Annotated in this window: 59 protein-coding genes, 3 pseudogenes and 1 riboswitch (1 of these 63 cut by a window edge); of the genes and pseudogenes, 34 read left to right on the forward strand and 28 right to left on the reverse strand. The window is 60.8% G+C overall.

Annotated elements, in window-relative coordinates:
• Together GR198_RS14035 and GR198_RS14040 are read right to left on the reverse strand one after the other, a co-directional pair.
• Positions 1-530 carry the 5' portion of a cytochrome c oxidase subunit II gene (locus GR198_RS14035; protein ID WP_029870507.1) on the reverse strand. It extends 289 nt beyond the left edge of the window, so only the first 530 of its 819 coding nucleotides appear in the window; its start codon is at positions 528-530; its stop codon lies beyond the left edge, outside the window.
• 144 nt (positions 531-674) lie between these two features.
• The gene (locus GR198_RS14040) at positions 675-1064 is read right to left on the reverse strand and encodes a c-type cytochrome (RefSeq protein WP_062944090.1); all 390 of its coding nucleotides are present in this window, start codon (positions 1062-1064) and stop codon (positions 675-677) included.
• Between the two features lie 262 nt (positions 1065-1326).
• On the opposite strand from GR198_RS14040, the gene GR198_RS14045 reads away from it, so the two are divergent.
• Complete coding sequence (locus GR198_RS14045) at positions 1327-1971, forward strand: LysE family translocator (RefSeq protein ID WP_029870505.1); 645 nt, start codon at positions 1327-1329, stop codon at positions 1969-1971.
• A 113-nt stretch (positions 1972-2084) separates the two neighbouring features.
• Here the strand turns inward: GR198_RS14045 and GR198_RS14050 are convergent, their stop codons facing one another.
• Entirely contained in the window at positions 2085-3026 is a 942-nt protein-coding gene (locus tag GR198_RS14050; protein WP_029870503.1) for an MYG1 family protein, read from the reverse strand.
• Positions 3027-3253: 227 nt separating this feature from the next.
• Between GR198_RS14050 and GR198_RS14055 the strand changes: the two genes are divergently transcribed.
• Positions 3254-3745 carry an HIT family protein gene (locus GR198_RS14055; protein WP_029870502.1) on the forward strand — a complete coding sequence of 164 codons (492 nt, stop codon included), beginning with the start codon at positions 3254-3256 and terminating at the stop codon, positions 3743-3745.
• A 179-nt stretch (positions 3746-3924) separates the two neighbouring features.
• Here the strand turns inward: GR198_RS14055 and GR198_RS14060 are convergent, their stop codons facing one another.
• The 3 genes from GR198_RS14060 to GR198_RS14070 are packed head-to-tail and all read right to left on the reverse strand — an operon-like array spanning position 3925 to position 6739.
• Complete coding sequence (locus tag GR198_RS14060) at positions 3925-4689, reverse strand: ABC transporter ATP-binding protein (protein ID WP_029870501.1); 765 nt, start codon at positions 4687-4689, stop codon at positions 3925-3927.
• Positions 4686-5726, reverse strand: coding sequence for a FecCD family ABC transporter permease (locus tag GR198_RS14065; protein WP_029870500.1), 1041 nt, complete (start codon positions 5724-5726; stop codon positions 4686-4688). Before GR198_RS14065 ends, GR198_RS14060 begins: the two co-directional genes overlap by 4 nt.
• Positions 5723-6739, reverse strand: a complete 1017-nt coding sequence (locus GR198_RS14070) for an ABC transporter substrate-binding protein (protein ID WP_029870499.1) — start codon at positions 6737-6739, stop codon at positions 5723-5725. The genes GR198_RS14065 and GR198_RS14070 overlap by 4 nt, the downstream gene beginning before the upstream one ends.
• A 178-nt stretch (positions 6740-6917) precedes the next feature.
• Positions 6918-7173, reverse strand: a riboswitch (cobalamin riboswitch).
• A gap of 227 nt (positions 7174-7400) precedes the next feature.
• Between GR198_RS14070 and GR198_RS14075 the strand changes: the two genes are divergently transcribed.
• The gene (locus GR198_RS14075) at positions 7401-8003 is read left to right on the forward strand and encodes a tetratricopeptide repeat protein (RefSeq protein WP_029870498.1); all 603 of its coding nucleotides are present in this window, start codon (positions 7401-7403) and stop codon (positions 8001-8003) included.
• 41 nt (positions 8004-8044) lie between these two features.
• On the opposite strand, the gene blh is transcribed toward GR198_RS14075, so the two are convergent.
• Positions 8045-9325, reverse strand: coding sequence for a bifunctional sulfur transferase/dioxygenase Blh (blh, locus tag GR198_RS14080; RefSeq protein WP_029870497.1), 1281 nt, complete (start codon positions 9323-9325; stop codon positions 8045-8047).
• A 182-nt stretch (positions 9326-9507) separates the two neighbouring features.
• Positions 9508-9876: a DsrE family protein gene (locus tag GR198_RS14085; RefSeq protein WP_029870496.1), complete on the reverse strand. Its 369-nt coding sequence runs from the start codon at positions 9874-9876 to the stop codon at positions 9508-9510.
• A gap of 69 nt (positions 9877-9945) precedes the next feature.
• Here GR198_RS14085 and GR198_RS14090 point away from each other — a divergent pair, with 69 nt between their 5' ends.
• From GR198_RS14090 to GR198_RS14100, 3 genes are all read left to right on the forward strand, one after another.
• A complete protein-coding gene (locus GR198_RS14090) occupies positions 9946-10941 on the forward strand; it encodes an AraC family transcriptional regulator (RefSeq protein ID WP_029870495.1) in 996 nt (331 codons plus the stop codon).
• A gap of 125 nt (positions 10942-11066) precedes the next feature.
• The gene (locus GR198_RS14095) at positions 11067-12536 is read left to right on the forward strand and encodes a sensor histidine kinase (protein WP_029870494.1); all 1470 of its coding nucleotides are present in this window, start codon (positions 11067-11069) and stop codon (positions 12534-12536) included.
• Between the two features lies 1 nt (position 12537).
• The gene (locus tag GR198_RS14100) at positions 12538-12882 is read left to right on the forward strand and encodes a response regulator (protein ID WP_029870493.1); all 345 of its coding nucleotides are present in this window, start codon (positions 12538-12540) and stop codon (positions 12880-12882) included.
• A gap of 105 nt (positions 12883-12987) precedes the next feature.
• Here the strand turns inward: GR198_RS14100 and GR198_RS14105 are convergent, their stop codons facing one another.
• The 3 genes from GR198_RS14105 to GR198_RS36245 all read right to left on the reverse strand — a co-directional run bounded on the left by GR198_RS14105 (position 12988) and on the right by GR198_RS36245 (position 14316).
• Positions 12988-13470: a cupin domain-containing protein gene (locus GR198_RS14105; RefSeq protein ID WP_050573637.1), complete on the reverse strand. Its 483-nt coding sequence runs from the start codon at positions 13468-13470 to the stop codon at positions 12988-12990.
• A 44-nt stretch (positions 13471-13514) separates the two neighbouring features.
• Complete coding sequence (locus GR198_RS14110; protein ID WP_029870491.1) at positions 13515-13895, reverse strand: VOC family protein; 381 nt, start codon at positions 13893-13895, stop codon at positions 13515-13517.
• A gap of 157 nt (positions 13896-14052) precedes the next feature.
• Positions 14053-14316, reverse strand: coding sequence for a DUF1127 domain-containing protein (locus GR198_RS36245; RefSeq protein WP_029870490.1), 264 nt, complete (start codon positions 14314-14316; stop codon positions 14053-14055).
• Positions 14317-14492: 176 nt separating this feature from the next.
• On the opposite strand from GR198_RS36245, the gene GR198_RS14120 reads away from it, so the two are divergent.
• The 3 genes from GR198_RS14120 (at position 14493) to GR198_RS14130 (ending at position 18325) form a co-directional block, all read left to right on the forward strand.
• Entirely contained in the window at positions 14493-16505 is a 2013-nt protein-coding gene (locus GR198_RS14120) for a BTAD domain-containing putative transcriptional regulator (protein WP_164022454.1), read from the forward strand.
• Between the two features lie 107 nt (positions 16506-16612).
• Positions 16613-17149, forward strand: coding sequence for an ATP-binding protein (locus GR198_RS14125; RefSeq protein WP_164022453.1), 537 nt, complete (start codon positions 16613-16615; stop codon positions 17147-17149).
• 189 nt (positions 17150-17338) lie between these two features.
• Complete coding sequence (locus GR198_RS14130; protein WP_164022452.1) at positions 17339-18325, forward strand: aldo/keto reductase; 987 nt, start codon at positions 17339-17341, stop codon at positions 18323-18325.
• A 314-nt stretch (positions 18326-18639) separates the two neighbouring features.
• Here GR198_RS14130 and GR198_RS14135 read toward each other — a convergent pair whose 3' ends face one another.
• Entirely contained in the window at positions 18640-19053 is a 414-nt protein-coding gene (locus tag GR198_RS14135; RefSeq protein WP_029870486.1) for a hypothetical protein, read from the reverse strand.
• Positions 19054-19121: 68 nt separating this feature from the next.
• Positions 19122-19610, reverse strand: coding sequence for a hypothetical protein (locus tag GR198_RS14140; RefSeq protein ID WP_164022451.1), 489 nt, complete (start codon positions 19608-19610; stop codon positions 19122-19124).
• Between the two features lie 145 nt (positions 19611-19755).
• Between GR198_RS14140 and GR198_RS14145 the strand changes: the two genes are divergently transcribed.
• The 3 genes from GR198_RS14145 to ftsZ all read left to right on the forward strand — a co-directional run bounded on the left by GR198_RS14145 (position 19756) and on the right by ftsZ (position 23073).
• Positions 19756-20445 (forward strand): response regulator transcription factor, encoded by a 690-nt coding sequence (locus GR198_RS14145; protein WP_017988800.1) that lies wholly within the window; start codon positions 19756-19758, stop codon positions 20443-20445.
• The gene (locus GR198_RS14150; RefSeq protein WP_164069136.1) at positions 20442-21812 is read left to right on the forward strand and encodes a sensor histidine kinase; all 1371 of its coding nucleotides are present in this window, start codon (positions 20442-20444) and stop codon (positions 21810-21812) included. Before GR198_RS14145 ends, GR198_RS14150 begins: the two co-directional genes overlap by 4 nt.
• Before the next feature lie 241 nt (positions 21813-22053).
• A complete protein-coding gene (ftsZ, locus tag GR198_RS14155) occupies positions 22054-23073 on the forward strand; it encodes a cell division protein FtsZ (RefSeq protein ID WP_012758070.1) in 1020 nt (339 codons plus the stop codon).
• 124 nt (positions 23074-23197) lie between these two features.
• On the opposite strand, the gene GR198_RS14160 is transcribed toward ftsZ, so the two are convergent.
• The gene (locus tag GR198_RS14160; protein ID WP_017961052.1) at positions 23198-23410 is read right to left on the reverse strand and encodes a hypothetical protein; all 213 of its coding nucleotides are present in this window, start codon (positions 23408-23410) and stop codon (positions 23198-23200) included.
• 200 nt (positions 23411-23610) lie between these two features.
• Here GR198_RS14160 and GR198_RS14165 point away from each other — a divergent pair.
• Positions 23611-23748 (forward strand): annotated as a pseudogene (locus tag GR198_RS14165) (cell division protein FtsZ); the annotation flags it as partial.
• A 108-nt stretch (positions 23749-23856) separates the two neighbouring features.
• Here GR198_RS14165 and GR198_RS14170 read toward each other — a convergent pair.
• Both GR198_RS14170 and GR198_RS14175 read right to left on the reverse strand, forming a co-directional pair.
• Positions 23857-25398: an Ig-like domain-containing protein gene (locus tag GR198_RS14170; RefSeq protein ID WP_164069137.1), complete on the reverse strand. Its 1542-nt coding sequence runs from the start codon at positions 25396-25398 to the stop codon at positions 23857-23859.
• A 330-nt stretch (positions 25399-25728) separates the two neighbouring features.
• Complete coding sequence (locus tag GR198_RS14175) at positions 25729-26553, reverse strand: helix-turn-helix transcriptional regulator (protein WP_164069138.1); 825 nt, start codon at positions 26551-26553, stop codon at positions 25729-25731.
• Positions 26554-26643: 90 nt separating this feature from the next.
• Between GR198_RS14175 and GR198_RS14180 the strand changes: the two genes are divergently transcribed.
• Positions 26644-27528 (forward strand): SDR family oxidoreductase, encoded by an 885-nt coding sequence (locus GR198_RS14180; RefSeq protein ID WP_164069139.1) that lies wholly within the window; start codon positions 26644-26646, stop codon positions 27526-27528.
• A 257-nt stretch (positions 27529-27785) separates the two neighbouring features.
• The gene (locus tag GR198_RS35400; RefSeq protein ID WP_204337112.1) at positions 27786-27959 is read left to right on the forward strand and encodes a hypothetical protein; all 174 of its coding nucleotides are present in this window, start codon (positions 27786-27788) and stop codon (positions 27957-27959) included.
• A 109-nt stretch (positions 27960-28068) separates the two neighbouring features.
• Here GR198_RS35400 and GR198_RS14185 read toward each other — a convergent pair whose 3' ends face one another.
• Positions 28069-28557, reverse strand: a complete 489-nt coding sequence (locus GR198_RS14185; protein WP_164069140.1) for an anthrone oxygenase family protein — start codon at positions 28555-28557, stop codon at positions 28069-28071.
• A 90-nt stretch (positions 28558-28647) separates the two neighbouring features.
• On the opposite strand from GR198_RS14185, the gene GR198_RS14190 reads away from it, so the two are divergent.
• Together GR198_RS14190 and GR198_RS14195 are read left to right on the forward strand one after the other, a co-directional pair.
• Complete coding sequence (locus GR198_RS14190) at positions 28648-29247, forward strand: TetR/AcrR family transcriptional regulator (protein ID WP_164069141.1); 600 nt, start codon at positions 28648-28650, stop codon at positions 29245-29247.
• 143 nt (positions 29248-29390) lie between these two features.
• Positions 29391-30323 carry a hypothetical protein gene (locus GR198_RS14195; protein WP_029870473.1) on the forward strand — a complete coding sequence of 311 codons (933 nt, stop codon included), beginning with the start codon at positions 29391-29393 and terminating at the stop codon, positions 30321-30323.
• Positions 30324-30382: 59 nt separating this feature from the next.
• Here the strand turns inward: GR198_RS14195 and GR198_RS14200 are convergent, their stop codons facing one another.
• The 5 genes from GR198_RS14200 to GR198_RS14220 form a co-directional block, all read right to left on the reverse strand.
• Positions 30383-30826: an SRPBCC family protein gene (locus tag GR198_RS14200; RefSeq protein ID WP_026157412.1), complete on the reverse strand. Its 444-nt coding sequence runs from the start codon at positions 30824-30826 to the stop codon at positions 30383-30385.
• A 217-nt stretch (positions 30827-31043) separates the two neighbouring features.
• The gene (locus GR198_RS14205; RefSeq protein WP_164069142.1) at positions 31044-31457 is read right to left on the reverse strand and encodes a GFA family protein; all 414 of its coding nucleotides are present in this window, start codon (positions 31455-31457) and stop codon (positions 31044-31046) included.
• Positions 31458-31618: 161 nt separating this feature from the next.
• A complete protein-coding gene (locus GR198_RS14210) occupies positions 31619-32311 on the reverse strand; it encodes a type 1 glutamine amidotransferase domain-containing protein (RefSeq protein WP_164069143.1) in 693 nt (230 codons plus the stop codon).
• Between the two features lie 225 nt (positions 32312-32536).
• Positions 32537-32836, reverse strand: coding sequence for a DUF6958 family protein (locus GR198_RS14215; RefSeq protein ID WP_017994569.1), 300 nt, complete (start codon positions 32834-32836; stop codon positions 32537-32539).
• Positions 32829-33368, reverse strand: a complete 540-nt coding sequence (locus GR198_RS14220; RefSeq protein ID WP_029870469.1) for a GFA family protein — start codon at positions 33366-33368, stop codon at positions 32829-32831. Before GR198_RS14220 ends, GR198_RS14215 begins: the two co-directional genes overlap by 8 nt.
• 123 nt (positions 33369-33491) lie before the next feature.
• Here GR198_RS14220 and GR198_RS14225 point away from each other — a divergent pair, with 123 nt between their 5' ends.
• The gene (locus GR198_RS14225) at positions 33492-34160 is read left to right on the forward strand and encodes a TetR/AcrR family transcriptional regulator (RefSeq protein WP_029870468.1); all 669 of its coding nucleotides are present in this window, start codon (positions 33492-33494) and stop codon (positions 34158-34160) included.
• Positions 34161-34385: 225 nt separating this feature from the next.
• Complete coding sequence (locus tag GR198_RS14230; protein ID WP_032983785.1) at positions 34386-34883, forward strand: DUF4168 domain-containing protein; 498 nt, start codon at positions 34386-34388, stop codon at positions 34881-34883.
• Positions 34884-35119: 236 nt separating this feature from the next.
• On the opposite strand, the gene GR198_RS14235 is transcribed toward GR198_RS14230, so the two are convergent.
• Positions 35120-35506 (reverse strand): ectoine synthase, encoded by a 387-nt coding sequence (locus GR198_RS14235; protein ID WP_003541014.1) that lies wholly within the window; start codon positions 35504-35506, stop codon positions 35120-35122.
• A 129-nt stretch (positions 35507-35635) separates the two neighbouring features.
• Between GR198_RS14235 and GR198_RS14240 the strand changes: the two genes are divergently transcribed.
• The 7 genes from GR198_RS14240 to GR198_RS14270 all read left to right on the forward strand — a co-directional run bounded on the left by GR198_RS14240 (position 35636) and on the right by GR198_RS14270 (position 43416).
• Positions 35636-36514, forward strand: a complete 879-nt coding sequence (locus GR198_RS14240; protein ID WP_164022439.1) for a LysR substrate-binding domain-containing protein — start codon at positions 35636-35638, stop codon at positions 36512-36514.
• A 223-nt stretch (positions 36515-36737) separates the two neighbouring features.
• Positions 36738-38393, forward strand: coding sequence for a putative bifunctional diguanylate cyclase/phosphodiesterase (locus GR198_RS14245; RefSeq protein ID WP_029870465.1), 1656 nt, complete (start codon positions 36738-36740; stop codon positions 38391-38393).
• Between the two features lie 74 nt (positions 38394-38467).
• Positions 38468-38977, forward strand: coding sequence for a hypothetical protein (locus GR198_RS14250; RefSeq protein WP_029870463.1), 510 nt, complete (start codon positions 38468-38470; stop codon positions 38975-38977).
• Positions 38974-40146: a class I SAM-dependent methyltransferase gene (locus GR198_RS14255; RefSeq protein ID WP_029870462.1), complete on the forward strand. Its 1173-nt coding sequence runs from the start codon at positions 38974-38976 to the stop codon at positions 40144-40146. The genes GR198_RS14250 and GR198_RS14255 overlap by 4 nt, the downstream gene beginning before the upstream one ends.
• Entirely contained in the window at positions 40143-42506 is a 2364-nt protein-coding gene (locus GR198_RS14260) for a SpoIIE family protein phosphatase (protein WP_029870461.1), read from the forward strand. Before GR198_RS14255 ends, GR198_RS14260 begins: the two co-directional genes overlap by 4 nt.
• A gap of 3 nt (positions 42507-42509) precedes the next feature.
• Entirely contained in the window at positions 42510-43070 is a 561-nt protein-coding gene (locus GR198_RS14265; protein WP_164022437.1) for a slr1658 superfamily regulator, read from the forward strand.
• 7 nt (positions 43071-43077) lie between these two features.
• A complete protein-coding gene (locus tag GR198_RS14270; protein WP_017961073.1) occupies positions 43078-43416 on the forward strand; it encodes a slr1659 superfamily regulator in 339 nt (112 codons plus the stop codon).
• A gap of 161 nt (positions 43417-43577) precedes the next feature.
• Here GR198_RS14270 and GR198_RS14275 read toward each other — a convergent pair whose 3' ends face one another.
• Positions 43578-44015 carry an Lrp/AsnC family transcriptional regulator gene (locus GR198_RS14275; protein ID WP_018242678.1) on the reverse strand — a complete coding sequence of 146 codons (438 nt, stop codon included), beginning with the start codon at positions 44013-44015 and terminating at the stop codon, positions 43578-43580.
• Between the two features lie 139 nt (positions 44016-44154).
• Here GR198_RS14275 and GR198_RS14280 point away from each other — a divergent pair, with 139 nt between their 5' ends.
• From GR198_RS14280 to GR198_RS14290, 3 genes are all read left to right on the forward strand, one after another.
• Positions 44155-45210: an ornithine cyclodeaminase gene (locus GR198_RS14280; RefSeq protein ID WP_164069144.1), complete on the forward strand. Its 1056-nt coding sequence runs from the start codon at positions 44155-44157 to the stop codon at positions 45208-45210.
• Between the two features lie 7 nt (positions 45211-45217).
• Entirely contained in the window at positions 45218-46150 is a 933-nt protein-coding gene (ctlX, locus tag GR198_RS14285) for a citrulline utilization hydrolase CtlX (RefSeq protein WP_164069145.1), read from the forward strand.
• 247 nt (positions 46151-46397) lie between these two features.
• Positions 46398-47045, forward strand: a complete 648-nt coding sequence (locus GR198_RS14290) for a hypothetical protein (RefSeq protein WP_164022434.1) — start codon at positions 46398-46400, stop codon at positions 47043-47045.
• A 290-nt stretch (positions 47046-47335) separates the two neighbouring features.
• Here GR198_RS14290 and GR198_RS14295 read toward each other — a convergent pair whose 3' ends face one another.
• On the reverse strand, positions 47336-48265 hold the full coding sequence (locus tag GR198_RS14295) for an AraC family transcriptional regulator (RefSeq protein ID WP_164069146.1): 930 nt from the start codon (positions 48263-48265) through the stop codon (positions 47336-47338).
• Positions 48266-48457: 192 nt separating this feature from the next.
• Between GR198_RS14295 and GR198_RS14300 the strand changes: the two genes are divergently transcribed.
• A complete protein-coding gene (locus GR198_RS14300) occupies positions 48458-49321 on the forward strand; it encodes a zinc-binding dehydrogenase (protein WP_312876449.1) in 864 nt (287 codons plus the stop codon).
• Between the two features lie 179 nt (positions 49322-49500).
• Here GR198_RS14300 and GR198_RS35810 read toward each other — a convergent pair.
• Together GR198_RS35810 and GR198_RS35815 are read right to left on the reverse strand one after the other, a co-directional pair.
• Positions 49501-49649 (reverse strand): annotated as a pseudogene (locus GR198_RS35810) (alpha/beta fold hydrolase); the annotation flags it as partial.
• Positions 49628-49759 (reverse strand): annotated as a pseudogene (locus tag GR198_RS35815) (pyridoxamine 5'-phosphate oxidase family protein); the annotation flags it as partial. The pseudogenes GR198_RS35810 and GR198_RS35815, both read right to left, overlap by 22 nt.
• A 141-nt stretch (positions 49760-49900) precedes the next feature.
• On the opposite strand from GR198_RS35815, the gene GR198_RS14315 reads away from it, so the two are divergent.
• The 4 genes from GR198_RS14315 to nhaA all read left to right on the forward strand — a co-directional run bounded on the left by GR198_RS14315 (position 49901) and on the right by nhaA (position 54513).
• A complete protein-coding gene (locus GR198_RS14315; RefSeq protein ID WP_164069207.1) occupies positions 49901-50752 on the forward strand; it encodes a VOC family protein in 852 nt (283 codons plus the stop codon).
• Positions 50753-50844: 92 nt separating this feature from the next.
• Positions 50845-51273: a putative quinol monooxygenase gene (locus tag GR198_RS14320; RefSeq protein ID WP_164022432.1), complete on the forward strand. Its 429-nt coding sequence runs from the start codon at positions 50845-50847 to the stop codon at positions 51271-51273.
• A gap of 272 nt (positions 51274-51545) precedes the next feature.
• Positions 51546-52115 carry an SDR family NAD(P)-dependent oxidoreductase gene (locus GR198_RS14325; protein ID WP_246706239.1) on the forward strand — a complete coding sequence of 190 codons (570 nt, stop codon included), beginning with the start codon at positions 51546-51548 and terminating at the stop codon, positions 52113-52115.
• Between the two features lie 430 nt (positions 52116-52545).
• Positions 52546-54513 (forward strand): Na+/H+ antiporter NhaA, encoded by a 1968-nt coding sequence (nhaA, locus tag GR198_RS14330; protein ID WP_312876450.1) that lies wholly within the window; start codon positions 52546-52548, stop codon positions 54511-54513.
• Here the strand turns inward: nhaA and GR198_RS14335 are convergent.
• On the reverse strand, positions 54510-55367 hold the full coding sequence (locus tag GR198_RS14335; protein ID WP_204329395.1) for an alpha/beta fold hydrolase: 858 nt from the start codon (positions 55365-55367) through the stop codon (positions 54510-54512). The genes nhaA and GR198_RS14335 overlap by 4 nt on opposite strands.
• Position 55368 lies beyond the last annotated feature (1 nt).

A 55368-nucleotide genomic window follows, 5' to 3' on the forward strand; every position in this document is an offset into this window, starting at 1 on the left:
TTGCCGATCGGCAGATGCAATTCGCCGCCCTCGATGATCACGTCGTCAAGGCCGCTTGCGTCGTTTTTATCAAGGCCGAGCGGGTTTTCGGGGGTCACGTCGCCGGTTTCGGCGCGGCCGAGCTTTCCGTCGGCTCCGGGCAGCCGGAAACTCCACAGCCACTGCTGGCTGACGACCTCGACCGATGCGGCATCGGCAGGCACTGTGATGAACTGGTTCCACACAATCAGGCCGGGCGCCAGCATCGCCGCAACGCCGAGCGCCGTTCCCCCTCCCAGCAGCAATTCCAGCCTGCGGTTCTCGGGCTCGTAATGTGCACGGTTGCCCGGCTTGTGCCGGAAGCGGAAGACGCAATAGGCCATGAACAAAACCACCGCCACGAAGACGATGCCGGTGATCCAGAAGGTGATGACGAGGGTGGTGTCGATATAGGTCCAGTTGGACGCGATCGGCGTCCACCACCACGGGCTCAGCACATGGAACAGCACGGAGCCGACGACAATCAGGACGAGGATCAGCACGACAGCCATGTCCGCTCCTCCTCGAGCAGGTCGACCCGTGAAACCGCATTCCGCAAAAAGTCCGTGTTTATTATCGCACAGATAGAAAATATCGGCAATTACGGCAATTTAGGCATGCGCCCGGCCGCGAGCCGCCATTTGGCGTATTGCCCATCACTTAGAATATTGCTTGAGATAGGCGATGAGATTGGTGATTTCCTGGTCGTCCTTCACCCCGACGAAGGCCATCTTCGTACCCTTCACCTTCCCCTTCGGATTGTGCAGATAGTCGCGCAGCACCGTCTCGTCCCAGACGAGACCGCCCTCGCCGGCCGCCTTCATCCCGGCCGAATAGGCGTAATTGGGATGCGTTCCGGCCTTCCGGCCGAACAGCCCGTTCAAAGACGGGCCGACCTTGTTCGTATCGGAATCGGCGACATGACAGGTCGCGCATTTCTTGAAAACGGCAGCACCCGCCGTCGCATCGCCCTCCTGCGCCCCGGCGTTACCAGGACAAAGAGCAATGACGGATGTGGCGATCAGCAGAACAACACGGTAATCCACGGCAAACCTCATCCTCCTCAAGGTCGCCAGCCACTTGCACCCTCCGCTATCTCTCGCGTGTGGGTGGTGGTTGCTATGGCATAAAGCTTAGTCTTTCGCGGGTGCAAGTCAATCGGTTCCACAATTTGGACGCTGGCCGGGCCTGTTCCAGTCCTCCCAGGAGGGTCCGTCACCCTCGAAGATTGGATATTGACGCCGCTATCGGCGACGACATACTTGCTCGAAGCCCCACAGTCGAAACCAGGCCCAGGAAAGGCGCGCAATGTCGATTGCTGAAATTCTATCTTTTGCTTTCGTCACCGCGTTGCTCATCATTTCCCCCGGCCCCAACGGCGTCCTTATCGCCAAGACGGTGCCGACCTCGGGGCGTGGCGCCGGTTTCGCCAATATTGCCGGCTTCGTCGCCGCCTTCTATGTGCACGGCACCCTGTCGATCTGCGGCATCTCCCTGCTGCTGGCGCAGTCGGCGCAGGCCTTCCTCGTCGTCAAGATGATTGGCGCCGCCTATCTCTGCTGGATCGGTATAAAGGCGCTGGTCGGCGCCTGGCGCGGTTATGCTGCCGTAACGTCAGCGACCCCTTCCCGTAAGGTAAGGCACCTCCCTCGCGCCTTCCTCGAGGGTTTCCTCACCAACGCCCTTAATCCGAAGGTGTCAATGTTCTACCTCGCGGTCTTCCCGCAGTTCATCCACCACGACGCCAATGGCCGGGCCGCGATCGGCGAGGCTTTCCTTCTGGTCACCGTCCATGCCAGCCTCAACGTCATCTGGTTCGGCTCGATGGTCATGATCTTTGCGAGGCTCACCAGAGCTGCGCGCAACCAGCGCTTCCAGCGCTGGCTGAAAGCCGCGACAGGCGTGGTCTTCATCGGCTTCGGCGCCAAGATGGCGACATTGCAGGCCGGATAGCGAAGACGGGCAAACCGCCTTCGTCACGGGAAGGCAGGCCGAACGTCCGCAGGGCGGCAACAGGATCAGCGACCTGCCGCCAGGACCGGATATGATGCTGGCCTCGCGCCACCTCAGCTGCCGCCATTTGACTGCGCCCCGATCGAAAGCGCCTCCTTTACCGCCAGTTCGGCCATGGCGAGCGCAGCGTCGCGGGTCCTGGCGGCGGCAATGAAGCGGCCGTTGTGGCAGAAGCTTGCGCCCTCAATGCCGCAAACCGCCTCCAGTGCACCATTGGTGAGCCCGGCCCAGGCCGCCGGCAAGTCGGCCCGGAGCTCGAACCCGTCCTCGGCGCGGCGGATGCCGGTCACGCACCAATCCTTTTCGCGCGGGTGGACGACGAACAGCAGGTGATCGGCGCCCGCCTTGACGATAGCGGGACGGAAGGGCATGCCCCTCGGCAATTCCAGAACGCGCCACTGCCCCGCAGCTTCGATTGCCCGATGCACGATCGCCTCGGCCCGCAATTTTGCGGCACTCTGGGCGATCCTGGCCTCGATGAAACTGCGGGCAATAGCGAGGGCCGCATGGAAGGCGCGATCGTCGGCCTCGGGGTCCGCTTCGTCGAAAACCGGTTTCAGGGTTTCCAGCAGCACCGGCAGCGTCAGCCCGGTCAGCGGCCCCGAGGGGCTGAGCGCGCCATTATCAGTCAGATCGATCGGCAGCACGAAGCCGGCGTCGAAAGAGCCATGCATCGCCTCGACATGTGCTTCGGGAACCTCGGAGGCTGCGAGATAATCACGGCCGTAATGCTTCCAGATCAGCCCGAACGAGCTGTAGGGCTGGCCATCGTCGCGCAGCGGCGCGCCGCGCTGGTGGTGATCGAATATCCCGGCAGCTGGGTCATAGGCTCCGCCGACATCGTAGATGATCCGGTCTTCGCCCGGCGTGATCCACTCCGGCGCCCGGCTGCGAACGATACGCGCCTGCGGGAAAAGCCGGGTCAGGATGACGCTCGACAGCAATTCATCGGCATGAAAGCCACCGGAATGGGTGACGAGGAAATCGGGGATCATCGGAGCTATGCGCCTTGTCGTTCGCGGACGAACCGCTTGCAGGTCGGCTGGAGATAGCCGTTGCCAGCTGCTATCTCAACCCATACCTTAGATCGGAGTCGATTTAAGGATAAAATTATGCAGCAATCCAATGTGTTACAGCGTCATTTCGCACGTCGCCAAAATACCGGTCTCTAGCTGGTTTCATCGAAGCCCCTGAAGGGTGCATCGGGAGTAAGAGGCAGTCCGTGGAGATCCCTCAGCACTTTCACGTTGTCGAGACGGCCGGATGGCTTGTGAACCACCGCATGAACTCCGCCCTTCCCGGTTACCTCATGATCAGTTCCAAGACCGACACCAACGATCTGTCGGATCTGCCCGAAGACGCTTTGGCCGAATTCGGCCCATTGCTCGCAAGGGCTCAGAGTACGCTGAAACGGCAATTGAATGCTCAACGCGTCTATATCGGCCGGTATGGACACACGCCCGGTTATCCGATCCATTTCCATGTGATCCCGATATATGACTGGGTGGAGGAGTTGTTCTGGAAGGACGCTCGATATCGCCTGCTCAAGAATTTTGTAGAGGGACCGGGGGAAACTGCAACGGATGGCGCAGAACTGACGCTGTTTGTCTGGCGAGAGTTCTGTGAACGCGCGGAGCCGCCGCCAGTCAGAGGGCCTTCGGTCTCAGAGGCTATTAAGTTGCTGCGGGAGGCGATGCGGTTTCCGCCGCTTTAGATCTGTGTACTCATGCATGTCGCCGAAAAAGCGGTTTTGGCAGGACGGCATGCATGAAGAGACAGCGCCGGCCTTGTGACCGCTGGCGATCCTATGGCCGAAAGCGAGGTCGAAGGTCTCGGCCGTCTCGACCAATAATCGCGGATCTCCTCCTTGAGATCGAAATTCCCGACCATCCGTCAATCCATGACGTACTGGATATGATGCCGGCCGTGCACGGCCGATTTCTGGACATGAGCGCGAACGCCGAAGACCCGGCCGATCATATCCTCGGTCAGCACATCCTCCGGCGCGCCGACGGCAACGACCTCGCCTTTCTGAAGTACCGCCAGCCTGTCGCAGAACATCGCCGCCAGATTAAGATCGTGCAGCGCGACGATGCAGGTGATGCCGAGCTTCGAGATCAGCGAGAGAATGTCGAGCTGATGCTGGATATCGAGATGGTTGGTCGGCTCGTCGAGCAGCAGTTCGCTTGGCGCCTGCGCCAGCGATCTGGCAATATGGACGCGCTGGCGCTCGCCGCCCGACAGCGTCTGCCAGAGCTGGCCCGCCCTCTCCTGCATGCCCACCCGCGACAGGGCCTCGTCGACGGCGGCGTCGTCTCCGGCGCCCCAGGACGACAACAGCCCGCGATGCGGCGTGCGGCCGAGCCGCACCACGTCGCGCACGGTCAATTGCGTATCGGTCGTCGACTGCTGCTCGACAAAGGCGACGCGACGCGCAAGGGCTGCGCGCGGCAGCGAGGAAATGTCGTCCTCACCCAGCCGGATGATGCCGCTGCGAACCCTGCGCAGCCGGCAGATCAATCTGAGAAGGCTCGATTTGCCGGAACCGTTCGGCCCGAGCAGGCCGAGCACCTTGCCCTTTTCCACCGTCAGGCTGACGCCGTTGACGATGACGATATTACCGGCGGCAAAGCTCACCTCGTCGATGCTGATGCTCATGCCCTCCCCCGCACGCGATAAAGGATGACGGCGAAGGCCGGTGCGCCGAAGAGCGCGGTGACGACCCCGATCGGCAGGATCTGCTGCGGTATGATGATGCGCGAAATGATATCGGCGCCGACCATGTAGATCGCACCGCCGAGCGCCGTTGCCGGCAGCAGCCGCCTATGCGCCGGCCCCACGAGGAAGCGGGCGGCATGGGGGATGACGAGGCCGACGAATCCGATCGAACCCACCATGCTGACGACGCTTGCCGTCATCGCCGCCGTCATGGCGAACAGCACGATCTGGACGCGGCGTACGGCAATGCCGAGCGAGGCGGCGGCATCCGTACCGAAGGCGAAGGCGTCGAGCGCCCGCACATGGGCCATGCAGATGACGAAGCCGGCAAGCGCGATCGGCACCGACAGATAGACATCGGGCCAGCGCACTCCGCTGAGCGAACCCAGCAGCCAGAACAGGATGCCGCGCGCCTGCTCGGCATTGGCCGACGTCGTCACGATGTAGGAGGTGAGCGCATTGAAGAGCTGCGAACCGGCGACGCCGCACAAGATGATGCGCTCGCCGGTTCCCCCCGCACCCGTCGCCAGGATGCCGACCAGCAGAAAGGCAATGACCGCACCGATGAAGGCGCCGCTCGACAGGCCGAGAACACCGTAGCCGAAACCGAGGATCATCACGCAGACGGCACCCGTCGAGGCGCCGGCGGAGATGCCGAGCACGTAGGGTTCGGCCAGCGGATTGCGCAGCAGCGCCTGGAGGATCGCGCCTGAGAGCGAGAGCGACGCCCCGGCGCTGGCAGCGACGAGCGCGCGGCTCAGACGATAATCCCAGACGATGCCCTGGTGGATGCGGCTGAGCTCGAAATCCGTTCCGAACAGGCGGTTCGAAACCGCCTCCGCCGTCGTCGCAAGCGGGATGGCGATCTCGCCGATCGAAACGGCAAGACTGATCATCAGCCCGAGCAGGAGAAGTGCCGCCAAGGTGAGCGCGACAAGCGCCCACCATCCCTGTTGCCGGACCGACACTGCCTTCACTGCGCCAGGCCGAAGGACTTGATGCCGTTCGCCAATGTCTCGATACCGTCGATCGTGCGGATCGTCGGGTTCATCGACTGCGCGTCCATCATCACGAAGTGCTTGTTTTTGACCGCGTCCAGTTCCTTGGTCACAGGATCGTTCTCGAGGAAATCGACCTTGACCTTGGGATCGTCAGCGGCGTAACGGCGACGGTCCATGGTCGCCAGCACGATCACGGCAGGGTTCGCCTGGGCGATGGTTTCCCAACCGACCAGCGGCCATTCCTCTTCCGTCGTGACGACGTTCTTCGCGCCGATCGTCTTCAGAATATAGGCCGGCGCGCTGTTTTTACCGGCGATGAAGGCGTCGCCATTGACCTCCTTGCTGGAGAACCAGAAGACGACGGGCAGGTTCTTGCCCGAGGCGCCTGATATCGAGGCGACAGCATCCGCCTCGCGCTTCTTCAGCTCCGAAATCAGCGCATCGCCGCGCTCCTTAACGTCGAAAATCTCCGAGAGCTCGGTAATTTCCCCGTAGATCAGGTCCATCGTAAACAGCTCCTTGCGCACGCCGTCGCCGCCATCGGTGTTGACCTTGGCGACGCAATCGGCCGGCGCGAGATAGGTATTGATCCCGAGATCCTTGAACTGCTCCCGCTTGCCGACCGAACCCTGAGCGCCGACATGCCATTCGAACTCAGCCGTCACCAGGTCGGGCTCCTGCCCGACGACAGATTCGAAGCTCGGATCATTGTCGGCGAGCCGTTTTATCTTGCTGTTGGCCTCGGCATATTGCGGCAGGACTGGACCGACCCAGACGGCCGTTCCGGCGATCTTGTCGGCAAGGCCGAGCGAGAAGAGCACTTCGGTCATGCCCTGACCGATCGAAACGATTTTGTATGGCGCCTTTTCGAAGGTCACCTGCTGGCCGCAATTGGTGATGGTCAAGGGATATCGGGTCGCGGCAAGGCTTGGTGCCGCAAGGCCGGCGAGCCCGAAGGCAAATGTCACGGTGGCGAGAATCTGGCGCATGGAAAACCTCGATGAAGGGAAAAATCACGGCCGTTCCGCGCATATGCGCGGACCGAAAGCACGCTTAGGAGCGCACTAGCCGCAGGAGGCCCAATCGAGACGGATGCATGCCGGGATTCGGCGAAGGTTCAGCAGGTCAATCATATCTGTTCCTTGTCCGGGCATCCCCGCCCGGTTGATTGGATCGTGATTGACGGCAGGTCTCCTGGCTTGCGGATATCCGTCGTTTCATCCTCCTTCCCGCGATATCTCGCAGTGGCAGGGCTATGAGCCCTTCAGAGATGGCCAATCGCTGGCCACTTCTGAGATGATCGACAATCCGCTTACAGTTGCGGGGGCAGCCACGGTCTCGGTCCCTACTGGGTCGTCCTCACCGTGTTCCCTATTAATCCCCTTGGAGTCATCTTCAGGGAACCGTCGCGCCCAGTTACGTCGCCCGCCCGCCCGGCGTCAATGATTATTGCGGAGGATCGTGCTGGCCCACCACGGCAAATTGCGAGAGCCCGAAACAAAACTCGCCAGCGCCCTCGCGCAAAAGCTATCGCCTGCGGTGCTGACGCAAGTGCCAGGGCATCCGTCGGCGTGCGTCACGACGGATTGCGGAAGGCAGCCCCCCGACATAACTTTGGCGCCACCGATTTCAACGAGGTTTGATTTAGCAATGAGCAATTCGGATAGCGCCGATCTCGCCACCGCCAGGATAGGCGCAATTCGCCCCGCAGCCGAACAAGGCGATGCGCATGCACAATTTGAATTGGGTCACATGACCGCGCGCGGAGAAGGTGTGACCCGCGATAAAGCAGAAGGCGCAAGCTGGATTCGGAAAGCCGCCGAACAGGGTCATGTCGATGCGCAATTCCTCCTGGCTGGCCTGTATCTCATGGGGGACGGCGTTGCACAGAGCGCACCCGAAGGTGTCGAGTGGCTTGAGAAAGCCGCCAGTCAACGCAATGCCGACGCACAGTATTTATTGGGCTTGATGAGAGAAGACGGGGATGGTTGCGATATCGATCCAGCAGATGCCGTCAGATGGTACAGCCAAGCTGCAGATCAGGATCATGCCGGTGCACAATACAGGCTGGCTCAATTGAAGGAACACGGCGTGGGCTGCGGGATCGATCTGACAGAAGCATTCAAATGGTACCGTCGTGCTGCACTTCAGGATTACCCGGATGCAAGGGAAGATCTACTCGGATTATGCCGTGCACATCCAGACCTGCCGCTCCCGGTGTCAGAATTGCTCGATGGCAAAGGTCGCTCCTGATACCCAGCTCTTTTTCCAGGCGTGAGCGTCCAGCCATCCCCCTACAACGCATCCAGCGGTATCTTCAGATACCGCCGGCCGTTCTCCTCCGGATCGGGCAGCCGCCCGCCGCGGATATTCACTTGTAGCGCGTGCAGCATCAGCTTCGGCTTCGGCAGCGTGCGGTCGCGCGCCTGGCGCAGCGCCACGAAAGCGGCCTCGTCGATGCCTGCAATATGCGGATTGGCGCGCTTCTGCGCCGCCACCGTGCTTTCCCAGCGCGGATGCCGGCCGCCCGGCTGATAATCGTGGCCGGAAAAGAGCCGGGTCTCCTCGGGCAGCGACAGGATGGCCTGGATCGACTGCCAGAGGGCGGCAGCACTGCCGCCCGGGAAATCCGTGCGCGCCGTGCCGGAATCCGGCGTGAACACCGTATCGTGCACGAAGGCGGCATCACCGATCACATAAGTGATCGAGGCGAGCGTGTGCCCGGGCGAAAACATCACGCGGGCTTTAAGCGCACCGATCTCGAACGTGTCGCCATCGGCAAACAGCCGGTCCCATTGCGAGCCGTCGGTTTTAAGCGCCGGCCAGTTATAGATCTCCTTCCAGAGCTTCTGCACATCGGTGACATGGATGCCGATCGCCGTCGGCGCGCCGGTCTTCTCATGCAGATAATGCGCTGCGGAGAAATGATCGGCATGCGGATGGGTGTCGAGGATCCATTCGACCGTCAGCCCTTCGCTTTCGATGTGAGCGAGGATGGCATCGGCATTGGCCGTTGCCGTCGCCCCCGACATCTCGTCGAAATCGAGCACCGGGTCGATGATGGCACAGCGTTTGGTCGCCGGGTCGGAAACCACATATTGCACACTGCAGGTACGGGGCTCGAAGAAGGCCTTCACATGAGGCGCCTGCCCTGCCCGCTTCTCCAGAAAGCGCCTCGCGCCGGCAAGATCGAAGCCGAGGTTTTGACCGAAGGCCTCGACATCCCCGGGCTTCATTCGCCCGTCGAGCACCTCGCCCAGCACATGGAGCGTCAGCGCCCGCGTGCCGCTCTTGCAATGGGCGACGACCGGCCCCTTGGCCTCGGCCATCGCCGCCTGGAAGGCACGGATATCGGCTTCGGTGATCTCGGTCCCCTTCACCGGCACGAAGCTGTAGGCGAGCCCGGCGGCGGCGGCGGAAGCTTTTTCCGCCGTATTACCCGGCTGGCCCGGCTCCTCGCCATCAGGCCGGGCGTTGATGACGGCAGCAAAGCCGTCTGCGGCGAAAGCGGCGAAGGCTGCGGCGTCGGGCTGCCCCGCCACCGATAGCAGTTCATTGACCTTCACGGATGTCATCGAAGCCCCCGCGCTGCCCGCACCAGGCATTATCGCACGTATATCGATACAATCTCACAAGTATATTGCCGAACGCAAGAATAGGCGCTTGGTATCCCTCCGCGCCTGTCGCCGGCCTGAAAAGCCTGACGACGCCGGCGGGAGACGCCGCCCAAACTCCCACTCGGCCCAGCCGTGCATCGTCAAAACGACAGCGTCGCAGCACCCTCCTTGATCTCGGCATGCATGGCGCTGGCACCAACGATGACGACGCCGTCGAGCATGTCTTCCTGCGTGTAACCGCGGGAAGTCACGCAGGGTGGGCAGGCCCAGATCGTGCCGCCGCGCTGTTGGAAACTCTCGATCAGGCTCGCGAGCGGATCGAGCGGCGGCACATGCGTCATCCGCTGGCCGCCCTTGCGCACCAGGTCGATCCCGGTGCTGGTGAGGAATACCGAGACCTTCAGCCCGGCGGTGATGCCGCCATTGGCAATGGTGAAGGCGACGGAGGACAGTTCGGATTCGATGCCCTTGGTGACGAGCACGACCAGTTTGTCGCTTTGAGTTTGCATAGTATTCTCCTTCAGTGGGTTTGAACGCACTGATGATAGGAGGGCGCGCGGCGCGCGTATTTGGCCGGAATGCGTGAAGCCTTGTCCGAAAATCCAGACGCTGCGGGTGTTGCGCGCGACGACGTGCTGTCGGCGCTACTGTCGACGATCCGCCTTTCGGGATCGCTGCAGTTCTGCTTCATGCCGACGGGCGACTGGCAGACCGATGCCACGCCGGCCTTAGCAGGCCTTTCGGCCAAGGCCTCGGGCACGATGCCGTTTCACATCGTTGTGGAAGGCCGCTGCTGGCTGAAGACGGAAGGCGAAGAGAGCGAACTGGAGGCCGGCGACGTGCTGGTCTTCCCCTTCGGCACCGGCCATCAGCTCGGCGCGGGAAGAGACGGCAGGCTGGTGCTGCCGACCCGCGACCTGCCGCGGAAGCCATGGCGTGAGATTCCCGTGCTGCGTTACGGCGATCAGACACAGGGCGTGCGTCTGCTCTGCGGCTATCTGCAGTGGGACGGGCTGAGCTTCGCGCCGCTTCGGCAGTCCCTGCCGAGCCTTATCCATGTCAGGACGCGGGCCGCCAATGACGGCGACTGGCTGCGCGCCACCATCCGCCAGATGGTCGAGGAGGTCGACAGGCCCCGCGCCGGCGGCGTCTCGATGCTGCCGCGACTGACCGAAATCATCTTCATCGAGATCCTGCGCCACCAGATCATGATGGCCGAGCCGCATGCGATCGGCTGGCTCGCAGCGCTCGCCGATCCCTCGCTCTCGCGCTGCCTTTCCCTCATTCACGACGATCCCCGGCGTGATTGGTCGCTGGAGCAACTGGCGGCGGCCTCGGGACTGTCGCGCAGCGCCCTCGCCGAACGCTTCCAGGCGATGCTCACGACATCACCGATCCGCTATATCAGGGACTGGCGGCTCTACCTCGCAAGCGTCGCACTCGCCACATCAGGCCAACCGATCGCGGCGATAGCTTACGAGGCCGGCTATGCCACAGAAGCCGCCTTCAACCGCGCCTTCTCCCGCGCCTTCGCCAGCCCACCAGCGGCCTGGCGCGCGACGGCGCGGGCGTAGAGGGTTATCGGCTCAACAAGCGCCAATGCTCAAGAGAGGTTGGCAGAAAGAAGCCGTGACACCCATGGGTGGAAAGAATCAAAGGATGCGCTAATTAGATCCACCATCAAAATCTGGAGCGCGCCTTGGATTCCGAATCCCCTCAGCCACTCACAGCTCGCTTTCCTGTCGGTGGCGGGGAAACTGGCCGACTGATCCAGACCCGCGACTGGAGCAAGACGCCGCTCGGTCCTCTCGACCTCTGGCCGCAAAGCCTGAAGACGGCCACCAACATGCTCCTGCTTTCACCCGTGCCGATCGTTCTTCTCTGGGGCGAAGATGGCGTGATGATCTACAACGACGCCTATTCCGTCTTCGCAGGCAGCCGCCATCCGGATCTTCTCGGTTCCAAGGTCCGTGAGGGCTGGAGCGAAATTGCCGATTTCAATGACAATGTGATGAAAGTCGGACTGTCGGGGAAAACGCTCGCCTACGAGAACCAGGAGCTGACGCTGTTGCGCCACGGCAGCCCGGCTCCCGTCTGGATGAACCTCGACTATTCGCCCGTCCTCGACGAAAGCGGCAAACCCGCCGGCGTCATCGCGATCGTCGTCGAAACGACGAAAAGCGTCCTTGCACAGCGCCGACTGCGCGAGAGCGAAGAGAGGTTCAGGGCGTTCACGACCGCGACGACCGATATCGTCTATCGTATGAGCGCCGACTGGAAGGAGATGCAGCAGCTCGACGGTCGCAACGTTCTCGCCGACACCGCCAATCCAACTGTCGCGTGGCAGGAGGCCTATCTGTTTCCTGAGGACATTCCCGCCATCCAGGCGGTGATCGACGAGGCCATCACAAGCAAGGGTGTTTTCGAATGCGAGCATCGCGTCCGGCGGGCCGACGGCAGCACCGGGTGGGTGCTGTCACGGGCTGTTCCACTCTTGAATGACGCAGGCGCCATCGTCGAATGGTTTGGGGCCGCGACCGATATCACCGAGCGGCGACGCAAGCAGCAACAGCTGGAACTTGTCGTTCATGAACTCAACCATCGCGTTAAGAACAATCTGGCGATGGTGCAGGCTTTTGCATTCCGCACCTTCCGGGATGCCGAAGACATCCCGCGTGCCCTGGACAGTTTCACGGCGCGGCTGGTGTCGCTCGGCCGTGCCAATGATCTGTTGACAGGCGAATTGTGGAGCAGCGCCTCCTTGAAACAGACGCTCGACCAGGCGACCGTCCCGCATCGGCCGGACGGCGGGCGGTGGGAGTTGACCGGAGACGAAATCCGGGTTTCCGCAAAGACGGCGCTGGCGCTGACCATGGCCTTTCACGAACTCGGCACGAATGCGGTCCGCCATGGCGCATGGTCGAATGATGGCGGCGCCGTCAGCGTCAAATGTTCCCTCCAAAGCATCGACGGAACGCAACGCTACCGCATAGACTGGAACGAACATGGCGGACCGCCTGTCGAACAGCCGAAGCGGAAGGGCTTCGGCACGGTCCTCATCCAGCGCGGCCTTGCCGCGGAGACGGGAGGCAATGTGGAGATTTCGTTTGCCGAAACGGGTTTTTCCTTCAGCCTCGACGCTCCGGCAGACCGTCTTCGGAACGAATGACATGGCCAAGCGTGTTCTTGTCGTCGAAGATGAAATGACCATCGCCATGATGATCGAGGATATGCTCGTCGACCTCGGTCACGAGGTCGTCGCGACAGCCGCGCGTTTGCCTTCGGCGCTGGAGGTTGCCGCCGATGGCAATCTTGATTTCGTCGTTCTCGATGTGAACTTGGCCGGACATCAGTCATTCCCGGTGGCCGCAATCCTTCAGCAGCGCGGTATCCCGTTTGCCTTCGCAACCGGATATGGGCCAGCGGGTATCGATCCCGCCTTTGCCGGCCGACCGGTGCTGACCAAGCCGTTCACAACTGCAGATCTTGCAGCTGTCATCGAAACTGTCGGCTGAGACCCAAGAGGGCCGACGCCCAAGTCCAAGAGCCGCTCCAATGAGACGTGTGGTGGTGGGCGATGGCGCGGTTGAGCTGGATCCGATCGACACCCTGATGGACGATCAGCGCGGTTGCAGGCCTGTCAATCCGAGGGCAAGCGTGATGTCGTTGATGATCCCCAGTCGCGCTTCGATCACCGCGATTTTCTCAGGCGTATCGGCACCAAAAGCCTCGATATCGATGAACATTTGCTCGCAGCCACCTGGCGTGACCGTGCCGAACATCTGGCCGGGTTCCTCGCCTATGTTTCGCCAGCTGTGGGGTACATGTGGCGGCAGAACGACGACGGTTCCCACAGGCGCGTCGAACGCCTCGTCGCCGCATTGGAATCGATAGAGCCCGCGGATGACCCGAAAGACTTCGATCTCCCGCGTATGCGTGTGCGGGGCCGGACCATGACCGGGCGGCGTGAAGGTTTCCCACATCCCGAACGCGCCGCCGGTCTCGGCGGCCGTGGCATGGATGACGATCCTCGCGCCAAACGGCGTCTTCGCCACGCGCTCCTTGCCGGGTAAAGAGACGACAGCATTCCTGAAACTCGACATATCCACCTCCCCCTCGATTGCATTCTTTGGGCAGAGCCCTGCGCTCACCCTTGCGGCGCCGGCTCATTGAGCATCGCTTCGATATTGTATCCGTCGGGGTCGAGAACGAAGCAGGCATAATAGTTCTCTTCATATTCCGGCCGCGGGCCGGGCGCGCCATTGTCCCGGGCGCCGGCTTCGAGCGCGGCCCGATAAAACGCCTCGACCTCCGCCCTGCTCCGAACCCGGAAGGCAACGTGCAAACGCGTCAGAGGCGGCTTGTCGTCGGTGTGCTGTATCTCGAACAGGCTGCCGCCGACATCGAAGGCCCAGAACACGCCCTCCTTTCCGAAGGAGAGGCGATAACCCAGAGGTTCGAAAGCGCGCTCATAGAACAATTTGCTCTTCTGCAGGTCACCCACTGCGATGGTGATATGATCGATCATACCGTGCCCTCCCTATCGTTCCAGCGTCCCATCATAGTCGAAATCGCCGCGGCGGAAAAACAGACAAAGCCCCCGGATAGACTGCCAATGCCGACCGCCATGAGCTCTTCCCGCCGCTCGACATCAGCCGACGCGTCCGCGCGGTCGAACATTCGGACTATCGCATCGACATCAACTTCGTCATCAGCCCTGCTTTGATTTCGAGCACGGGTCGATTGACTTGGGGATGGCCGATTTCATCCCGGGGATAACCGATGTCCCTCAGCTGGTCGGGCGTCAGATCTGCCAATGCCTTCCGTCTTGCGACGCTCCGCTGCCACTTCCTCAGTGCAGCGACGATGATTGCTACGCTGTTCGGCCTGAACCCGAACAACTGTCCTTTCGGCGCGCTGATGCCGGCGTGAGTTTCCGTGTGAGCCATTTTCAGTCTCCCATTTGTGAGCTTTGCAAGTGGGAGCCTGACACGCGGGCGTGTTCCGGCTGTTCGGTTCAGCGTGAACGGCCAGGAAAACTTCGACAAGCCGCCGCTAAATCGGTGTTAAATCGATCTGCCGAAATGCTATCCTGCAGCCGCTGTCGAAATCTGGGAGACGATCTGTGCGGATCAGGTTGCTGGGTGGCCTTGAAGTGACGTCCCGGGAGCACCGGCAAGTCCGTTTCACCACGCGCAAAACCTCGCTTCTCTTCGCAGCCCTCGTCCTCGGTGGCCGCCGCGGCTATCGCAGGGAACTGCTTTCCGAAGCCTTCTGGCCAGGACGAAGCAATGAGCAAGCCCGCAACAGCCTGCGCCAGGCGCTGGTCGATATCAGGCGATCGTTTCCGGCTGGCGGGGATGCCCCCGTCTACCTCAACGGGGACCAGGAAACCGTCGCGCTGATAACAGATCCTGATGAAACCGACATTTCGATCTTCGACCGTAAACTGGAGGCCGGCCGGACGGCCAATCTCGCGCTTGCCGCCGATCTCTACCGTGGCGAGGTACTGGCAGGCGAGGCCATTCCGGACGAATTGGACGAGTGGTTCGGCCCGTATCGGAGCACATATCAACGCAAGGCGCTGCAACTGGTGGAGCGGCTGAGCCAAGCGCTTTCCGAGCCAGGCACCGCGGAAGAATCGGCCTGCGAAGGACTGGCCGAAAGGCTGCTCGCTGCGGACCCGACCGTGGAGGCCGCCCATCGGGCGCTGATGCAGATCCACGCTCTGAGGGGCCACGAAAACGCGGCTCTGCGCCAGTACGAATCCTGCCGGGCGCTCTTGAAGAAGCATCTTCAGGCTGAACCAGAAGCACAGACGTCCTCCCTGGCAGCTTCGCTGCAATCGCGGCAGGTACCCGGACATCCGCGGAGCGCACCGGCCGCCGACGTCGGAGCGCAGCCGCAGGTCTTCCCCGCCTCGGCGAAGCATCACGACCGGCCATCGGTTGCGGTCCTGCCATTTCAGAATCTGAGCGGCGACGCGGAGCAGGAATATTTCGCCGACGGCATTGTCGAGGACATCACCATCGCGCTTGCTCAATTCCGCCACCTCTACGTGATCGCCCGGAATTCGAGCTTCACCTACAAAGGTCAGGCGGTCGACATAAAGCAGGTCGGGCGCGAGCTGGACGTACGCTATGTGGTCGAAGGAAGCGTGCGCCGCACGGGTGACCGCCTGCGCATTGCCGGCCAGCTCATCGACACGTCGACCGGTACACATCTTTGGGCCGATCGTTTTGACGGAACCCTGGCGAATGTCTTCGATCTTCAGGATCAGGTCGCCTCGAGCATCGTCGGCGCCATAACGCCGAAAGTGGAGGAGGCTGAGATCGAGCGTGCCAAACGCAAGCCGACCGAGAGCCTTGACGCTTACGACTATTATCTCCGCGGCCTGGCGGCCTTCGACCGGACGGTCACCAACCGATCGGTCATCGATGAGGCCTTGCGGCTGTTCATGAAGGCGATCGAGCGTGACCCGGAATTCGCCGTAGCGCATGCACGGGCGGCACGCTGCTATGCTACGCGAAAGAGCAACGGCTGGATGCTCAATCCCGCAGACGAGACGGCCGAAGCGACCCGGCTGGCCCGGAGAGCGGTCGAACTCGGCTGGGACGATGCGGTTGCACTTACCTACGGCGGATATGTCATCGGTTATGTCGGCGGCGACCTCGATGACAGTGCGGCCTGCATCGATCGAGCCCTCTTCCTCAACCCGAACCTGGCGGCTGCGCTCGGCGTCAGCAGCTGGGTGAAGGCGTGCCTCGGCGAGCCTGATAAGGCCGTCGAACACGCTACACTTGCCATGCGTCTCAGCCCTTTGGATCCGCGCCTGTTTGCCTGGCAGTTCAACATCGGTCTCGCGCATTTTTGCGCCGGGCACTATGACGATGCTGCCGCCTGGGCAGGAAAATCGCTTCGCCACCAGCCGAACTACCCGAGCGCCATGCGCGTGATGGCGGCGAGCCAGGCCATGGCCGGGCGGCTTGCGCAAGCCCGGGAAACGATCGCCCGCCTCTGCCTGATGGACCCCGCCCTCCGGCTTTCCAATCTCGCCGACGTGCTCCCACCCTTCCGGCGACCGGACGATCGCAATCGATATATCGAGGCTCTCAGGATGGCGGGACTGCCGGAGTAGCTGCCGCTTCAGCGGCTTCTTCCGAACGAAGGGGTCATGCCGGGTTATTGCCGACCCCCTATCGGCTAATTGCGAGACGATGCTGCTTCGTGCGAAATTGCCACGCTATGAATCACACGGGCGAAGTTCTCATTCTCACCGGGCCGCCGGGCTCGGGAAAAACCACGACGGCCGAGGCGCTCGCCCGCGAGCCCGGCTCACCGAAGGTCCACCTTCATTCCGACGACTTCTGGCATTTCATCAAGAACGGCGTGATCCCGCCCTATCTGCCCGAAGCGCATGAACAGAATATCGTTGTCGTCGACGTGTTGACTAAGGCGGCGGCTGGCTATGCCGGCGGCGGCTACTTCGTCGTCGTCGACGGCATCGTCGGGCCGTGGTTCCTGGAACCGTTCCGGAAAATCACGGCACCCCTCCACTACGTGATTCTGCGTCCGCCGCTCGATGTCGCCATCCGGCGCTGCCGGGAGCGCGGCGGCGACACGCTGACCGATCCCGGCCCTATTGCGGCGCTCCATCAGCAATTCTCGTCACTGGGCCCGTTCGAGCAACATGTCGTCTCGACGGAGGGGCACGACAGGGAAGACACGTTGCGCACGGTGATCGAGGCTATGCGCAGCGGCGCGTTTCGCCTGGCGTCATAGCGCAAGCCCCTCAGCTTTTGGCGCAAGCGGCAGACACTACCGGGATCCTTTTACCCGATCCCGGTTCGTCCTCTCCGAGCGAGCCGGGAAATTCATGAGCGGACCTCATAAGTTCATGCCGATATCTCCGGCTAATCGCCGCCGGGCTTTGCCCTATCTTGGGATCAAACCTGGGAAGGAGGACTTAAAATGATCAAGCGCAAGCTCGGCCAAAGAGGCCCTGACGTATCGGCGATCGGCTTCGGCTGCATGGGGCTGAACTACCATCGCGGGCCGGCGATGGAGCTTGGTGATGCCGTCGCGCTCTTGCGGGCAGCGCATGACCGGGGCGTGACCTTCTTCGACACGGCCGAGGCCTACGGGCCGTTCACCAACGAGGACCTCGTCGGCGACGCGCTGGCGCCGATCCGTGACGAGGTGGTGATCGCGACGAAATTCGGCTTTAGGGATGGCCGGCCGGAAGTCGGCCTGGATAGCCGGCCGGAACGTATCCGACAGGTCGTCGAAGAAGCCCTCCAGCGGCTTCGCACCGATCGCATCGATATCTTCTACCAGCATCGGGTCGACCCCGCCGTACCGATCGAAGAGGTGGCAGGCACGGTGAAGGATCTAATCAGCGCCGGCAAAGTGCTGCATTTCGGCCTGTCAGAAGCGGGCGTCGAAGCCATTCGCCGCGCCCATGCCGTCCAGCCGGTCACCGTGTTGCAAAGCGAATATTCGCTGTGGTGGCGCAACCCGGAACGGGAAATCCTGCCCGTCGTCGAAGAACTCGGCATCGGCTTCGTGCCCTATAGCCCGCTCGGCCGCGGCTTCCTCACCGGCAAGATGGACGAGAACACCAGTTTCGAAGGCGGCAACGACCACCGCAAGACCAATCCACGTCTTTCAGCCGAAAACCGGAAGGCGAACCAGCCGGTGGTCGATGCAATCGAGGCCATCGCCGCCCGCAGAAACGCCACCGCAGCCCAGGTCGCCATCGCCTGGCTGATGGCCCGCAAACCCTGGATCATCCCCATTCCCGGCACCACCAAGCTGCACCGGCTGGAAGAGAATATCGCCGCCGCCGACATCATCTTCACATCGGAAGAACTGGCCGAGATCGACGCGGTCTTCTCAGGCATCGAGATCCACGGCGACCGCTACTCGGGAACATCGGCAGCCCGCGTCACGCGGTGAGCCAGCGACACCGATCGTTCGATGCGACAGCATGAACATCCTCGTCTCTCGGGTGCGCCGGCGCTGGATGGATGCTGGAAGCAGCGTTGCGTTGGAGAATGCCGCATGCCCAAGAACAGGCGCGAAAAAACGTGCCAACCCCTCCTCCGTCATGCTCGGGCTTTGTCCCGAGCATCTACAGCCGGTGCCGCAGATCCTCGGCACAAGGCCTGACACGACGGAGAGCGGGGCGGCGTTAGCGCCAAACTGAAACCGCCCGCGAGAAAACGCGGGCGGCGGCATCATCGTGTGGCATCCGCCTCGAGCGCAGATGATCAGTCCTGGCCCTGCAGGCGGTCCATCACTTGCAGCAACAGATCGGCGCAGACCTTCATCGGTTCGTCCTCGGCGCACTTCAGGTCGATCCGGGTGTTCCCATCCTCGATCCGGAAATGCGCTGCCTTGGACGGCGGTGGTGGCGGCGGGCGATGACCACGGAAACCGCGGAAGCCCATGTCGCCTCTCCGACCATGCCAGCGGTAGTCGGGGCGATCTCCCGGCCGCGCATCCGGCCGGTCCGTCATCTGCTCATCGTCATCAGCAGTGGACGGAGACGGCGGAGGAGGAGGCGAGCCGGGTTCGGCCGCTGCCGGTGGAGTCCCGGCGGATGGCGGAGCGGGCGGCTGCTGGGCGAAGGCGGTGCCCGCAAGTGCTGCAAGGGCAAGACCTGATAGGAGAAGTCGTTGCATGGAAGCGTTCCTTTCGGAGTTATAGGGCGTGTCTGTAAACACCGCAGCGCGGCTTTGGTTCACGCCCGTCAGGGCCTGTGATCGAAATCTGCAAATCGTCTGTGCGGCGGACCTTTCGGCTGACGCAGCGCTTCGGTTCGTCCATCCTGGCGAACGAGGTAGCTCGCATGCACGAAGCCGTCGTCGAAGCGTCCCTGGACGGTGATGGCTTCATCCTTCGCGACAAGATCCCCGTCCTCGCCGGCCCGGCCGGTTTCAACAAGCGCCTTGCCGCTCTCGTCCTGCAACACGAACTTGTTGCCGTAGATCTCGGCAACCTTGCCCTTGATGGTAACGAGACTCGATGCCGGCATGGCCGAAATCGCCACCGGCGTCAGCGGCGCCATTTCGGGCATGGGACGCATCATCTTCACGGCGCTCGCGCCCCCGGCAGCGCCGATAACAAGCGCCACGGCGGCAGCGATCACGGGGATCGCCAGCCGGCGCCGGCGCTGTCCTGGCGGCACGGGCGTGGCTGCGCCCTCGGAATGCGCGTTGTTCTGGTCTTCGTTCGGCATATATCTTCTCCTTGCTTCAGTAATGGCCGCAATCTAGCCGCCCCGCCCCCTCGCCTGCCTGAACCTCTCCGTTCAGATTGAGTTAAGCTCGGCCCGATAGTTTTGGCCCGTCCCCTGAGACGCCCTGCTATGAAAGCCCTGCCCCATGCGCGTACTGCTCGTCGAAGATGACGAAGACCTGAGCGGCCGGATCGCCGCCGTGCTGCGATCGGAAAACTTCGTCGTCGATATCGCGCGCAACGGCGAGGACGCTCTCCATGCGGGCCTCACCGAACTCTTCGATGTTGCGATCCTCGACCTCGGCCTGCCGAAGATCGATGGCGTCAGCGTGCTGAAGGGCTGGCGCGAGGGCGACCGCAACCTGCCGGTTCTGGTGCTGACGGCGCGCGACGGCTGGCCGGACAAGGTCTCGAGCTTCAAGGCCGGCGCCGACGATTTCCTTGCCAAACCGTTCAAGGTGGAGGAACTGGTGCTGCGCCTGCGCGCGCTCGTGCGCCGGGCGTCCGGTCACGCCGCCTCGCGGCTCGTCTGCGGCGCGCTGGTCTTCGACGCCCAGCTCGGCACCTTCGAGCTCGACGGCCTGCCGCTGAAGCTGACGGCGCTGGAATGGCGGGTGCTCTCCTGCCTGATGCTGCGCAAGGAGATGATCGTCGACCGGCGCGAACTCACCGAGCGCGTCTATGACGGCGATGCCGAAGTCGACTCCAATTCCATCGAGGTCATCATCGCCCGCCTGCGCAAGAAGCTCGGGGGTGAACGCATCGAGACGATGCGTGGCCGTATCGAGACGGTGCGCGGCCGCGGCTATATGCTGACGGCAGCGGCGACATCATGAAAACGCCCTCCCTCAAGCCGAAGTCGATCGCCGGCCGATTGCTGATGTTCTCCGGCATCTTCGTGACGCTGGCGCTTGTCGTCGCCGCCATCGTGCTGTGGCTGGCGCTGAAAACGGTGGTGCGCGAGCAGGTCGACCAGCGTTTGGACACCCAGATCGGCGCCCTTGCCGGCGCGGTGACGCGCGACGCACAAGGCAAGATCACCTTGTCCGCGCCCCTCGATGCGCCGCCCTTCGATCGCCCGTCCTCCGGCTGGTACTGGCAGATCGATGGTGCAGGGCAGAGCCTGACCTCCCGCTCCCTGATGAACGGCACGATAGACGCGCCACCGCCCCGGCAGGATCTGCGCCATGTGCTGATGGGCATGCCGACATCAGGCAGGGGCGGTGATCGCGGAAGAGGGCCGCTCTATCTTCGCCAGGCCATCCGCAGCATCGACGGCGTGACGCTGACGATCACCGCGACGGCGCCGATGATCGCCCTCGTCGGCCCCGCACTGCGCGCCCTTTTCTGGCTGGTGCCCTGCATGCTGCTGCTCGGCCTCGTGCTGATGGCCGGCACGCTCTGGCAGATCCGCTTCGGCCTCAGGCCGCTGAAATCCATGGCGGCCAATATCGATGCCATCAACCGCGGAGAACGCGCCCGCCTGCCCGACGAGGCGACCAAGGAACTTGCGCCGCTCTCGGCGAAGACCAATGCGCTTCTGGCGGTCAACGAAGAGCGGCTCGCCGCAACCCGCATGCAGTTCGCCAACCTCGCCCACGGCCTCAAGACCCCGGTGGCGAGCCTGCTCCTAGCGCTCGACGAGAAAAACGATCCGCAAGGCGCATTGCGCAGCCTCGCCGCCCGCATCGACAACCGGATCAAACACCACCTCGCCGCCGCCCGCCGCGTGATGGCCTCGACGGACAACGTCGCCAGCACCGACCTCGCGGCCTCCGTCGCCGATCTCCACCGGGCAATCAGCCAGATCCATGCCGAGCGAAAGATCGCCTTCGACACCGATATATCAGAGGGCCTGCGCGTCGCCTGCGACGAAAGCGATGTCGAGGAAATGCTCGGAAACCTGATCGACAACGCCTTCAAATGGGCCACCTCCCACGTCACCCTCCGCGCCCACCGCGACGGCCCAACCGCCAGGATCACCATCGAGGACGACGGCCCTGGCATCCCCTCGGACCGCCTCGCCGCCGTTCTCCTGCCCGGTGTGCGCGAAGACGAACACGTCCCCGGCAACGGCTTTGGCCTCAGCATCGTGACCGAGCTGGCGGGGTTGTATGGGGGGTCGCTGGTGTTGGAGGCGAATGGGGCAGTGGGGTTGCGAAGTGTGTTGTGTTTGCCGGTGGCGGTGCAAGTGGTTGGGTAGGATTTTGGGTGGTTTGATTGGGCGGTGAAGATGGATATCGACCGATACTTGTCTTCTCCGCAACGCTCGACCTTCTCTGATGCCCTTCTCTCAGGACCGCAACCCAACTCCCTTCCCGATCATCACCCTCCCGCCGAGACGTCTTTCGCCTCGCCTCTGCCTTGTTGCTCGCGTATCCTGACGCCCGATTCGCCGTCCGCAAACGAGGGTGGGCATGAACGAAGCATCAAAGGAGAGCGCGATGACGGACGCCAAGAGCGGCATTTCGGGACTACGGCCGCATATTACAGTCATTGGCGTCGGTGGCGGTGGCGGCAATGCGATCAACAATATGATCGCGGAAAAGCTGGCGGGCGTCGAATTCGTCGCCGCAAACACGGATGCTCAGGTGCTGGCCACCTCCAAGGCGACGCGCCGCATCCAGCTTGGCGCGAATGTGACGGAGGGTCTCGGCGCCGGTTCGCTGCCTGAGGTCGGCCATGCGGCGGCCGAAGAGTCGCTCGATGAGATCATGGATCACCTGGCCGGATCGCACATGTGCTTCGTCACCGCCGGCATGGGCGGTGGAACGGGCACGGGTGCTGCACCTGTCATCGCCCGCGCTGCGCGTGCCGCCGGCATCCTGACGGTCGGCGTCGTCACCAAGCCCTTTACCTTCGAAGGCAACCGCCGCATGCGGATGGCGGAAATCGGCATCGAGGCGCTTCGCCAGGCGGCCGATACCGTTATCGTCATTCCCAATCAGAACCTCTTCCGCATCGCCGATGCAAAAACCACCTTCGCCGATGCCTTCATGACGGCCGACCGCGTGCTCTATGCCGGCGTCGGCTGCATAACCGATCTGATCGTCAAGGAAGGCCTGATCAACCTCGACTTCGCTGACGTGAAGTCGGTCATGTCAGGCATGGGCCGCGCGATGATGGGCACTGGCGAAGCCTCCGGTGAAAGCCGCGCGATGAAGGCGGCGGAAGCGGCAATTGCCAACCCTCTTCTCGACGATATCTCGATGCGGGGCGCCAGGGGGGTGCTGATCTCGATCTCCGGTGGTTCGGATATGACGCTGTTCGAAGTGGACGAGGCGGCAAGCCGCATTCGTGACGAAGTCCAGGAAGACGCCGATATCGTCGTCGGTGCGATCTTCGACCGCAGCCTCGACGGGAAATTCCGTGTCTCGGTGGTGGCGACCGGCCTCGAAGGCAGCCCGCTGCCCGCATCCGCGCCTCACGCCGCCGAGCAGATCCAGACGCGCACGCTGCAGTAAGCGCAGCGGCGCGACATATCCGAGCACGACAGCCTGCCGCGTCTCTTCAGACGCTCGGCGCTGTCGTGCTTCAATGTCATGCGCTCCAGGGAAATCGCCGCGATCACCGGTCGTTGATTCGCGATCACCTGTCGTTGATCGTGGGAAGGTGCGTTACGACCTCTACGCGGCGCTTGTCATCCAGCGGCTCAATGTGCTTCTGCCAGAAGGCCTCGGCCTCCGGCGTGTCATCCTCCCAGTGGCGGATTTTAACGATATTGTCATCGATCTTCGCCAGCCGTTTGCCGCCAAGCCGCAGGTATTCCTCCGCCAGTTCTTTCGATCGGGTCGTTTGCATGTCGTGTTCCTCCATAGGCGAACCGAAAGGCCGATCGTCGTTACCGGGTTGGCCGGCAATCGGCATCCCCGTTATCGGCGCTTCCGCGCCTTCCAGTTAAACAGTGCGGCGGGATCATGGTTCCAGATCATCGGCCGAAACCGGTCCACGCGGCCGCCTGAAGGCGTCGGCCGCTCTTCTGCCGGGACAGCCGGAGACGCCTCGTCGGGGCGATCTTCGACCGCAGCCTCGACGGCAAGTTCCGCGTTTCGGTGGTGGCGACCGGCCTGGAAGGCAGCCCACTGCCCGCATCCGCGCCTCACGCGGCCGAACAGATCCAGACGCGCACGCTGCAGTAAGTGGCCACTGTTATGCTGCTCTGTTCACCACGGCGCTGAGTGGATAAACGCCGCCACGCCCTGTGGAAAACGGGCGGGGCGGCGTTGGCATTCGGCTAGCAAAGACCGTCAGGCGAAGAGTATGTCCGAGATATTGTGCACCACGGAGATTTCGTCGATCCCGGTGTTGGTGATGTAGAGATTATCCGCCGCTGAGTCATAGACCACGTTGGTGATCAAGTCGTCTCCCGGTATGGCGATGTTGACGTCGACCGTTGTCTTGACCCCGGTTTCGAAGTCGAATGCCGTGCCGATATGCTCGCTGCTGGAGGAATCGCCGAAGAAGAACGTGCCGTCGACGGCAAAGCCGTAGCCGAGCCCGCCGGCGGCGAAGGTCTTGGACTCGATCGGGCTCAGCGTTTCGGGATCGATCTTGGAGACCTGCCAGGTGGAATCATTGATGCGGCCGACGACGTAAATGCCGGTCGAATCCTGCATCGTATTGACGGCCGTGAATCCACCCCAGTCGAACGTACCCGCCCCATTCTCGCCGATAAGGCCCGGGATTGGGTCGCCCCGCTGATCGGATGATCCGTCTGCGGCATCCCACTTTGCGAGATAGGTCTGATCGGGGAAAGGGTCCTCCTCGCCTCTCGCCTCGTTGGTTCGGCCGATGATCTCGCCGCCGCGGACCGAAAAATAGGTTCCGCCGATGTCATATTCGCCCTTGTCATAGTCGCCAAGAGAGATGGCGCCGCTGGCGTTGTCGGCTTCAAATGCCGCGGCGTTGTCGTAAATGCTCACCATGGAATCATCTGGGAAACCATGGCCGGAGCTGACATAATACTTGCCCGTTAGCGGATCGACCGCGACCCCCTGGAGTTCGTAATGGTCCAGGAAGGGGCGCACCACATCCGCCTGGGCCTCGACATGATTGGTGTTCAACGACTTCCCGTCCGTCACGCCGTCGACGGTCAGGGTGATCACGCCGGCATCCGCGTGACCGGCGCCGTCAGAGACCTTGTAATATTGGAGTTTCTCCGTGACATGCTCGCCATCGTCGAGGCCCGCCTTGACGGCCGGGTCGAGATCGTAGGTGAAGCTTCCATCGCCTGCGAAATGGAAGGTGCCGAATTCACCCGCCACGTCGGTCGTCTGCCCTTGCCCCTGACCGGCAGGAATGCTGGTGCCCTCGACCGAACGCAGGAAGAGCGCGCCCGCCTCTCCCGGGTGATCATTGGCAAGCACGTTGCGGGCCATCTCGCTTCCTTCGCGGAAGGAGAAGGCGTCGTCGACCGCGACCGGCGGGCTCGTGACCCCGTGAATGTCGAGCGTGAAGTGGCCGACATCCGTGTTGCCGGAGCCGTCGGAGATCTTGTAGCCGATCGTCTCCGTCAGGGTCATGCCGTCAACGAAGCCCGCCTTGGCCGCCTCGTTCAGCGTATAGGTATAAGAGCCGTCGGCCTTGACGTGGAACGTGCCGTATTCACCCTCGATATCGGTGACCTGCCCGTCCCTCTTGGCAAGAACCCGCTCGCCGTCGAAGAAGTTGAGAAACACGTTGCCGGAGCCCCCGGCCAGATCATTATCCAGCAGATTGCCTGAAATCACGTCATTCTCGGAAGCTCTGCTGACATCATCGACCGCCACAGGTTTTGCAAGCACTGTCATGGATATCTCCTTCAAGATCCATTCGCCTTGGTCTATCGGGAGAAAAGCAGGTGAGACCGGATCGGTCAATAAATTTTCTAGCAGGAGTAGTATTTTAGCTTTTCGCAGCTTTGTCATGTTTGGAGGCTTCGCCCCAGGCGGATGCCTCCGACGCAGACAGCACCATCAAGACCGACGCGGCGACCAAGACCGCGGCACGACATGAATTCATTGAAATCCCCCATCCGCGCAGCATCAATCTCGCGCGCGTCGATGCACAGCATGACTGCAGATTTGTCCGGATTGAGGCGATGAAGGCCGCTATATCATCGATCGACCAATGCCCTCACCTCACCCTACCAACCTCCTGATCTTCGCCGCATCCTCCGCCGTCGACGGGTTGTAGACCACCATGCTGAGATCCGGCCGGCCATCCACCTGGAAGGCGGAATATTCGAAAGCGAGTGGGCCGAGAATGGGGTGGCGGATGTGCTTGGCGCCCTCGCCGTGGGTGCGCACGTCGTTATCCCTCCACATCGCCAGGAATTCGGGGCTCTTGCGGCAGAGTTCGTCGACGAGGGGCTCGACCTCGGCTGCAGCACCGGCGCGGGCCGCATCCACGCGGAAGGCGGCGACGACGAAGCGGGCGACACTTTCCCAGTCGTACTGGGCGGCGCGTACGCGCGGATCGAGGAAGATGAAGCGCAGCACGTTGCGCTCTTCCGGCGGCAGCGCGCCGTAATCGGTCAGAAGCACAGTCGCCGCCCTGTTCCAGGCAATCACGTCCCAGATCGCGTTGCGGATCAGCGCCGGGCTCGGGTCGAGCGCATCGAGCACGCCCTGCAACCTCGGCGTCACGCCCTCTTGCCTGTGGTAACGCACCTCGGGCGGCCGGCCGAGACCGATGAGGAAGAGATGTTCGCGCTCGACATCCGTCAGCATCAGCGCGCGAGAGATCCGGTCGAGCACGTCGGCAGACGGCGCCCCGCCACGGCCCTGCTCCAGCCAAGTGTACCAGGTCGGGCTGATATTGGCGCGGCCCGCCACCTCTTCACGCCGCAGGCCAGGCGTTCGCCGCCTCTCTCCCGCAAAGCCGAAGGCGGCAGGATCGAGCCTGACGCGGCGGTCCTTCAGATAGGTGCCGAGCCGATTGTCCGAGGTGACGAATTCACCCATCCTGTTAGCCTCTATACCATGATAATGTCACTACTTTACCATGATACCGGCAGCGCCGATATGTGTCTTCAGCAAAACTGGAGATATCACATGCGCGTATTCGTCACTGGAGCCACCGGCTGGGTCGGCTCAGCCGTCGTCAATGAACTGATCGCCGCCGGGCACAAGGTGTTGGGCCTCACCCGCTCGGACAAGGGAGCGGATCAACTGGCGGCCGCAGGCGCCGCAGTCCATCGCGGCACGCTCGATGACCTGGAAAGTCTGAAGAGCGGTGCGGCTGAGGCGGACGCCGTGATCCATACGGCATTCAACCACGATTTCTCGAAATTCGCCGAGAACTGCGCCGCCGATCGGCGCGCCATCGAGGCGCTCGGCGAAGCCCTCCAAGGCTCCGATCGTCCGCTGCTGGTCACAGCCGGCCTCGGCTTTGCCCCCGGCCGTGTCGGCACCGAGAAGGATCCGCCCATGCCGACGTCGGAGACCTACCCTCGCGCCTCCGAAATCACCGCGGTATCGCTTGTCGCGCGTGGCGTGCGCGCCTCCACCGTCCGGCTCCCGCCCTCGGTGCATGGCCATGGCGACCACGGCTTCGTGCCGATCCTGATCGATTTGGCTCGGCGAAAGGGCGTCTCCGCCTATATCGGCGAAGGGCAGAACCGCTGGCCGGCCGTGCACCGGCTCGATGCCGCCCGGATTTATCGGCTGGCGATCGAGCGCGGCGCCGTCGGCGGCCCATTCCTGGCAGTCGCGGAAGAGGGAGTTGCCTTTAGGCAGATCGCCGAGGTCATCGGCCGGCGGCTCGATCTGCCCGCCGTGTCGCTCTCACCAGAAGAAGCGGCCGAGCATTTCGGCTGGTTCGCCATGTTCGCCGGCTTCGACGTGCCCACTTCGAGCGAGCACACTCGCACGCTTCTTGGTTGGCAGCCGCAGGAACCCGGCCTGCTCGCCGATATCGACCACCCGGCCTATTTTTAAGAGAGCCCTATCCTTGCTGAGGCGCCCAGGGCCTCGAAGGACGAGCCGGGTGCACCGACACTCCAAGGAATGCAAGGTGCAGCGTTGGAGCGCGTCCTTCGAGGCTCCGCCCTGTGGGCTGCGCGCCTCAGGATGAGGGCCGTAGCGGATGCCGCTTTCAATACCGAGCGTTGGAGGATGCCCGGCCGCCAGAAAATATGGAACAGTGTCGTCCGCCATCGGTTGACCATTGGTCCACCTCAAACATGGAGCCGAAAATGAGCAAGACCAACGTTCGTGAACTTCAGAAACGCGCCGAACGGCAAGTCAAGAACACCAGCGCCGGCGGCCATCTCGGCGGCACATATTTCGGACAGCAACCGGACGGAAAAACCGCCTCGTCGACCACCAACGACAGCGCCAAGGCGCGGCCGAATGACGGAAGCAACTGAGTTGTTTCCGCCGCCACGCGAAAGAATCCTTTTGCGGATTACTTCATTCACGGCGCAGACGCGCCGTGGCTGGACTCCTGTGACATCCCTCGGGTCAACCCCGAAGCCGTCATAGCCTTGACACTCCCAAAGCTGCAAAAGCCAGGGCTATTCCGGAAGCCAGCGCCCTCGCCTGGTTCCAGACCTGCCATCGCTGCGAATAGTCCCGCCAGATATCCCGCGCCGCCGCGATGTCGCCAGGAATGGCAGTCGCGGCCAGTGCCTCGTTCATCGGCACGTTGACCGTGAATGTGAGCATCAGCCCGAAAACCAGATAGACGGCCGCCGCCGCACCGAACCAGAAAGCCGCCGCTCCGCGGCCGCTGAAATACGCGGCTGCGGCAGTCAGCCCGAGAACGGCGGGCGTCAGGAAGAAGGCCGGGAAAAACACCGCGTTGCGGACCGAAGCATTCATCGCCTGCATGGCTGCGATCGCCACCCGCGGATCGGCCCGGTCGAGCCCCCACATCGTCGAACAGACCCAGGCGTAGAAGAAGCCGAAGATCGCGCCTGAGAAGACGACCGATGTTATCGACAGTCCCAGAACCGTGCTGCGCATCGCTTTTCTCCAAAGCCGTATTGTCTTGTACGCCTTTACGTAGACGTATAAGATTGTACGGTTATCGTCAAGACGATGTGAGTGGCCGGAATGCGGGAAGACACGAAGACCAGGCGTCAAGCCGAGATCGAGACGGCGGCTTACGAGCTTCTGAAGGACAGGGGCTACCGCAGCACGTCGATGCTCGATATCGCCAAGGCGGCGAACGCCTCCAATGAAACACTCTATCGCTGGTACGGCGACAAGAATGGCCTCTTCAAGATGATGGTCGAAAGCAATGCCAGGGCGACGAAAGCCGCGCTCGGTGCGGCGATAAGGGACGAGGCGGATCCCCTGGAAACCCTCGCGCATGTCGCGCCGATCCTGCTTTCGATGCTGCTCGGCGACAAGGCAATCTCCCTGAACCGGGCCGCCGCCGCCGACGAAAGCGGCGAACTGGGAGCGACGATCGCCGCCGCCGGCCGCGATAGCGTATTTCCGCTGATCGAGAAGGTGATCGGCCGCGGCCTTGAAACGGCAGCGTTGGCGGCGCCATCCGCAGGTGTGGCGGCCGAATGGTTCCTGAGCCTGCTGATCGGCGATCTGCAGATCAGGCGGGTGAACCGCACGCTGCCGGAACCGTCGGACGAGAATATCCGCGCCCGAGCCGCCGCCGCCATGAGCGCTTTCGGAAAGCTCTGCGGCGCATAGAGCAATCCCAGCAAAGTACTGTCACACCCTGCCCGCGTCGATCGATGCAGCCACCATTGATCGGCGACGCCTCCGCACTAGCTTCTGCTCGCGGCCGAGCGGCCGCGAGGGATACGATCTCTGGGTGAAGGCGGAGGGGCGACGTGGCATCCTATTCGATTGACGATGCGATCCGGGAACTTGCCCCGGCTCTCGGCAAGGCGCCGACGGGCGCGGTCAGCGGCGAATGGACCGCCACCACCATGCAGGCGGGGCATTCCTCCCGGACAGGCGGCTACCTCGATGCCGAGGGAAAGCATGTCCCGGAGGATTCCAGGCATCCGCTCGACATCATCGCAGATGTCGTCGAAAAGCTCGAAGCCTCAGAGGTGCCGCGTTTCAACAAGGTGGTGATCCGCTGGAAGAAGCCGAAATTTCCGTTCATGCAGGCGAAGATCACGCTCGAAACCAGTTATGACCAGACGATCGTGCCGCGCGGCCCCGACGACCCGATCTACGAGACCGCTGCCACTGCGCGGCGCGTCTTCTGGCAGAGCCGCGGCACGCTGCAGGAGAACTTCGCCGTCGAGCGCGGAACGGCCAACATTCACGCACAGACGAAATGGTTCGGCCCGCATCGCCGCATCCTCGTCATCCATGCACCGGGAAGGCTGTCACTTGCTACCGACGGGCTGTCGACCCCCTGGGCCGGTATATCCGAGCCGGAGAACGGCGTCGAATGCGAGCTTTTCATGGAATTCGACGCCGCGACACTGGATGCGGCCGGGATCGAAAACTGGGCGAACCTGTTGATCAACATCGGAGACCTCGTGGCAGACGGTTATCGTGTCGCCCGCGATGTCGAGAAGCACGGCGCCATCCTGTTCTGCCGGCTGACCGAGGATTACCACCCGATGACCCGCATCATGCTGAGCCGCGACCCCGGGCGCATCGACCGCCTGCCTTTCGGCTCAGTGCCGCTGATCCGGGCAACCCCGATCGCCGAAACCGAAGTCGAAGGCCAGGACCTTTCCGACGACTGGGGCGCTGCGGCCGCCCGCAACGCCCTGGCCAAACGCGGCATGGGGATTGATTGATGTCGCCGATGTCGGGCACCAATGCCGGGCGATTATCGTCCGGCCGGCACGGTCCTGCGCTATTCCTGGATGTCGGGCTCGACGACCTTGGCGAGGTTTCGCAGCGACTCCTGCCAGCCGAGATAGCAAGCCTCGGGCGGAATGACGTCAGGCACGCCTGCCTGCACGATATCCACCTCGGTGCCGACCGAAACCTTTTTCAGCGTCACGGTGACCTCCATTTCGCCGGGCAGGTTGGGGTCCTCGAATTTGTCGGTGTAGCGCAGACGTTCGCCCGGGACGAGCTCGAGATATTCGCCGCCGAAGGCATGGCTATTGCCCGTCGTGAAATTGCGGAAGGACATTCTGAACGTGCCGCCGACAACCGGCTCCGAATGATGCACGGTGCAGAGGAAGCCGTTCGGCGGAAGCCACTTGGCAAGCGCGTCCGGCTCCAGGAACGCGCGATAGACTTTCTCCGGGCTGGTCGCCAGAACGCGGTGCAGGCGTATGGTACTCGGCATGGTCATAATCCTTTTGAATGGATGGAATGGACGAACCTAGGACGGGTGAGGCTTGGCCGATCCGACACCGGATCGAACTTTTCTCCAAGAAAAATTGCTTAAAGCATGTCGCGCAAAACTGTGCTGCCGTTTTGCGATAACGATATGCGTGGAAACAAGACCTAAAGCGCAAGGAGCGAATCTGAAAGATTGCGACGCGCTTTAGGAGTATCGCGGCTCAACCGGGCATGCCATCGAACTGCGGAAGATCGAGCGGCCTTGCCCAGGCGAGCCGCCGCCTGGTGAACATTTCGACCCCCGGCTTGATCAGTTCCGGCCGGTCCAGGCTGCCGAGCGTCACGAAGACGAGGCCGGGGAAGCTCTCGAGGTTGCTGCTGAACAATCGGGCGCCGCAGTCGGGGCAAAAGTTGCGGTCGAGCTCCTTGCCTGAATCGGCGATGTAATGAAACGCTTTCGGACTGCCGCTGATTACGGTGAAATCATCCTGGGGTACGGCGAAGAACGTGGCGGCCTCGCCGCCCGTCGCCCTCTTGCAGTCCAGGCAATGGCAGTTGGCGACAAAGTTCGGGTCGATGTCGAAGGCAAATCTCACTGCGCCGCAGGCGCATTGCCCCGTATATTTCCTGGTCATGTCACGTGCCTCCCATCCCGTGTTCGAACGTTTGCGATTGGCTCTGCCTCGCCGTCGTGCCGCAGACGTCGTCGAGACGCGCCTGCGGCCGGGGTTGGCACAAGCCGAATGAGGAAATCTCGACCTCCCCGGGCAGCAATCGTTCCCAGGGGCTGAAGCGCTTAAGCCGCGGCCTGTTTTCTCAAGGCATCAAGCAGCGTCCTGGCGCCCTGTTTTGACGAGGCCGGGTTTTGGCCGGTGATCAGCAGGCCATCCTGGACGACATGCACGCCCCAATCCGCCGTCTTCGAAAACTTTGCGCCCTGCTCTTTCAGGACGTCCTCGAGCAGGTAGGGAACGACCTCGACCAAGTGCATGGCCTCTTCTTCGGAATCGGTGAATCCCGTGACGGCCCGGCCCTTGGCGATAGGCTTTCCATCCGGCGCCTTCACATTCGTCAGGATTCCCGGTGCGTGGCAAACGAGTGCCACAGGTTTTCCCGCCGCGAGCATATCCTCGATGAGCGACAGCGCGTTGCGGTCGTTCGTCAGGTCCCAAAGTGGGCCGTGCCCACCGGGGAAAAACACGCTGTCATAGTCCGCCTGCTTGATGTCGGACAGCCTCAGGGTGTTGGCGAGCGCAGCCGTTGCCGCCTGGTCCCGCTCGAACCGTCGCGTGTCTTCCGTCTGGAATGCTGGCTCGTTGCTCTTCGGATCGAGCGGAGGCTGGCCGCCCTTCGGCGAAGCGAGCGTGATCTCGACCCCGGCGCCACGGAAAACAAAGTAAGGGGCGGCGAGCTCCTCGAGCCAGAAGCCCGTCTTCCTGCCGGTGTTTCCCAGTTGATCATGCGATGTGAGAACCATGAGAATTTTCATTGCTCAGCTCCTTCAAGCCGGCCGGCGGACAACGCCGTCGGCACCCGGATTTACGGTGAAATACTGCCTGCAGATCTCATGCTGAAACGGGAGAGGAGATAGAGCGGCTGCGCTGTGAAACAAGCTCTCCCGCGCGGCGTTTGCTAGAATTACTTTAGCCAAAGCCGAACCAACAAACGGAGGTCGCCCGCGACATCCGTTCCCTGGGCTGAGCCGGCAGACGTCTCAAGGGCATTTGAAAAGCCTGACCGGCTTTCCCGGCCCGCGCTGGATGATGCGCTTGGCTTCCAGATCCAGTTGAACGGCCTTCAACCACCATCCGGCCTTAGCACCGTTGGGGAATTCGACCTCGGAGAGGTGCGGCAGGATGGCGATATTTGCCTCCGCCACAGTAAGTCCGGGCGCTTGTTCAGGCAGTGCAGCCAGCAGTGCGTGACGCATTGCCATGTATTTGGCCTTGTTGACCCGCTCCGTATGGTGCGGCGAGGTTATGCTTTCAATGAGGATTTTTTCGTCATCAGGCATCGATAGCTCCTTTGACAGTGATGTCGGGGACTTTGAAGCCCATCGCAATCCACGCGGTGAGAAGTCTGCCATAGAAGCCGGCCGTCGCCAGTGCGCCGGAAGGCACGTCATCGGGCACACTCGCGCGATCGGGCACATTCTGGGTCATCGTGCGCAATTGGAGGGGTGGAAGCTCGTCCTGCTTCCAGAGATTGCCGTAGAGGCTAAGCCAATGGCCGCCCTTGAACTCCAGAAAAATGGGCGTGTTGCAGCAGGACGCCAGAATACGTCGGGTTGACGCGTTGGGGCCGAGGCGGAATTCCCGCAGATTTTCGGTTCCGGCCAAAAGGCTGATCCGATCCTTCCGATAAAGCACGTAGCGCGTACCGCCATGGATCGTCCGGATCGCCTCCGGCATCGGAAGCGACTCCAGCCTGCCAGCCGCGTCACTACAACTCTTGCAGTGACATTCCGCGCTGATGATCGGGGCGCCGCGCACTTCGAGGTGAAAGGTTCCGCAAGCACAAGTCAGATGGGTTGTCTTGTTGTTCATGACATCGCTCGCTGTTGAGGATCGCTGGATAGTCGCAAAATCAAACTAGACCGTTTAGTTCCGTTATAAGAACTAGACGGTTCAGTTTGATCGTGTCAAGTAGGATTGGAGCGGAGATCGAAAATGTTGATACCGGGTATGGAAGCCGACTTGGCCCGTGGGCGGGCCGGTACTCGTTCGGAGCGCAAACAGGCGGCGATCGTCGGTGCCGCGGCCGAGGTCTTTCTGAGCACCGGTTACGCCGGAGCCAGCATGGACGAGATTGCCAGCCGCTCCGGCGTGTCCAAGCAGACGGTCTACAAGCACTTCTCCAGCAAGGAGGCGCTGTTCGTCGCGGTGCTCACCCAGATGATGGGAGAGGCAGATACCGCCGTTCACACCGGCCTCCCCCAGGTGGAGACCCGCGATCAGCTGGAAGCCTATCTCCTCGACTACGCCGTCCGCCAGCTCACCATCGTCCTGACGCCGGGGCTGATGCAATTGCGCCGCCTTGTGATTGCGGAGGCGCAACGTTTCCCCGAACTTGCCAAGCTGCTTTACGCGCGCGGCCCCGCACGGGCGCTCGAGGTCATGGGCAGCGCTTTCGAACAATTGGCCGGCAAGAAGCTGCTGCAGTTCTCCGATGCAACGGTCGCCGCATCACAATTCAACTGGCTGGTGATGGCCGATCCCGTCAATCGGGTCATGATGCTGGGCGATGCGGCCATTCCGACGAAGCAGCAGATTTACCGCCACGCCGAGGCGGCCGTCGCCACGTTCCTGGCGGCATTTCTACATCCGGAGAAGCGCTGAACGCCGTCGAAGGTCCGGGCATCACAGCGGCGGTGACTGGAATTTCCGCACGTCCAACAGGCCGGCGGTCACAAAGCCGCCGCTCAATCGTCAGCAAATCGCCCCGTTACCGCCGCACCGTGCCCTCTTAAAGGTTCCATCGTCGCGACCTCGCCCGGCCTTTGAGGGGCTGAGCGATCGACCGAGGCGGTCTTGCTGCCGATAAAATCATGCACTTGAAGAGGAATGAATATGATCACTCGTTACACATCTGTCGCAGCCGTGAGCGCGGCAGTCTTCAGTCTGCTTGCTTTCAGCCCGGCATCCGCTGTCGACATGGCCCAGGCGCAACAGCAGCCGGCACAAGCGCAGCCCCCGGCTCAGGCGCAGCCGCCGATGCAGGGACAGCCCGGCGGCAGCGGTGCGACGGCAGCCGTCAGCGATCAGAAAATCGAAGCCTTCGCCGTTGCCTATCTGCAGGTCGACAAGGTGAGACAGGAATATTCGGCCAAGATCGGCGCGACAAAGGACGAGGCTACCAAGCAACAGCTGCAGGAGGAGGCCAAGAAGCAGATGGTCGATACCGTCCAAGCTTCTCCCGACATCTCCGTCGAGGAATATTCGTCGATCCTGACGGCCGCGCAGAGCGACCCGGCTCTGGCCAAGAAGGTACTGGAAAAGATCGGCACGCCGCCGCCGGGCCAGCAGCAGCCACAGCAGGGCCAGCAGCAGCCGCAGCAATAGGCTGCGCGGGCGTAGTAAATCGCTCCGAATAGGCAGCGGACGTCTCGTCGTTCGCGCCGGCAGCAGTGCCCGCCATTTGCTGGGCCCTGCTTTCCATCTCGGCAGTCGACGAAGAGATCAGCTAGAACAGGATGATTTTAGGCCGGGTCGGCCTAAAATCATCCTGTTCTACATTCTATAGTGAGAGCATGAAGTCGTCCGAAAACCGCTCACACTTTTCGGCATCATGCTCTGGTTCAGTATTGCGACCCGCTCTTGTTGTTCAGGTCGTGCCGTTCGGTGCCAGTCAGGGGCGGGTTGAAGATGCTGACGAGAACGAGATCCTGATCCTTGCCACCGCGCAGATAATGCCGGTCGTGCTTGTCGAGCACGTAGATATCGCCAGCGCGGATTGGAAAGACGTTGCCGTCCATATCCTCCACTTCGCCCTCGCCCTTGATGCAGTAGCAGGCCTCCAGGTGATTGCGGTATTGAAGCAGGGCCTCGCTATTGGCGCGAACGACGGTATGGCACACCGTAAAGCCCATGCCGTCGTCTTTGGTCAGCAGGCGGTGGCTCGTGCCGTTGCCCCAGTCGACGAAACGCTCGGTGAGCTCTACCTCCTTAAGATTTCTGACGAACACGTCGATTCTCCTGATAATTTACGGAAGATGTAGCGATGATTCATTTTCATCGCCTGCTACAATTAGCTATTGAAATCACTGGCATTTTCAAATGATGATTTCTGCGTCATCTGTGAGGAAATTTTACAAATGCAATTGCCGCCGTTAAACGCTTTGCGCGCTTTCGAAGCCACGGCCCGCCTGATGAGCCTTTCGAAAGCCGGCGACGAGCTGCACGTCACGCATGCGGCGGTCAGCCATCAGATCAAGCATCTGGAAACCTGGCTCGGGCGCAAGCTGCTGCAGAAATCGGGCCGCGGCATTACGCTGACCGCAGCCGGCGGCGAATATTACCGGGCAGTCTCCGGATCGCTGGCGGCGATTGCACATGCGACCGGCAATATGCGACGCGACCACGACATGCGCGCCATCACCGTCGGCTGCATTCCCTCAATCGCATCGCGCTGGCTCGTTCCGGCCCTGCCCTCCTTCCAGGACAGCGCCCCCGATCTCGACGTCAGGATCGTCTATGCCCGCGCCGAAGAACGCTTCGACGACGAGAGCCTGGACGTGCTGATCACCATGGGCGAGGATCTGAGCGGCGGCAGGGAAAGCCGCCTGCTCTTCTCGCGCCGCAACCAGCCTGTCGCCAGCCGCCATTACCTCGCCAAACGCAACTGGACGATCGACGACGTCTCGCTCACCGGCGCCGACCTGCTGCACGACGAATCCGTCGACGGCTGGAAGGAATGGTTCCGCAAGGCCGGCCAGAAAGCGCCGGAGCCGCTTCGAGGCCCCATATTCCAGGATTTCAATATGCTGGCGACGGCCGTGATCGCCGGCCACGGCGTGGCGCTCTGCCCCGTCGAGGTGTTCCGCCGCGAGATCGAACGCGGCGATCTGTTGGTGCTTTCCGACATCGCGACGGCAGAGAACCAGGGCTATTACGTCATATCGAACAGCTGGGCGAAAAAGCCGGTCCGCCGCTTTATCGACTGGTTCATGACTGAGTGCGGATCGGGCGCGTGATATCCCCTGCCCGCAACTCATCGAAGGGTCGCCGCCGAGACGATGGATGTAAATGGGTCGCGGCAATAAAGACGTTGCATAAGCCCATCCGAGCGCGAGTTGGGCAGAAGTTGGGGATTGTTAATCAGAAATGCCTAATGTAAATCTTGGCGTGCACAAGTTGTGCGGGAGCTGATTTGCTACAATATCTGGTTATGACATGCGACTAGGGAGGGCCTCGGACATGCGGAAAATTCATGCGGCCCCCTCGGCGCTCGGACAAACAGAGCCAAAAACTTCGAGCTCGATCGACCGGCTTTTGTTCTTTGACCGCGATTTCAATCCCGTCGAGAATTTGCTGGGCAATGAGCTGCCTGCTTCTGTCAAACCAGCTGCGTCGTTTTGGGAGCATTTTCCAGAATTGGACAAATCGGCGATTACGCTCGCCCTCCGTTCATTGGGTGACAGTGCCCAGCCTTTGCAAATATCGGGGGATCTTGGCACGCCAGCGTCGCACGGACTGACGATCTATCGGATCGGAGATCTGTTTGCTGTGGTTCGGTCCGAGGAATCTGCCGACGATGAGCGCGCAACCCTTCTGCATCTGGCCACCCACGATCCGCTCACTGGATTGCCGAACCGACGCCAGTTCAGCGAGGACCTCGCTGTGTTGTTACGGGAGGCCGCAGGCTCGAACGAGACTCTGTCCCTGATGCAACTCGATCTTGACGATTTCAAACCCGTTAACGACACGCTTGGGCATCCGGCCGGCGACAAGCTTCTTCAGCTCGCTGCAAGCCGCATTCAAGAGTGCCTTACCAGGGACGACAGAGCCTATCGACTGGCGGGTGACGAATTCACCGTCATATCAAGGGGCCCCGGACATCCCGCCAAAGGGCATCGGCTAGCGGAAGCTTTGGTTGATGCATTCAAAAAGCCCTTCACGATAGATGGCATCGCACTATTTGTCGGTGCCAGCATCGGCATATCTGCTGCTCCACCGGACGGTACGACTCCGGAGCAGCTGATGAAGGCGTCCGACGTCGCACTCTACGCCGCGAAAAAGGACGGGCGCGGTCGCGCAAGACCGTTTGATCCGTCAATGCTTGAGTTGCTGGAACAACGCGAACTGCTGCGCCGCAGCCTTCGCATGGCCTTGGTCCAAGAACAATTCTCTATTGAGTACCAACCCATCGCCGAGGGCGGCAGCATTGTCGGCTTCGAAGCATTGCTCAGATGGAACCACCCTCTACTTGGAAAAATCCCACCAACGGCATTTATTCCGATGGCCGAGGCCGATGGAATGATGCCGGAAATAGGTGCATGGGTTTTGGAGCAGGCATGTCGCGAGGCCATGAAGTGGCCGCAGAACTACATCGTCGCTGTCAATTTGTCCGCGGCTGAATTCTTGACAAGCGGCCTTACCGATCGGGTATCCCAAACGCTAGACTTGATCGGGTTGCCGCCCGACCGTCTGGAGCTTGAGATAACCGAAAGTGTGCTCCTTGAGCGGACCGTCAACAATATCGACACACTGAATACGCTCAACGTGCTAGGGATACGAATCTCGCTTGATGATTTCGGGACAGAATATTCTTCGCTGAGCTATCTGAAGACATTCCCGTTCGACACGATCAAAATCGACAAATACTTTATCACCGACCTCGAAAGCGATCTGAAAGGCCAGGCAATCGTCCGCTGCATCGTTAACCTCGCACATGACCTCGACATGCAGGTGACAGCCGAAGGGGTAGAGACGCCGGGTCAGGCGGAATGGTTGCGCAGCGTGGGCTGCGACAGACTTCAAGGCTATTTGATTAGCAGGCCGCTTCCGGTCGAGGCGATTGGCGAGTTCATCACCCGGGCGGAAACATCCGTAAGCCCCGCGCTACCACAGTGAACAACCGATTTTCGCCGTGCCTTTAGCTATCGCATGCATCAACCTGACGCCCAGGCAAAAGAAGGGAGGCTGTATTGGAACAGGAAGCAGCTAGCTTCGATGACCATGCATTTGCGCCGATGGTATCGCTGGAACTGGACGTTGCGATGTTCAAATCTCAATGGCAGTTTTGCGACGGAATTACCGAATATCTCTCAGACATTCTCGGCCAAGGTCACAGCGATCCCGCTCGATATTCGAATTTTCTTTCCGTCGCGACGAACGAGTTCATCGAACTTGCTTTCCGTTCGACGAGCGAGTTGGGAAGGATAAGGTTCAGTCTCTACCGGAATGCGACATTCAATCGGCTGAGAATTGCGTTTCCTTGCGAGGAAGCATTTGGTCGAAAGCACATGGATGCGAGAGCAAGCGAACACCAGCCTGTCCCAGGCGCCGGCTCTGGATTCGTGGTCACGAAGCCCGATGGGACGGTTTTGCTCAGAGATTTAGCAGCAATATTCCGCGCCACGATCCGAATTGAGCAAGAAGGCGGACAAGGGATTCAAATCATTGCGGATTTCCCCTCGATCGAGGACTTCCGATGAGCCTGCTTCCCCTACCCTTCACTGTTCACTTTGATCCGACAAATCAGGAGTTGTTGCTGTCTGGCAAGATGCGGCCTGAAACCTCCGCCGAAATTGCCGATGCCCTCAAGCTGGTGCAGCAAAGTTTGGAAAAATACAGTGGGGTCGTCTACGTCAATGTCAAACGTCTGACGCACATCAACATGACTGCCTTCGCGGCCCTGGCCGATGTACTCACGGCAAGTTGCCGGACCAAGCCGGAACGGAAGATCGTCATCATTACATCGAGCGTCGTGGCATGGTCGACCTCATTGTTCGAAACGCTGGCGGCATCACAACCAAGCCTGTCGGTTGAAGTCTACGATTCGGCATTCTACCCGGGCCAGAGCTTTGTTGAGGATGAGACTTTCATTCCCATTCTGCGCACCCAGACGAAAATGACATGGAGGCACGAACGCGAACTGTTGCCTCGCCACGGCCTGCGCAGCGGTCTTGTCATAGCGGATATCTGTTGCGGAATTGGTGATTTCGCCGCCTTGGTTCAACGGGAATTCAAACCGGCACGCCTTGTCGCGCTGGATCATTCCGTGCGCAGCCTCGAATATGCTCGCAGGGTCGCGGCCGACTTCGATCTGCAGGGAATCGAGTACACCTATGGTGACGCTTCCCAAATGCTGCTGCGAGATAATCAATTTGACTTTGTGACCTGCCGACATTCGCTGCAGATTTTCAACCGTCCCGAGATGCTGCTGCGGGAGCTTTACCGCATCTGCAAGCCTGGCGGCCGTGTTTACATCACGAACGAAAAAAACTCGCATTGTCTGGGCGAGCCACATGCTGAATCCATAAAATGGACGTACGAAGAAGTCGCCAAACTGTTCAGGCACTTCGATATGGATGTCGAGATGGGGCCGAAAAGCCGCCACCTCCTCGCCGACGCGGGGTTCGATAACATCAAGGTCGATTCCTTTATGGTCACGAATCTTGACGGGGATCCCCAGGACTTCGCAGACGTCATCGAAGCTTGGGAAAATGTCTACGCGGGTGAGATGGCCGTTCGGCGGGGTGACTCATCAGATTTCATTCGCAGGTTCCGGCAGGGATTCAAAGATCATGTCTTTGCTGCTCTTCACCCCAAGGGTTATGCAGGCTGGCCGATCTGGGCAGCTTCCGGCCGAAAGCCACTGTGATGGACAGAAGCTCATCGAAAAGACCGGCAAGGCTAGGTTCGTTTCGGGCAAAGTTCATCTTGGTTGTCGGTGGAGCTGTCCTTTTTGATCTGCTGGTCAGCGGCGGACTAGCACTTTGGAATGTTCAGAGGCTGTCGCGCGACGCCACCCTCGAAGTCGGACAGGGTCTGGAAGCAGCAAGCCAGGAATACATCCGCACATATGCCGATTCCACCGCAGCACAGGTGAGTTTGCTTCTGCGGCAGGTTCATAGCGACGTCGGCACCCTGGCAGGTGTGCTCCAGGCGCAAATCGACGATCCCGAGCGTAATTCCGATGTCGGCGCGGCGATCGCGCGCACATCGCCTGGTAGCGTCAGCCTTGTTTACGACGAGAAGGGAAAATGGTCTCAGAACCTGCCCGGCTCCGCTTCGGTTGTGAGCGTCTGGGGTTACTTGCTCGGACCTGACCATCGGCCGAAACCCGACATCCAGCGCGATCTAGAGACGAGCGCGGTTCTCGACATCGTTGCGCCGAGCCTGCTGCAGCACGGCGCTTCCAAGCTGCAGATGTACTACATCGGACCGAAAGAACGGCCAATCTTCAGGACGGCGCCTTACACCGACCAGGCTCAGACCTTCGATCGCCTTTATTCGGGGCACAACGAAGCCGATTTCTGGGACTTCTTTTTCCCCGGGCTTTACGAGTCCTGGCAGAGCTGGGCCAAGGACGCGAAAACGCGGCCGGTCGCCGACGATATCACGCAGACCGCTCCATATACCGATGCCATTACCGGAAAGCTGATCGTCAGTTTCTTTCATCCATTGTGGACAGCCGACCGGCAGGATGTCGCCGGGACGGCTGGCGCGGACATCACACTCGACCAGCTCGCGCAGATTGTTGAGAATGTGAAAGTGGCCCAGTCCGGCTTTGGATTTCTCGCAATGTCCGACGGAAACGTTGTGGCGATCAACAGCACAGGAGAAAAAACCCTCGGTCTGCGTTCTGCGAGCGATGCGAGCGGAGCCAGCGCCTTGACCGGCCTGGAGCGCTCCCTGAAGGGAAGCTCCCAGCCTGCGATAGCAAAACTGGCCCTTGATCGTGAACTGGGCATCCAACATTTGTTGTTGCAGCAGGAGGGAAACGAGGTCCCCTATATCGTTATCGTCAAGAAACTCCCCGCGACCAATCTCTGGTCCAGCGGCCCGGTTCGGCAAGAGGCGATGTCTCTTGGAGTGGTTGTGCCTGAACGAGAAATCCAGGCCTCCCTCTATGCGGCCCAGGCCAAAATTTCGGAAGCTACCAACCGGATCGTGATCTACCAAATCCTGGCGATCCTAATGTCACTGCTTGTTGTGGCTATAGCAGTAATTGCGGCTTCGAAACGAATAACGAGCGGAATCAGTGCACTTGCAGATGCCGCCAAACGGATTCAGGCGAAGGATTATTCGGTCAGGGTGGCCATAACAACCAAAGATGAGGTCGGCGAGGCTGGTGAAGCATTCAACCGGATGGCCGAACAGATCAGCTATCATACGGAAAATCTCGAGCAGCTTGTCGAAGAGCGAACAGCTCAAATCGAAGATGCAAAGGAAGAGATTTCGACGCTGAACGCACAGCTCCAGCGAGAAAATCGACGTCTCGGAACGGAACTCGCCGTCGCCGAGAGAATCCAGCTCATGGTTCTTCCGCTGCACCAGGAGCTTGAGGAGTTTCAGGCCCTTGAGATCGCAGCCTATATGAGACCTGCAGAAGAAGTCGGCGGCGATTATTACGACGTATTGAAGAGCGGAAATCGGTTGAAGATTGGCATCGGCGACGTCACCGGACACGGGCTCGAAAGCGGCGTGCTGATGTTGATGGTTCAGTCCGTCGCCCGCGCCCTGCAGGAAGCAGGAAACACCGATGCCGTCAAATTTCTCACAGACCTGAACAGCGCCCTATTTAAAAACATAGTGAGAACCAAAATCGATAAGCACCTCACTCTGGCGTTTCTTGACTACGACGGCAAAGAGATGATCCTGTCGGGACAACACGAGGAAGTTGTCGTCGTGCGGGCGAACGGCGAGGTCGAGCGCATAGACACCATGGATCTGGGTATACCGATCGGGCTGGAAGCCGATATTTCTGCCTTCATTAAAACCCGTGAAATAAGCTTCGAGACGGGCGACCTCATACTCCTGCATACGGACGGCGTAACAGAAGCCGAAAACGACGCTGGAGAACTCTTTGGCATCGAACGTCTATCCCGCGAAGCACTGCGCTTGAAGGACCAGAGCGCTGAGAAAGTCGTTGCCGGAATTATAGCGACATTAATGCTCTTCATCGGATCGCAGAAGATTTACGACGACATCACGCTTCTCGCAGTGCGGCATAGGTGAGACATGACGCCAACGGTATATGGTATCGAATCTCTGGCGGGCATAAGCCTGGATTCAAGCACTCGCCTCACGTTAAGCGACGGACCGCTTCAGCTTGGATGGAAGCACTCAGGAATGACTTCCGACTTTATAGCGGAGGTCATGGCTCTGCCCTATTCACGTTCAAGAAAAGACTATGTGCAGGCGCATCATGACATCGGATATCTCAGCAATGAGCTGATCGAAAATGCCGTTAAGTTTCGACAACCTGGGGAGATCCTCATTGAAGCCGGCATATTCGACGGTACTTTTTTAATAAGGGTGAAGAACACGATCGATGGCGTGACATCGTCTCGCTTTCAGCAGCTGCTGCATCGCCTTCAATCGAGAGACCCCGGCGAACTTCTTCTTGAGCAAATCGAAACCAATGCCATATCGGCAGAAAGCGGTTCGGGCTTGGGGTTGCTCACCCTTCTGAGCGATTACGATGCAAAAATGGCATGGGCATTCGAAGGGAATAATGACCAGCGTGTCATACTGACGACGACTGCAGCCGTGGCGATGCCGCCCTCCTCCAATCCGTGAGCGAAGAATGGAAATCAGCGACGAAAACTTCCGCGTATGGGCCGAGAAAAACGAGGTCTATTTCGATGGCGTATTCCGGCTGGCGGGACCGGACGCCTATGCGCCCATTTACTCATTGATATCAGGATTGCTCCATGAGGGGCACAAACAGGTGACGTTCAACCTGACGGGTCTCGAGTTCCTGAATTCCTCTGGCATAAATCTCCTGGCCAAGCTGACGATTGAAGCCAGAAAGATGGGCGACCTCCTGCTCGTCGTCAAAGGCACTAGCCAATATCCTTGGCAAGCAAAATCGCTGCCGAATCTCAAGAAGTTACACCCGCTTGTCGATTTGCGCTTGGCGTAATTCTCTTTCGGGGAAGAGCCAATTTACGCCTCGACGCGCCATCATAAATCGAAGCCAACGCCGACAGCCGCCGAATTTGAGCAGCGCCCTTCGGTTCCTTCGCCAGTCCCCGCAGCGCCGGCCCGTCGTGATGGCGCTCCGCGGACCACGCTTGGCAGCCCTCAGACGCTGCTGAGGAGGAGACTGGTCTCGCTGTTTGCGACACCGTCGATCATCCGCACCTCGCGTAGAACCCGGTCGAAGTCGGCAAGGCTTGCGGCCCGGATATCGGCGACGAGATCCCAATTGCCGTTGGTCGTGTGCAGCGCCGAAATTTCCGTCAGGCCGCGCAGCTTTCGGATGACCTGGGTCGTCGACTTGCCGACGACCTCGACCATCATCACGGCACGCACGGCGTTGACGTCGTAGTCCTCCCGCACCCGGACGGTGAAGCCGAGCAGCGTACCCGTCTCCATCAGGCGATCCAGCCGGTTCTGAACTGTGCCGCGTGCGACACCGAGTGCATCGGAAAGCTTGCTCAAGGAAGCGCGCCCATCGGCGCGGAGGTGAGCGATAATCCGGCGATCCAGATCGTCGGGTGCGTATTTCGCGATAGTCATATTGCCTCCCTTGTAAATTCGCGCAAATGAGCTGAACGAATTGCACAATTTGCTGGCAGAATTAGCACAGATTTGAGCTTTCGGCCAACATGCAGGACGGCTAGCCTTCCTCCTCGAGCATATGCAGGAGGAACTCAGCATGTCGTCGCCCCTTCCATCGGAAAAAGCTCTCGTACCCTTCGTCAGCGTCGAGAACATGATGCGTCTTGTCCACCACATCGGCATCGAAACCGTTTTGACCGAACTTACCGACGTCATCGAGGCGGATTTCCGCCGCTGGGGATCGTTCGACAAAACCCCGCGCGTTGCCTCTCACTCCGGCGAGGGTGTGATCGAGCTGATGCCGACCTCGGACGGCGAAATCTACAGCTTCAAATATGTGAACGGCCATCCGAAGAACATGGCGCAAGGCCTGCAGACCGTGACGGCTTTCGGCCTCCTGGCGGAAGTTTCGACCGGCTATCCGGTGCTGCTCACCGAAATGACCCTGCTGACAGCGCTTCGAACCGCCGCGACCTCAGCCATGGCCGCGCGGCACCTCGCACCAAAGGGCGCCCGCACCATGGCCATGATCGGCAACGGCGCCCAGGCGGAATTCCAGGCGCTTGCCATGAAAGCCGTCTGCGGCATCGATCACATCAGGCTCTACGACATCGATCCGCTGGCGACGGAAAAGATGGTCCGCAACCTTGCAGGAACGGGGTTGACGGTGACCGCCTGCAGCTCGTCCCAATCGGCGATCGAAAACGCCGAGATCATTACGACCTGCACCGCCGACAAGCAGTACGCGACGATCCTGACCGACAACATGGTCGGCGCTGGCGTCCACATCAATGCCATCGGCGGCGACTGCCCAGGCAAGACCGAGCTGCACCACGACATCCTGTTGCGCGCCGACACCTTTGTCGAATATCCGCCACAGACCCGCATCGAGGGCGAAATCCAGCAGATGGATGCCGACTATCCCGTCACCGAATTCTGGCAGGTCGTAACGGGACAGGCGACCGGCCGCCGCGATGCCAGCCAGATCACCCTGTTCGACAGCGTCGGTTTCGCGATCGAGGATTTTTCCGCTCTTCGTTACGTCCGTGACAGGCTCAAGGGGACCGGGCTTTACCAGGACCTCGATATCATCGCCGATCCGGACGATCCGCGCGACCTGTTCGGCATGTTGCAGCGAGCAAAGCAGGCATAGGAGCGCGATGATGCCAAGACACGTCACATATTCCGTCCAGGCGCCCCCTGCAGTCGTCATGGTCCGGCCGCACCACTTCACCGTGAATACCGAGACCGCCATCGACAACCTGTTCCAGTCCAGCCCGGATGCGACGGAAAACCTTTCCTTGGCGGCCTATGAGGAAATCACCCGGGCCGCCGATGTGCTCAGAAGCCATGGCGTGAACGTGCATCTCTTCGACGACGCCGGTACCGAGACACCGGATTCGGTCTTTCCCAACAACTGGTTTTCCACCCATGCCGGCGGGCATGTGGCGATCTATCCGATGAAGGCCGTCAGTCGCCGGCGCGAGCGGCGCAGTGACGTCCTCGAAATGCTGAAGAGCCAGTATCGGGTGCAGGAGGTGATCGACTATTCCGGCCTCGAGCCGGACGGACTGTTTCTCGAGGGCACCGGCGCCATGGTTCTCGATCACATCGACCGGGTGGCCTATGCCGTCCGCTCAGACCGCACCGATCCGATCGCGCTGGAACGCTTCTCGACCCACTTCAACTTCGAGCCGATGGTATTCGACGCGCGGGATGGAAACGGCGTCGCCATTTATCATACCATTGTCCTGATGTGCATCGCCACCGACTTCGCCATGATTGGACTGGAGATGATGACCGATGCGGCAAGACGGCGGGAGGTCGTTCTAAGACTGGAGCGCTCCGGCCGCGGCGTGATCGCACTTACCAACGATCAGATCGCCTCTTTCGCCGGCAATGCTCTCGAACTCCAGGGAAAGGCGGGGCGGATCCTTGCGCTCTCGACCACGGCGCTTGCATCGTTGAACCGGGATCAACGCGACACGATCGAAGAAAGCGCCGAACTGGTCGCGCTTGATATCCCTACCATCGAGCGCGCCGGTGGATCGGTCCGCTGCACGCTCGCAGGCATCCATCTGACGCCACGATGATTGCGTGACGACGCCAAATCGAGGAAGCCCCTTTCTCAGGCCGACCGGAAAACCCTGAGCGGCAGCGAGCGCAACCGATGGCCTCTGGGCTAAGAAGGAATCATTAAGCATTTCAGGCCGTCTAAGACCATTGCCGGGGCCGACATCGGACCTCGGTCCGATGTGCAACGCGCGATCACCGTCTAACCTCTCATATCTGTTCAAGCCGTGCATCTGCACGGCTCTTGATCCGACTTGGAGGAAAACAATGCGGATAGCAACCTTAGCGTCCTTGGCTGCGCTTTCGCTGGCTCTTGCAGCAAGCCCGGCAACGATTGCCGGAATCGACATGACCGCACAGGCAAAGAGCGGTGGAAACGGTGGCGGCAACGGTGGGGGCAATGGCGGCGGTCACGGCGGCGGCAGTGGAAACAGCGGCAACCATGGCAGCAGCAGCCAGGGTAGCGGTTCAACCCATGGCAACTCCAAATCTCAAGGCGTGAAAGGCAAGTCCAGCGAGGCGGCAAGCAAGTCCAAGTCCGTCAAGGCAGACGAGACCAAAGTCAGCACGAAAGAAAAGAACCTGTCGGCGCAACTTGCGGGCCTGAACTCCTTGAAGCGAAACTACAAGGCGTTGATGCATACGTCGGACCCACGCATGACGGCCATCGCGGCCTATGCCGTGGCTTATGCCCAGTATGAACTCGACAATGGAATCGAGCCCGCGGCCGATGACCCTCTGTTAGGGGACGAGGCGCTGGAGGACGCATTGGCTGCCGCAACGAAAACCGGTGAAGTCAGTCCGGCGGTTCTGGATAAGGCCAAAACTATCCTCGGGGTTGGCGACGCAAACGGGAAGATCGATCAAATCCGCACTTCTCTGGAGAACGCTGCGCCGGCGACATCAGACGAATAGCCGATAAATCAGTTGCGAGCGGTGTGGAGCTGACAAGTATGGCTCCGCACTAAACTACGAAGAGCATCTCCGTTTTGTTTGAGTATGGAGATGCTCTTTTTTTGCATATTTTCGAACGCAAACCGCTGCGCAGCCAGCGAGGCCCGATTAGAAGCCCCCGCTAAGTCGCTGTTCTTTGGAACGATCGGCACGCTTGTCGACTGGACGCGGTCCTGGTTGAACTTGTAGGCGGTGTGCACTTGCACCTGGACAAAGAATCCTGAATTCGGTGTGGAGGAAGACGTGGCAGGTCACTGATTACTGTTCACATTCTGTTTTTGACTTCGCCCATATCGGCGGGGTGACTGTCCCATGATCCGCTTGAACGCCGTGCTAAAGGCGTGCTCAGACGAATATCCCAGCGACATCGAAATTTCGGCCATTGTTTCCTCGCCCTGTATCAGTTTCGTTCCTGCCGACATCATTCTCCAGCGGGCAAGGTAGGAGATCGGCGTTTCGCCGACGCGCCTTCGGAAGTACTGGGCGAAGCTCGTGCGGGACATCCCCGCCTTACGGGCGAGCTCTTCCAGTGTCCAGGCGTGCGAGGGATCTGAATGCATCGCCTTTATGGATTGCGCGAGTCTGGGGTCCGCCAGCGCGGTGAACCAGCCCACCCCTCCCGGTGAACTCTCGATGAACAGGCGCAGCGCCTGGGCAAGCATCATGTGAGAAAGGTTTTGCGCCACCTGAAAGGCACCGGGCCTCGCATCGCGTAGTTCCTCCATCATGAGTTCGATATAGAGTCGGAGCTTGGTCCTGTCTTGCGTCGACTCGACATGGATAAAGGGAGGCAATGCCTGAAGCATGACTTCCGCATGTCGGCCATTCACTTCGAAGCGGCTGCCTACGAGGAAGACGTCACCGCCGTCATTGAAGGTCACCACCTCTCCGCTGCGATCGGGATCGAGGGTTTGGCTCGCGAGTTCCGGCTCTGCTTCGAGATCGCTTGCGATCAGAGCCGGGCGTCCCGTCGGAAGGACGAAGCAATCGCCGGCCTTCAGAAAGACCGGTCCGTCGCTCTCTTCCATCGACAGCCAGCATCCGCCCTTCACGACTGCATAGCACTTTATGCGTCCTGCGAGGTCGTCCAGGATGAGCGCCCACGATCCTCCGGCATCGAATCCTGCGGTTATGTAGCTTTTCGGCTTCAGCAGAGCCAGCATTTCGGACAGCGGATCCATGCGGCACCTTGAACGATCACGAACAAAAAGCGGACTTTTACAGATAGATCGTGCAGGCGAGCGTGTCTACAAGGTGGCATCGATCTGTTGATACGGAGAACAAATTAAATGAAGGCTGCAGTTGTGAATTCCTTCGGCGTCTCGCCATCCTTCCAAGACTTCCGCGAACCGGAAGCAGGAGAAGACGAGACCGTGGTGACCGTCGATGCGGCGGCTCTGAGCCCCATCGTCAAAAGCCTGGCTTCCGGCCGACATTATGCAAGCGGCACCACCGCAGGGTTCGTTCCAGGCGTCGATGGCGTCGGGACCGACGCGGATGGACGAAGGGTCTACTTCCTTTTTCCGAAGGCCCCTTTTGGCTCCATGGCAGAGAAGTCTCTTGTAGCCAAGGCCATGACTGCACCTGTGCCAGATAAGCTTGCCAGCGACCATGCCGCCGCGATCGTAACGGGAGCGCTTGCCTCCTGGATCGCTTTCTCACGCAGGGCCAAACTTCAAAAGGGTGAGACGGTCCTCATCCTTGGGGCGACTGGAGCTTCGGGCAGCATGGCGGTCCAGACTGCCAGGCACTTCGGCGCAAGCAGGGTCGTGGCAGTCGGGCGAAATGCAGCGAAGCTCGATCGCCTTGACGCCGATGTGAAGGTCGTTCTCGACGCCGACGCCGATACAGCTCTGCGGGGTCAGTTCGATTGCGGTGTCGATGTCGTTCTCGACTTCGTATGGGGCGACCCAGCCGCCCGCGTATTGAGAGCGGCAACCAGGGATCGTGGTTCAAGAATGGGGGAACCGCGTCTTCGATACGTCCAGCTTGGCACGATGGCCGGCGATGAAATTGCCATCCGGGGAGATATGCTGCGCAGCACTGGCCTTGAGATGATCGGAAGCGGTATTGGCAGCGTGGCTGTCACAGACCTCGTTGCCGGCGCCGGCGAGCTTCTGGCGGTTGCACTACAAGCAGGTTTTGACAGGCAATTCACGAGCCTGCCACTGGAAGCTGTCAAAGAGGCATGGAGCGGCGATGCCGACATCCGCTACATACTGATGCCTCGACTATGATCTCTGCCTTCCATCTTGAACGAACGATTTGGGGCCGGCAGCGGACCAGCGGCTTTCGGTGCCGCGACTTTCGAAAGCCGCCATTGCGACATTGCTGTCTCCTGCGGGTTCGGAATTCTGTCCTGGGATTCGCGCCGGGGATGCCTCGAGGGGCGTCCCGAGCCGCACTGGTTATCTCAATCGTCGCCGTTCAGCGGCCACCCATGACGGACACCGTCGCCTGTCCGGTGCCCCAATCCTTGTAGAAAATCTGCGAGCCGTCTTTTGTCTTGATGCTGTTTATGATGTCAATTCCATCTCCAATGGTTATTTTGGTTGAGTTCGCCAACGCTCAAGCTCAGCCTGCGTGAAGCGCGGCGTGATGTGCTGCGGACAGTTCCAGTCGAACGCCTCCACCACGATGAGGCCGAGACGTTCCACGCGAGCGGGGTAGTCGGGGCACGGTCAGCTTCTTCGTCAGCACCGTACGTACTGACCGGATCGCTGCTCGGTTCACCAAATTTCCCAGATCTTAACGCCCCTCGCAAGTGCTGGAGCGCTAATATTCTGGCAGTCACCCCGCGAACACAGGAGGCAACGATGTCTCGCGATCAAAAGCCAGCTACCCAACCGGACGACCCGGAGCGCCGCGCCATCCTTCGCGCCGCCGGAGGCGTTGCAATCGGCGGAATTGCCGCTGCCCTCGCAGGCGATGCAACTGCGTCCGCACAAACGCCAATCGCAACCGGCGATCCAGGTTCGCTGGGTGCCCGGCTTCAAGGCGTACAGCATTTCGGCCTGACCGTGCAGAACATGGAACGCGCCTACGAGTTCTACACAGCCGTACTCGGTGGGACCGAAGTCTTCCGCCATGGTGACTTTCAAGGCGACGCCGTGCAGAACACACTGCTTGCCGACCAGGAAATCCTGGCCAATCAGCTCGGCGTCAATCCGCGGACGATCGGCGTGCCTGACCTCAGGGACGGCGCCCAACGCCTCGATGTGCGCTTCATCCAGTTCGACAACGTCGTCATTGAGCTCTTGCAGTATCGCGATGCGGACCAACCGATGGGTGGCCCCAAGGCGTTCGCGGAACCTGTGGAGCACATGAGCCCGGCTTTTCCGCGAATGATGCACATCTGCTTCTATGTCCGGGATGATGTCGACTTCAATCAGTTTATCGCCGATCTCGAGGCGGAGTCCGCGCGACGTGGCATGACGCAGGTGCGGGCAAATCGCATCATACGTGTTTCGACAGAAGACGAACGAAAGGCGGCCCCCCAGAGCGCCAACACCAACAAGGTGACCGTTGCGCCATCAGACGGCTGGGAACTGATCTATTGCAAGGGCCCGGAGGGGGAACAACTGGAGTTCGTGAAGGCGCTTGGACCCGTGAAAAAGCGGTTTGCCGATGCATTGGCGGCGCATCTGCAACTTGCGAGCGCGAAGTAAGCGCAAGAGGCATCAGCATCACTTTGCAAGCCGGCACCCGGATTTGGCCAGCGGGCCATCTTACCGCGCTTGGCAAGATAAGGAGAAACGACATGATCACAACGCTGCGGCTGCAAGCTTCGGCTATTCTGCTCGGGGGCCTGCTCGCGGGACCCGTTCTCCGAACGGACGCGCTCGCACAGGAAGGCCCGGGCCAGGGCTATGCCAAAATTGCAAGTGGAGCCTATTCGGTTGTTGCCGAGGTCCGTGCCAAACCGGGCAAGGAGGCCGAACTACGGGCCGTCACGCTTCCTCTCATTGACCTTGTCCGCAGCGATCCCGCAAACTTGGTCTATTTTCTTCAGGAGAACCGTGAGACCCCCGGACACTTCATCTTCTACGAGATATTCGCCAACGAAGCCGACTTTGAGTCTCATAACGCCATGCCGTATGTGAAGGAGTGGTTTGCCAAGCTGCCCGAACTCGCCGATGGCGGAGTGAAGGTGATGCGAATGCAGATCCTCGCGCCGGCTGGCGACTAGCACACTTCCCAAGACTGGACGTCGGCGAACGAGGGCCACCGCGGGATTGCTCGGGGAAGAACACGCCGCGCCGCAAGCGCCGCTTTTGCACACGACACCATCAAGCCAGGAAGGAGCTGCAAGATGAGACTCGAGGGCAAGGTTGCATTGGTCACAGGAGCCGCAGGTGGTATCGGTTTCGCAGTCGCGGAGCTGTTCAATGCGAGGGTGCCATCGTTATCGCCGGCGACATCAAGCCGTCCGAAAAACCATATCCCGACGCCGTCGAGGCAATGACGCTTGATGTGACCAGCGAAGAGCAATGGGCAACGGTCGTTGCCGCGATCGTCAGGAAACATGGCCGACTTGACGTGCTTGTAAACAATGCCGGCATCATCGCCTACGAGCCGCTCGACAAGCTGGAGATGAAGGACTGGCTGAAGATGATCGCCGTCGACCAGACTGGTGTTTTCCTCGGCATGCGGGAAGCAATTCGCGTCATGCGCAAGCAGCAAGCGGGTTCGATCGTCAACATCTCCTCGATCTGGGGCAGTGCAGCGGTTGCGGGTGCGCATTCCTACCATGCCGCCAAAGGTGCACTCCGCAACATGTCGAAAAACGCGGCGATGACGTACGTATCCGACGGAATCCGGGTCAACTCCGTGCATCCGGGCTTCGTACACACGCCGCTGACGGATGCACAGGCGCCAGAGCTCAATGAAGCTGTCATCGCGGCAACACCGATGAAGCGCGGTGGCAGGTCGATCGAGATCGCCTATGGCTGCCTGTATCTAGCTTCCGAGGAGGCAAGCTACGTGACCGACGTCGAGTTGAACATCGACGGCGGTTATCTTGCCCAGTAGCGCAAGAGACATGCGGGCCGTCGCGGACGGCTCTTTCCTGCAAGCCGCAGAAGAAGCGGCAGCGGTGCGCCGCGATCAGTCAGACAACTTGATCCGGACCTGGTATCCTTGTTCCCTCCATTTTTCGGGAGCGTCTTGGGTAAGAGTCGGGAGCGAATCCATACGCGCAGTCGTGCGCGTCATCAGTGAATGTCTGCTTTCGATTCCGTTAGCGCAAACGCCAATAACTGGATTGGGCGCGCAAAGCGGCCACCAGCTCGATGATTCCATCCTGGGGCGGCCTAAGACGACGGCACACACTTTTCCTGAACTTAACCTCATTTAACAACGCCCATTGCCAGGCAGCAGTAAAGTGCGCGGTAGCGGCATAATTCGATAGGCCGACGATCGAATGATCTTGATGGCGATTAGGGGCGCAACGTGAGATGAGGTGGACCAAGCCATGACCCACTTGGAGCCTCCGGGCAGACTCGATCGCCCCGTCGACGGGCGTCTGGACCATATTCTCGGCGATGCGAGTGCCGAAATAACGCTGGTCGAATACGGCAGCTACGTCTGCTCCCACTGCAGGGCCGCAAATGAAGAGATTGCACGCGTCCGCAGCCATCTCGGAGATCGCCTTCGCTATGTCTTTCGCCACCTTCCGATACCAGGCAGCGAGATTGCACGGAGAGCTGCAGAACTGGCCGAGAGCGCCCATAGCAACGAGGAATTCTGGAAAGTCCACATGAGGCTGATGACGCGGTCTGCTCAATTGACGGAGGAAGATATCACCGTTGTCACGAGGGAAATTGGACTGGAAAACGAGGAACCGCAGCAGGCCGATGTTGTGGCTGAGAAGGCGAAGACAAGAATCGATGCCGATATCCGAAGCGCTCAAGTCAGCGGCGTTCGCTTCACGCCAACCTTCTTCATCAATGACCGCCGCTACGATGGACCATGGGACGAAAGCTCGCTAACGGACGCGATGCTTGGACGACTCGGTCACCGCATGCAATCGGCCGCTTTGGACTTCGCGGCCTGGGGGCCGTCGGCAGGCGTGCTTTTGCTGCTCGCAACCATTGTGGCGGTCCTTCTCAGCAACTTGCGGGTCGGCGACGAATTCGAACGGCTGATGCATGAGAATGTGGGATTCCTCATCGGAACCGAAGCATTCGGGATGTCGCTGCGCCACTGGATCAACGATGGCCTCCTGACGGTTTTCTTCCTCGTAGTCGGTCTCGAGATCAAGCGCGAGATGACCGTCGGACGCCTGGCGACCACCGCCACCGCGATCTTGCCGATTGCCGCGGCGATTGGCGGCATGCTCGCTCCGGCGCTGATGTACTGGCTGCTGATCCCGAGCGGCCCCTGGGAGCACGGCTGGGGTATCCCAATGGCGACGGACACCGCTTTCGCGGTGGCTATCATCGCCATGATGGGCCGCCGGGTGCCGGTCGAGCTCAGAATTTTTCTGACAGCGGCTGCCATTGTGGACGACATCGGTTCGATCGCGATCGTGGCTCTCTTCTACTCGGAGGAACTCAACCTGCTCTACGCGGCGGCCTCAGTCGCCCTCGGGCTCCTTCTTTGGTTTTTCAATCGAGCGCATGTCTATCGAGTGTCCATGTACCTGCTCCTGGGCGTGACACTATGGGCATGCGTTTATGCCAGCGGCTTCCACGCCTCACTCGCCGGTATCGTACTCGCCCTTCTGATCCCGACGCGGCCCCCGGCGAACCTCAGGGCGCTCATCGGCCAAGCCGATACGATCATCGCGGCGGAGGCGCAGCGTGGAGATGTCCTGAGGCGTGGCCCTTCGCTTCCCGCACTGAGAGCGCTTGACGCCATACACGATCGAATTGAATCACCCGCAGATCGGTTGCTTCGGTACGCGGGAACGCGATCGAGCTATCTCATCCTGCCGCTCTTCGCGCTCGCGAACGCAGGTGTCGAGATCACACCTGCGGTCTGGTCAGGTCACGAGCTATTGATGCTAGCGATCGTGGCAGGCCTGTTTGTCGGCAAGCCTGTCGGAATCATGGCGGCCTGCGCAATCGCCGTTCGATTGGGCATCACAACCAAGCCGGAGGCATATTCCTGGCAGCAACTGCTCGGAGCAGCCGCGCTCGCGGGGATAGGATTTACGATGTCCCTTTTCATCGCCGGGCAAGCGTTCACGGAGACAACGGATTTCGCTGCGGCGAAGATCGCCGTCTTCCTGGCGTCCATCCTTTCCGCGATGGCTGGTGCGCTCCTGCTTCTGACAGCCGGAAAGCATTCGACCAATCGCGCTGCAGCCATCGGAGATAAGGCTATAAGGCCACGTCTTGGACAATGGGCTCCAATTCCCCGGGTCCGCGAGAGAAACATCGAACGGCAATCGGGCGGACACGGAAAAGGCGTTGGAGATCATTAAGTGCCAAACTTGGGAAGGCGGTTGACGAAGCCCGCCACGAGGGGTGCGATCGCATCCAGGCGCTCCTCCAGGGCGAAATGCCCGGTGTCGAAGAGGTGCAGCTCCGCATTGGGCAAATCGGTCAGGTAGGCGCGGGCACCGGCTTCCACGAAAAACGGGTCGTTGCGCCCCCAGAGGATCTGGGCGGGTAGCGACGCTTGCCGGAGCCATTCCTGCCACACCGGATAGGCGTCGACATTGGACTTGTAGTCCAGCAGGAGGTCGATCAGGTGCGCCTTCCGACCGGGCAGATCCAGATAGAGCTGATCCAGGGTGTAGCCGTCGGGGGAAATGCTCTCGGGGTCCGCCACACCCGTGAAGTATTGGAACTTGGTTCCCTCGAGCGTGAGAAGTCCATCCAACTCCTTGAGCCCCGCCTCGTCATGTCGCGGGATGGAAACAAGACGCCTTGCCGCATCCGACAGGCCTGCCTCGTAGGCATTGGCGTTCTGTATAATGACGCCGGCAATTAGATCCCGCCTGCGGGCGGCAATCCTGAACCCGACCGGCGCCCCGAAATCGAAGACATAGAGGACGAACCGTTCAAGACTGAGCTTGTCGATGAACTCCTCGATGGTACGCGAGATGTTCTCGAAGCTGTACGCGAAGGCGCCGGGGGGCGACACGTCATGGCTTTGGCCGAAGCCCGGATAGTCAGGGGCGATCATGTGGAATTCCCTCCCCAGCCGCCGCATCAAACCGCTGTACTGGTGCGAGGAGGATGGGAACCCGTGCAGGAGCAAGATCGGTGGCCGCCCTTCCACAACCTCAGGCACGGTCTCACGATAGAAGATCTCCGCTGCCGCGGTGTTCATG

This window comes from Rhizobium leguminosarum, assembly GCF_010668065.1.
Lineage (GTDB): Bacteria > Pseudomonadota > Alphaproteobacteria > Rhizobiales > Rhizobiaceae > Rhizobium > Rhizobium leguminosarum_S.

Bases quoted from the DNA above. Each gene is read 5' to 3' on its own strand.
- GR198_RS14045 (WP_029870505.1), top strand. From the start codon at position 1,327: ATGTCGATTGCTGAAATTCTATCTTTTGCTTTCGTCACCGCGTTGCTC.
- GR198_RS14050 (WP_029870503.1), bottom strand. From the start codon at position 3,026: ATGATCCCCGATTTCCTCGTCACCCATTCCGGTGGCTTTCATGCCGAT.
- GR198_RS14060 (WP_029870501.1), bottom strand. From the start codon at position 4,689: ATGAGCATCAGCATCGACGAGGTGAGCTTTGCCGCCGGTAATATCGTC.
- GR198_RS14070 (WP_029870499.1), bottom strand. From the start codon at position 6,739: ATGCGCCAGATTCTCGCCACCGTGACATTTGCCTTCGGGCTCGCCGGC.
- GR198_RS14075 (WP_029870498.1), top strand. From the start codon at position 7,401: ATGAGCAATTCGGATAGCGCCGATCTCGCCACCGCCAGGATAGGCGCA.
- blh (WP_029870497.1), bottom strand. From the start codon at position 9,325: ATGACATCCGTGAAGGTCAATGAACTGCTATCGGTGGCGGGGCAGCCC.
- GR198_RS14085 (WP_029870496.1), bottom strand. From the start codon at position 9,876: ATGCAAACTCAAAGCGACAAACTGGTCGTGCTCGTCACCAAGGGCATC.
- GR198_RS14090 (WP_029870495.1), top strand. From the start codon at position 9,946: ATGCGTGAAGCCTTGTCCGAAAATCCAGACGCTGCGGGTGTTGCGCGC.
- GR198_RS14100 (WP_029870493.1), top strand. From the start codon at position 12,538: ATGGCCAAGCGTGTTCTTGTCGTCGAAGATGAAATGACCATCGCCATG.
- GR198_RS14105 (WP_050573637.1), bottom strand. From the start codon at position 13,470: ATGTCGAGTTTCAGGAATGCTGTCGTCTCTTTACCCGGCAAGGAGCGC.
- GR198_RS14110 (WP_029870491.1), bottom strand. From the start codon at position 13,895: ATGATCGATCATATCACCATCGCAGTGGGTGACCTGCAGAAGAGCAAA.
- GR198_RS36245 (WP_029870490.1), bottom strand. From the start codon at position 14,316: ATGGCTCACACGGAAACTCACGCCGGCATCAGCGCGCCGAAAGGACAG.
- GR198_RS14125 (WP_164022453.1), top strand. From the start codon at position 16,613: ATGAATCACACGGGCGAAGTTCTCATTCTCACCGGGCCGCCGGGCTCG.
- GR198_RS14130 (WP_164022452.1), top strand. From the start codon at position 17,339: ATGATCAAGCGCAAGCTCGGCCAAAGAGGCCCTGACGTATCGGCGATC.
- GR198_RS14135 (WP_029870486.1), bottom strand. From the start codon at position 19,053: ATGCAACGACTTCTCCTATCAGGTCTTGCCCTTGCAGCACTTGCGGGC.
- GR198_RS14140 (WP_164022451.1), bottom strand. From the start codon at position 19,610: ATGCCGAACGAAGACCAGAACAACGCGCATTCCGAGGGCGCAGCCACG.
- GR198_RS14145 (WP_017988800.1), top strand. From the start codon at position 19,756: ATGCGCGTACTGCTCGTCGAAGATGACGAAGACCTGAGCGGCCGGATC.
- GR198_RS14150 (WP_164069136.1), top strand. From the start codon at position 20,442: ATGAAAACGCCCTCCCTCAAGCCGAAGTCGATCGCCGGCCGATTGCTG.
- ftsZ (WP_012758070.1), top strand. From the start codon at position 22,054: ATGACGGACGCCAAGAGCGGCATTTCGGGACTACGGCCGCATATTACA.
- GR198_RS14160 (WP_017961052.1), bottom strand. From the start codon at position 23,410: ATGCAAACGACCCGATCGAAAGAACTGGCGGAGGAATACCTGCGGCTT.
- GR198_RS14170 (WP_164069137.1), bottom strand. From the start codon at position 25,398: ATGACAGTGCTTGCAAAACCTGTGGCGGTCGATGATGTCAGCAGAGCT.
- GR198_RS14175 (WP_164069138.1), bottom strand. From the start codon at position 26,553: ATGGGTGAATTCGTCACCTCGGACAATCGGCTCGGCACCTATCTGAAG.
- GR198_RS14180 (WP_164069139.1), top strand. From the start codon at position 26,644: ATGCGCGTATTCGTCACTGGAGCCACCGGCTGGGTCGGCTCAGCCGTC.
- GR198_RS35400 (WP_204337112.1), top strand. From the start codon at position 27,786: ATGAGCAAGACCAACGTTCGTGAACTTCAGAAACGCGCCGAACGGCAA.
- GR198_RS14185 (WP_164069140.1), bottom strand. From the start codon at position 28,557: ATGCGCAGCACGGTTCTGGGACTGTCGATAACATCGGTCGTCTTCTCA.
- GR198_RS14190 (WP_164069141.1), top strand. From the start codon at position 28,648: ATGCGGGAAGACACGAAGACCAGGCGTCAAGCCGAGATCGAGACGGCG.
- GR198_RS14200 (WP_026157412.1), bottom strand. From the start codon at position 30,826: ATGCCGAGTACCATACGCCTGCACCGCGTTCTGGCGACCAGCCCGGAG.
- GR198_RS14205 (WP_164069142.1), bottom strand. From the start codon at position 31,457: ATGACCAGGAAATATACGGGGCAATGCGCCTGCGGCGCAGTGAGATTT.
- GR198_RS14210 (WP_164069143.1), bottom strand. From the start codon at position 32,311: ATGAAAATTCTCATGGTTCTCACATCGCATGATCAACTGGGAAACACC.
- GR198_RS14215 (WP_017994569.1), bottom strand. From the start codon at position 32,836: ATGCCTGATGACGAAAAAATCCTCATTGAAAGCATAACCTCGCCGCAC.
- GR198_RS14220 (WP_029870469.1), bottom strand. From the start codon at position 33,368: ATGAACAACAAGACAACCCATCTGACTTGTGCTTGCGGAACCTTTCAC.
- GR198_RS14225 (WP_029870468.1), top strand. From the start codon at position 33,492: ATGTTGATACCGGGTATGGAAGCCGACTTGGCCCGTGGGCGGGCCGGT.
- GR198_RS14230 (WP_032983785.1), top strand. From the start codon at position 34,386: ATGAATATGATCACTCGTTACACATCTGTCGCAGCCGTGAGCGCGGCA.
- GR198_RS14240 (WP_164022439.1), top strand. From the start codon at position 35,636: ATGCAATTGCCGCCGTTAAACGCTTTGCGCGCTTTCGAAGCCACGGCC.
- GR198_RS14245 (WP_029870465.1), top strand. From the start codon at position 36,738: ATGCGGAAAATTCATGCGGCCCCCTCGGCGCTCGGACAAACAGAGCCA.
- GR198_RS14255 (WP_029870462.1), top strand. From the start codon at position 38,974: ATGAGCCTGCTTCCCCTACCCTTCACTGTTCACTTTGATCCGACAAAT.
- GR198_RS14265 (WP_164022437.1), top strand. From the start codon at position 42,510: ATGACGCCAACGGTATATGGTATCGAATCTCTGGCGGGCATAAGCCTG.
- GR198_RS14270 (WP_017961073.1), top strand. From the start codon at position 43,078: ATGGAAATCAGCGACGAAAACTTCCGCGTATGGGCCGAGAAAAACGAG.
- GR198_RS14275 (WP_018242678.1), bottom strand. From the start codon at position 44,015: ATGACTATCGCGAAATACGCACCCGACGATCTGGATCGCCGGATTATC.
- GR198_RS14280 (WP_164069144.1), top strand. From the start codon at position 44,155: ATGTCGTCGCCCCTTCCATCGGAAAAAGCTCTCGTACCCTTCGTCAGC.
- ctlX (WP_164069145.1), top strand. From the start codon at position 45,218: ATGATGCCAAGACACGTCACATATTCCGTCCAGGCGCCCCCTGCAGTC.
- GR198_RS14290 (WP_164022434.1), top strand. From the start codon at position 46,398: ATGCGGATAGCAACCTTAGCGTCCTTGGCTGCGCTTTCGCTGGCTCTT.
- GR198_RS14295 (WP_164069146.1), bottom strand. From the start codon at position 48,265: ATGGATCCGCTGTCCGAAATGCTGGCTCTGCTGAAGCCGAAAAGCTAC.
- GR198_RS14315 (WP_164069207.1), top strand. From the start codon at position 49,901: ATGTCTCGCGATCAAAAGCCAGCTACCCAACCGGACGACCCGGAGCGC.
- GR198_RS14320 (WP_164022432.1), top strand. From the start codon at position 50,845: ATGATCACAACGCTGCGGCTGCAAGCTTCGGCTATTCTGCTCGGGGGC.
- GR198_RS14325 (WP_246706239.1), top strand. From the start codon at position 51,546: ATGACGCTTGATGTGACCAGCGAAGAGCAATGGGCAACGGTCGTTGCC.
- GR198_RS14335 (WP_204329395.1), bottom strand. From the start codon at position 55,367: ATGAACACCGCGGCAGCGGAGATCTTCTATCGTGAGACCGTGCCTGAG.